This window comes from Roseateles saccharophilus (assembly GCF_004342485.1).
GTDB classification, from domain to species: domain Bacteria; phylum Pseudomonadota; class Gammaproteobacteria; order Burkholderiales; family Burkholderiaceae_C; genus Pelomonas; species Pelomonas saccharophila.
Genome location: NZ_SMBU01000038.1, coordinates 1 through 44,966 on the forward strand (window position 1 = coordinate 1; position 44,966 = coordinate 44,966).

The following is a 44,966-nucleotide window of genomic DNA, read 5'->3' on the forward strand; positions in this document are numbered from 1 at the left end:
GGCAAGCTGCAGACCATCAAGGCGCTGATCGTCAACATCCGCGCGGCCTTACAGCATGTGAAGGCAATTGCGGAGCAGTTGCCGCGGGTCGATCGATGGGCCACGCTCGTGCGCTACATCTGCCAGCGCATCGCGCAGTCCATCGCCCCCTCGCCAGCGCTCAACGCGCTGCCAGCAACGGGGTAACTGCCGGTTCTAGGGTCATTGCCCCCTAATATTTTTTGGGGGGGTAATACTACAGTCATCGCGTTAGCAGAAGCGCAACCTGGATCAAACGGGCTCCACCGTCACCGCCACCCTCAGCGTCGCCACGCCCCCGCCACGCAGCACACCGCGCAGCGGCGCCACGTCCGCATAGTCCCGCCCCCAGGCCAGCGTGACATGGTCCAGGCCCGCCGGCACCGCGTTGGTCGGGTCCAGGGCCAGCCAGCCCTGCTCGGGGCACCACAACTCGGCCCAGGCGTGCGACGCATCGGCGCCGACGAGCTTGGCCTGGCCCCCGGTCGGGCGGGTCAGCAGATAGCCCGACACATAGCGTGCGGCCAGTCCCAGCGAGCGACAGGCGGCGATGAAGACATGGGCGAAGTCCTGGCAGACGCCACTGCGCTGGGCCAGCGCGTCGGCCGCGCGCGTCGCCACCGTCGTGCTGTGCGGCAGATAGCGCAGGTCGGCATGGATCTGCTGCATCAGTGCCAGCCCGCCGGCGGCCAGCCTGCAGCCGGGCGGGAAGGCGCGGCGCGCGTAGGCGGCCAGGCTCTCGTCGGGCGCGGCATAGGTGGAGGCGAGCGCGAACTCGTCGGCCTCCTGCAGCGCGCGGCCGGCACGGTAGCGCAGGCCACGCGCGACCGACTCCCAGCCCGGCCCGCGCGCCGGATCGGGCGCGGGGCGGTCCTGCAGTTCGGCGGCGAAGCGGCTGTCGACGACCAACCGCTCGTGCACGCGCGCATGGCCAAAGCTCAGGTGGCGGTTGCCCCAGGGGTCGCGGTGCAGGTGGCGGGCCAGCTCGGCGGCGTCCAGCTCCAGACCCTCCACGCCCCAGCCGTCGGGCAGCGGGCTGATGCCGAGCTGCCAGCCGCCGACCTGCTGCCAGGGCGTGTCGCGCGGCGCCAGGCAGGCGGTGTGATGGGCCCACTCCACCGAGGCCTCGTAGGTGTACTCGGTGACGTGGTGGACCGCGAGCTTCACCGTCATTGCCACACCCTCTGCTCGGCGCCGATGACGTGGGCGAAATAGCGCTGGCTGATGAGGCTGGACAGCTCGCCGGCCTGGGCCGCCGCGCGCTGCAGATGCTCGACCAGCACGGGGCCGGAGGCGGCCAGCTCGGCCAGCGGCCAGGCCTCGGGCACCGGCAGGCCGGCGGCGATGTCGGCGGCCCAGCCGGGGTCGTGGCGGGCCAGCTTGGCGAAGCGCTCGCGCATCGTGCGCGCGACCCAGCCGAGCGAGCGCGGGTTGTCGGTGTCGTGCACCAGCAGGTGCAGCAGCGGCGCGGCCTCGCGCCGCGCCTGGAACTGGGCGCGGTAGGTGATGGTGGAGTCGAACACGCCCAGCAACAGCCCGAAACCGTCTTCGGTCAGGGCCAGGCCCTGCGCGAAGGTCTCGGCCAGCACGTCGGCGTGGAAGGACAGGCGCTCGATCTGGCGGCCTATGGACAGCAGCCGCCAGCCGTTGTCGCGGGTCATGCGGTCGGTCTGGGCGCCGGTAATGGCGGCCAGGTGGGTGTCGGCGCGGGCCAGCACATTGAGCACATCGGTCAGCGGCGTCGTGCCGGCGCGGTCCAGCACGGCGCGCAGATGCTGCTCGAACTGGGCCGCCGTCTCGTGGATGAGCCGCCAGGCCTCGGGCGACAGGCGCTCGCGCAGCGCCTGGGCGCAGGACTGCAGCGCGCGCAGGTTCCAGCCGACGCTGGTGACGCCGGAGCCGGGCAGCAGCGCCGTCAGTAGCGCGCGCTCGAAGCCGCGCGGGTCGTCCTCGGCCCGTGGCGCCTTAGGGCCGACGAGGCCGTGGCGGCGCGCCAGCGTGTCCAGCAGCGGCAGCATGGGCGGCGGCATGGCGCCACGCTGCACCATGACGCTGGCCTCGATGACGTGGCGGGCCAGCCGGGCGCTGTTCTCGGCGCGCTCGGTGTAGCGGCCCAGCCAGAACAGGTTCTCTGCGGCGCGGCTGGTCACGGTCCAGTGGCCCTGCGCGAGGTCGGCGGCCTGCAGCGGCTGGGCGAGCAGCGTCGTCGAGTCGACCTCGCCGTCGGTCATGACCCAGGTGTCGGCGCTCAGGGACCCGCGTTGGATGGACAGCCAGGCGTCGGCCAGCGGGTCGCGGCGCGGTGCGACGCGGGCCAGGCCGCCAGGCAACACCTTCCAGCCGCCGCTGCCGTCGGTCAGCGCGAACACGCGCAGCACGGCCACGCGCGGCTCCAGCGCGCTGCGCACCCAGACGGGCTGCTTGGTCGGCTTCACGCGTGCCTGCAGCGTATAGGCCGTGGGGTCGGCATCGATGCGCCCGGCCAGCTCGCTCAGCGCCTCGTCGCCGAGTTCGGCGGCGACGATGGGGCTGAAACTGTGCGTCGTGCTGCTGGCGGCAAAGGTCGGCACGACGATGAACTCTGCCAGCCGCGGGCGCAGCGCAGCCCAGGCGCTCTCCTCGCCGCACCACCAGCTCTGGATGGCGGGCAGGCCGAGCTGCTCGCCGAGCAGGCTCTCGGCCACGGCGGGCCAGAAGGCCGTGAGGCCGGGGCTCTCCAGCCAGCCGGCGCCCGGCGCATTGGCGATGACGACCTCGCCGGCCCGCGCCGCCTGCAGCAGGCCCGGCACGCCGAGGATGGAGTCCGGGCGCAGTTCCAGCGGGTCCAGCCAGGTGTCGTCGACGCGGCGCAGCAGCACGTGCACGCGCTCCAGGCCGGCCAGGGTCTTCAGGTAGACCTTGTCGGCGCGCACCGTCAGGTCGGCGCCCTCGACCAGCGTGATGCCGAGGTAGCGGGCCAGGAAGGCCTGCTCGAAATAGGTCTCGTTGCGCGGCCCCGGGGTCAGCAGCGCGACGCGGCTGCGCTCGCCGGCCGGCGAGAGTTTGATCAGCGACTGCATCAGGTCGCGGTAGCTCGCGGCCAGGCGCTGCACGGCCATCTGGCGGAAGGCCTCGGGGAACTGCTGGGCAATGATGAGCCGGTTCTCCAGCACATAGCCCAGGCCCGAGGCGGCCTGGGTGCGCTGGCCCACCACCCACCAGTGGCCGTCGGCGCAGCGTGTCAGGTCGAAGGCCAGCACATGCAGGTGGACGCCGCCGCTCGACTCGGCGCCATGCATGGCGCGCAGGTATTGCGGGTGCGCCAGCACCAGGGATGCCGGCAGCAGGCCCTGCTGCAGCAGGCGGCGCTCGCCGTAGGTGTCGGCCATCACCGCGTTCAGCAGGCGGGCGCGCTGGGCGATGCCGGCCTCGATGTGGTGCCACTCGCCGGGCTCGATCAGCATGGGCAGCAGCTCGAGCGGCCAGTGGCGGGCCAGCGGCGCGCTGGACTCGCCCTCCTCGCCCGGCAGCGGCGGGCCGTCGCTGTGCACGTTGTAGCTGGCGCCGTCCTCCAGCACGCGGCGCTGCACGCGCAGGGCCTTGGCCGACAGCTCCTGCCAGCCGGCCGCGCCGCCCGCGGCGAAGAAGCGCCGCCAGCGCTCCGCGAGGCCCCCCTGAGGCTCGCCGGGCTGGTTGACCTGGCCGGTCAGCTCGTAGAAGTGGCCATCCCGGCTGCGCAGCGCGGCCGACAGCGCGAGGGCCAGCGGGTCGGGCGTGAGCGCCTCGTCATCCGGCTCGTCGGGGAGCAGGCTCCACTGGCTGGGGTTGAGCTCGGGCATGGGCGGGTCTGGGGTGGAAAGGCATTGTCAAGCAATGTCCGCGCCGCCCGCGCGCGCCCCTTGCTCCGCCATCACCCGCCCAGGAAGCGCCGCAGCACGCGCTCGGCCGCCGCCGGGTCGTCGCGCCAGGCGCCATGGCCGACGCCGGCAAAGCACTCCAAGCCCGCGCGCCACTGCGGCGGCAGCGCCGCGACGATCTCCTCGGCGTCCTCGGGCGGCGTGACCGGGTCTTCCTCGCCGGCCATTACGAGCACCGGGCATTGCACATTCGCGAGGCCGGGCCGCAGGTCCATGCCGGGCAGTTCGCCGCGCGTGTGCTCGAACAGGATCTCGGGCCTGAAGATCATCCAGCCGCCGGCGTCGGGGTTCCTGGGCCGGGTGTTGTAGAGGTCGCGGCAATGGGTCTCGTAGGCGGCCCAGGTAGCCGGTCCGGGCTGCTGCCAGAAGTCGCGCGTGGCCTGTGCCGCCGCCGGTCCACCCAGGCGCCCGAAGCGCTCGATCTTGCGCGCCAGGCCGAAGTGGTGCGAGGTGCTGGACAGCACGACCTTGGCCGGATGCGCCGGATGCCGCGCCAGATAGCGCTGCGCGACGAAGCCGCCGAAGCTCTGGCCGAGCACGATGGGCTTGACGATGCCGAGTGCGTCGCACAGGCGCACGACGTCGTCGGCAAACATGTCCAGCCGCATCTCGCCCAGCGGCCGCGGGCTGCTGCGGCCGTGACCGCGCTGGTCGAAGTAGACGATCTGGCAGAGGTCGGCGAAGCGGCTGAAGAAAGGCCGGAAGCCCGTGTGGTCGAAGCCGGGGCCACCGTGGATCAGGACCAGCGTCGGCTTCTCGCGCAGGCTGCGGCCATCGGGCACCAGGCCCAGGCCCAGGCCCTCGATGTCGACGAAGAGGCGGACGCCGGCTTGGATTTCGATGTGCATCGCGCTTCGCTCTAACGAGATTCGCGCTGGTGACGAATCGCCACCACCACGGCGAGGTCAGCGCGCTGAAGATAGCGATAGCGGACGACGTAGCCACGGGCCGCGCGGCCGATCACCAATTCACGCGTGCCGGTGCTGGCACGGCGGCCGATTTCGGGGGCGTGGCGCAAGACAAGAATGCCGGCAAGCAACTCATCCTTGCGCTCAAGCGCGTGATCGGCATCGTGCGTCATCAGGAAGTCGGTGATGCGATCCAGATCCCGCAGCGCGCCGCGCTCGAATTCGATGCTGGTCATTCGAGGATCTTGCGAGGCTTGGGTCGCACGGCGGGCTTGCCAGCCACCTTGGCGTCCAGATAGGTCTTGACCTCGTCAAAGGGGATGGCCTCGCCCGTCTTCAAAAACTCCGCCCAGCGCTCCTCGCAGATGCGGTCCATCTCGGCGTCGAACTCCGCCTGCTCGACCGACTCGGCGATGGCGTCGCGAATGAAGGCGTGAGACGTCTTGCCAGCCCGCGCCGCGGCCTCGCTGACGCGGGCCTTCATGTCGTCCTCAAGGCGGATGGTGGTCGTCGACATGGCGCTACTCCTGCAGATGAGTAGCGCAATTGTGCTACATCACCCCACCTTGCGCAGATCCAGCGTGAACGGGAACTCCAGGCTGCGCCGCGGTTCGCCCACCTCGACCTTGCCGGGCGTGTGGCCGTGGGCCGAGAAGCGCGCCAGGCGCCGGCTCTCGGCCTCGTAGGCGTTGACCGGCAGCGTCGCGTAGTTGCGCCCGCCCGGGTGGGCAACGAAGTAGCGGCAGCCCCCCAGGGACTTCTGCTGCCAGGTGTCGACCAGGTCCAGCGTCAGCGGCGCATGGATGGGGATGGTCGGGTGCAGGGCCGAGGGCGGCAGCCAGGCGCGGTAGCGCACGCCGCAGACGAACTCGCCGACGCGGCCGGTGGGCTGAAGCGGCAGCGGCTGGCCGTTGACGGTGATGCGGTGGCGCGGGTCGACGAGGCCGCTGACGTGCACCTCCAGCCGCTCCAGCGACGCGTCCACATAGCGCACCGTGCCGCCGGCCGAGCCTTCCTCGCCCATCACATGCCAGGGCTCCAGCGCGCCGCGCAGCGTCAGGTGCACGCCGCGCGCGGCGAACTCGCCGTACTTGGGGAAGCGGAACTCGAAATGCGGCGCGAACCAGGCGGCGTCGAGCGCGTAGCCGGCCTCGGCCATGTCGAGCATGACGTCGGCGAAGTCCTCGCGCACGAAATGGGGCAGCAACCAGCGGTCGTGCAGCTCGGTGCCCCAGCGCACCAGCGGCGCGCGGTAGGGCTTGTTCCAGAAGCGCGCCACCAGCGCACGCAGCAGCAGCTGTTGCACGATGCTCATGCGCGCATGCGGCGGCATCTCGAAGGCACGCAGCTCCAGCAGGCCCAGCCGCCCGGTGGCCGAGTCCGGCGAGTAGAGCTTGTCGATGCAGAACTCGCTGCGGTGGGTGTTGCCGGTCACGTCCACCAGCACATTGCGCAGCGTGCGGTCGATCAGCCAGGGCGGCACGCTGTCGCCGCGCTCTTCGGCGAGCTTGTGGATCTCGGCCAGCGCGATCTCCAGCTCGCGCAGCTGGTCGTTGCGGGCCTCGTCCACGCGCGGCGCCTGGCTGGTGGGGCCGATGAAGAGGCCGCTGAACAGATAGCTCAGGCTGGGGTGGTTGTGCCAGTAGGCCAGCAGCGAGGCCAGCAGCGCGGGCCGGCGCAGGAAGGGCGAATCCGCCGGCGTGGCGCCGCCCAGCACGAAGTGGTTGCCGCCGCCGGTGCCGCCGTGGCGGCCGTCGATCATGAACTTCTCGCTGGACAGGCGCGACAGGCGCGCGGCCTCGTAGAGGAACTCGGTGTGCGCCACCAGCTCGCCCCAGTTGTGGGCCGGATGGATGTTGACCTCGATGACGCCGGGGTCGGGCGTGACCTGCAGCAGCTTCAGGCGCGGGTCGCGCGGCGGCGGGTAGCCCTCCAGCACGACATGGAAGCCGGTGTCCTCGCAGGCGGCCTCCACCGCCGCCAGCAGCTCGAGATAGTGCTCGACCTTCTCCAGCGGCGGCATGAAGACATAGAGCACGCCGCTGGCCTGGCCCTTGGCCTCGGCCGCGGGGCCGTTGGCACGGCGCGGGTCGCGGGCCTCGACACACAGCGCGGTGCGCGTGATGCCGCCGGCGCTCTGGAAGCGGGCCGGCCCGGCGCCCTCGCCCGCAGCCGCGCCGCCGCCGCGCCGCAGCCCCGGCGTCGGCCCGCCGGACGTGACGCCCAGCGCCTGCGCCCGCAGCGTGGCCGGCGCGGGCAGCATGCCACGCGGCGCGAACGGGTCCTGCTCGATCAGATAGGGGTAGTCGCCCTTGCTGACCCAGGGCAGGGCATCGAGAGGCAGGCGCCAACCCATCGGTGAGTCACCGGGGTGCAGGTAGAGGCGCTCGTCGCGCAGGAACCAGGGCCCCGTCTGCCAGCGCTGGCCACCGAGCGGTGGTGCCTCCTCGTCGCGGCGCAGCGGCAGCACATAGCCGACGACGTGGGACAGGCCCTGCTCGAACACCCGGCGCAGGCGCGCGCGTTCCATCTCGTCGTCCAGCCGTGAATCGAAGGGATCGACATTGACCGGCAGGCGGCGCTCGCGCCACAGGTAGTAGAAGGTGTCCTCATAGCCTGGCTGCACATGGATGTCGGCCAGGCCCAGGCGGCGCGTCAGCGCGGCCATGAAGGTCCTGGCATGTGCGCTGGTGTAGGCGTGGCCCTCGCGCTCGTCGGCGAACCAGTCGGGGTTGCGCCAGCAGGGCTGGCCGTCGGCGCGCCAGTAGATGGACAGGGCCCAGCGCGGCAGCTGCTCGCCCGGATACCACTTGCCCTGGCCGAAGTGCAGGAAGCCGCCCTGGCCGTATTCGTCGCGCAGCCGGTGCGTGAGCTGCTGCGCGTAGAGCCGCTTGGTGGGGCCGAGGGCATCGGTGTTCCACTCGGCCGCGTCGCGGTCGTCGATGGACACGAAGGTGGGCTCGCCGCCCATCGTCAGTCGCACGTCGCCGGCGGCCAGCTCGCGGTCCACCTGCTCGCCCAACTTCAGCACCTCGGCCCATTGCGCCTCGGAGTAGGGCTTGGTCACGCGCGGCGACTCGTAGATGCGCGTGACGCTCATTTCGTGGCCGAACTCGACCTCGCTCTTGTCGACACCGCCGCTGATGGGCGCGGCGCTGCCGGGCGTGGGCGTGGCGGCCAGCGGGACATGGCCTTCGCCGGCGAGCAGGCCCGAGGTCGGGTCCAGGCCGATCCAGCCGGCGCCGGGCAGGTAGACCTCGCACCAGGCATGCAGATCGGTGAAGTCGACCTCGGTGCCGCTGGGGCCGTCCAGCGCCTTCTCGTCGGGCGTCAGCTGGATCAGATAGCCCGACACGAAGCGCGCCGCCAGGCCCAGGTGGCGCAGCAGCTCGACCAACAGCCAGCCCGAGTCGCGGCAGGAGCCCGAGGCCTTCTGCAGCGTCTCCTCGGGCGTCTGCACACCGGGTTCCAGGCGGATCAGATAGGAGACGCTCTGCTGCACGCGCTGGTTCAGCTCGACCAGGAAGTCGATGGTCGGGCGCTCGGTGCGCGGGATGTCCTTCAGGTAGGCAGCCAGCAGCGGCGTGGCGGCCTGTGCCTGCAGATAGGGCGCCAGCTCGATCTGCTGAGCCTCGTCGTAGGCGAACGGGAAGCGTTGCGCGTGCGGCTCGAGGAAGAAGTCGAAGGGGTTGTAGACCGCCATCTCGGCGACCAGGTCCACCGTGACGGTGAACTCGGTCGTCCTCTCCGGGAACACCAGCCGCGCCAGGTAGTTCGCGAACGGGTCCTGCTGCCAGTTGACGAAGTGGTTGGCTGGCTCGATGCGCAGCGAGTAGCCGAGGATGGGCGTGCGGCAGTGCGGCGCGGGGCGCAGGCGCACGACCTGGGGGCCGAGGGCGACCGGGCGGTCGTATTTGTAGCGGGTGACGTGCTTGAGGGCGACGTGGATGCTCATGCTTGGCCCTTGGCTCAGGTCGAGGGAACAAGGAAGTCCCGGCTGATCCTCGAACCCAGGTCCGCCACTTCCGCCAGGAAACCATCCAGGAAGGGATGCAGCCCCTCCGCCAGGATCTCGTCGATGCGGCCGAATGACAGCTCGGCCTCCAGCCGCCCCACGCGCCGCAGCGTCTCGGCCGACTGCGGGTTGGCCACGCGCTGCAGGTTGGCCAGCATGCGCGTGATGCAGTGCGACAGCGAGCGCGGCATGTCGGGCCGCAGGATCAGCAGCTCGGCCACCTTGTCGGGCTGGATGACGTTGCTGTAGACCTTGCGGTAGATCTCGAAGCCCGACACCGAACGCAGCACGGCCGACCAGTAGTAGAAGTCCCGTGCAGCGTCGTGTTCGGACTGGGCCTGCTCCTGGCGATAGAACTTCACGTCCAGCAGCCGCGCCGTGTTGTCGGCCCGCTCCAGGAAGGAGCCGATGCGGATGAAGTGGAAGGCCTCGTCCTGCAGCATCGTGCCCACCGTCACGCCGCGCGACAGATGGCTGCGGTATTTCACCCACTCGAACAGCTGGGAAGGGTCGCGCGCCAGCGCGCCTTCGCGCAGCAGGCGGCGGAACTCCAGCCAGGTCTGGTTCATCGTCTCCCAGACCTCGGTCGTCAGCGCGCCGCGCACGGCACGCGCGTTCTCGCGCGCGGCGCGCAGGCAGTTGTAGATGGACGAGAGATTGCTCTCGTCGGCCACCATGAACTCCATGACGTTGCGGCCGTTGATCGTCGAGTACTTGGCGCCGTAGAGGCCGTTCAGCTCGGAGATGGAGACCAGGCTGCGCCAGGTCTGCTCGGACTCGTCGGCCGACTGCGGCTGCAGCGAGGTCTGATAGGCGATGTCCAGCATGCGCGCGGTGTTCTCCGCACGTTCGATGTAGCGACTGAGCCAGAAGAGGTGGTCAGCGGTTCTTGAAAGCATCTCGTGGTCTCCCTCAGTCTTCCAGCACCCAGGTGTCCTTGGTCCCACCACCCTGGCTGCTGTTCACCACCAAGGAACCCTCCTTCAATGCGACGCGGGTGAGCCCGCCCGGCACCATGCGCACCGACGAGCCCGACAGCACGAAGGGTCGCAGATCAATGTGACGGGGCGCGATGCCGCTCTCGACGAAGGTCGGGCAGGTGGACAGCGACAGCGTCGGCTGCGCGATGTAGTTGCCGGGGTTGGCCACGAGCCGCGCGCGGAAGGCCTCGACCTCGTCCTTGGTCGCGGCCGGCCCGACCAGCATGCCGTAGCCGCCGGCGCCATGCACCTCCTTCACGACCAGCTCGCTCAGATGCGCCAGCGTGTAGGCCAGATCCTCCTTCTCGCGGCAGACATAGGTCGGCACGTTCTGCAGGATGGGTTTCTCGCCGAGGTAGAACTCGACCATCTTGGGCACATAGGGGTAGATGGACTTGTCGTCCGCGATGCCCGTGCCGATGGCGTTGGACAGCGTCACCTTGCCGGCCTTGTAGGCGCCGACCAGCCCCGCGCAACCCAGCTGCGAATCGGCGCGGAAAACCTGGGGGTCGAGGAAGTCGTCGTCGATGCGCCGGTAGATGACGTCGACGCGCTTGGGCCCGCGCGTCGTGCGCATGTAGACGAAGCCGCCGTCGACGAACAGGTCCTGGCCCTCGACCAGCTCCACGCCCATCTGCTGCGCGAGGAAGGCATGCTCGAAGTAGGCCGAGTTGTACATGCCCGGCGTCATGACGACGACGGTCGGGTCGGCCACGCCCGGCGGCGCCACGCTGCGCAGCGTGTCCAGCAGCAGGTCCGGGTAGTGGGCCACCGGCGCGATGCGATGGCTGACGAAGAGCTCGGGGAAGAGCCGCATCATCATCTTGCGGTTCTCGAGCATGTAGCTCACGCCCGAGGGCACGCGCAGGTTGTCCTCCAGCACGTAGTAGTCGCCCGTGCCGTCGGCATTGCCGGCGCGCACGATGTCGACGCCGGCGATGTGGCTGTAGACATTGCCCGGCACGTCCACGCCCATCATCTCGGGGCGGAACTGCGCGTTCTTCAGGATCTCGTCGGCGGGCACGATGCCGGCCTTCAGGATCTCCTGGTCGTGGTAGACGTCGTGGATGAAGCGGTTCAGCGCCGTCACGCGCTGGGCCAGGCCGGCCTGCATCGAGGTCCACTCGTTGGCCGGGATCACGCGCGGGATCAGGTCGAAGGGGATCAGCCTCTCGGTGCCCTCGCCGCTGTCCTTGTCGCCATAGACCGCGAAGGTGATGCCGACGCGGCGGAAGATCAGCTCGGCCTGCTCGCGCCGCTCGCGCATCAGCGATTCGGGCTGGTCGGCCAGCCAGCGGGCATAGGACTCGTAGTGGGCGCGGGTCTGGTTCGACCCTGCCGCATTCATCTCGTCAAAGGCGGTCTGCATCGTCGCTCCTCATGCCTGCCCGACGACGCAAGTTCCGCGCCCAGGTTCGGCAGCAGCTTCTGGTGCGCGGAGCACCGTTGGCGTGCATGTCGCCCGAGGAGCGAGCGCCGGGGCACCAGAGTTATACCCGGCGCCCCGGCCGCGCGGTCAGAAGGGCTTGCTGACCGTCAGGTAGACCGAGCGGCGCAGGCCGAACTGCGGCGCACCGACGCCGATGCCCGAGCCGTCGCGCAGCTGGTAGGCACGGTCGAACAGGTTCATGACCGCCAGGCGGGTGTCGAACTTGCCGAGCCCGCGCCCCAAGTCGAAGGTCCTGGCCAGGGACGCATTGACGCTGGCATAGCCCGGCAGGTGCTCGGTGTTGGAAAAGCCCCGGCGCAGGCCGCTGCCGAACAGCAGGTCGGCGCTGGCGGCCAAGCCGCCTGCGAAGCGGTAGGACAGCCCCGCCGAGCCGCTGACGCGCTGCTCGTGGTCCAGGTGCACCCAGTGGCTGGCGATGTAGTCCAGCTCGGCCTGGTCGAAATTGAACTGGCCGCTCTCGATGCCCCTGGCACGCGCATGCGACAGCCCCAGGTTGACATAGCCGTTCAGCGCATCGCCCTTGTAGGTGGCCGACAGGTCCAGCCCGTAGATACGGCCCTGCTCGAAGTTGAAGGCAGAGTAGATCAGCGCCTTGCCGAACTGGCCTTCGTCCTGCAGGTGCTGGACCTTGCGGTAGTAGCCGTCGATGCCGAAGGTCAGCGTCGGCGAGGCCTGGAAGGACAGGCCGGCGTCGAAGTAGTCCGAGCGCTCGGAGCGCACCGCGGTGTCGGCGTCGGACGGCAGCGCATTCGTCGTTCCGACGAACTTGGCCACCGAGGTGGTGTCGATCTTCTCCGTCGTCGGCGGCGTGAAGTAGCGCGCATAGCCGGCATGCAGGCGCAGCGTCTGCGACGCCTCGTAGACCAGGCCCAGGCGCGGGCTGAACTGCTGCTCGTCCACGATGGTGTGCACCTGGTCGTAGCGCAGGCCATAGTTGATCGTCAGCAGCTTGGCGGGCCGCCACTCGTCCTGCAGATAGGCGCTCCACAGGTGGCCGGTGATGCGCGAGTCGTCCTGGATGAAGAGCGGCAAGCCGCTGGTCTGGTTGCCGGCTGCATCGGCCGGGAACACCGCGGCGCCGTTGACCGTGCTGACCTTCTCCTGCTGCGCGAACAGGCCGGCCCGCAGCGTGTGGGCCAGGTTGAGCTTGTAGCTCAGGTCGGCCTGCGCGCCGTTGGCGTCGTTGCGGCGCAGGATGTCTGCGGCGATGCCGTTGAACCGCAGGTCGCCGATGGCGTCCGGCCGGTAGTGCACGTCGGTCACGCGGTTGAAGACGGAGAGCTGGTAGTCCACCATGCTGCCCAGCGCGCCCTGGTAGGTCGCCACGACGAAGCGGTTGCGCTCGGTCTGACGCGCGTCCAGCGTGGCAGAGTCGACCGGCTGATGGCCGTCGGTCGTGAAGCCGGGCGACTGCCCCGGGACGTTCGGGATCTGGAAGCGGTCGTTGCTGGTGCCGAACATCAGGCTGACGCGGCTGTCGTCGCCCAGCACATAGGACAGCAGGCCGAAAGACTTGGCCTGCCGCGTCGTGTCGTGCAGCGCGTTGCGCTCGCTGGTCGGGTTCTCGATGCCGATGTCGTTGCGCAGCAGCGAGCCGGTCAGGAAATAGTTCAGCTGGCCCTGCGTGCCGCTCATCTCCAGCGACGTCTCCGCGTGGCCACGGCTGCCCACCGTCAGGCCGATGCTGCCGCCGCTGCCCGGCGTGTCGCCCTTGCTCTGGATGTCCACCACGGCCGCATTGCGGATGCCGTACTGCGCCGGCAGGGCGCCGGTCAGCACGTTGAGATGGTCCGCGAAGCGCGTCTCCAGCGCCTGGCCGAAGCCGCTGATGGACTCCGGGATGATGACGCCGTTGATGCGGTACTGCACGTTGGCATGGTCGCCGCGCACATGCAGCTGGCCGTAGGAGTCCTGCACGACGCCAGGTGTCTGGAGCAGCACCTGGTTCAGCGGCGTGCTTTCGCCCAGCGGCAGGTTCTTCAGGTCCTGCTTGTCCAGGCGGTAGATGCTGCTGCCGGTGTCCGGCGACAACGCATTGCGCGCCGCATCCAGGCGCTGGCGCGTGCCGGTGACTTCGACGCGTTGCAGGCTTGGGGTGGCGGCATCCGCGGCGGGGGCGGCCGGGGCATCGGCCGACGCATCTTCGGCGTGGACGCCGGCGGCAAGAACGGAGAGGCAGGCGGCCGCGAGCGGCGCCAGGGCAAAGGAACGCATGGGAGAAACTTCCGCAGGAAAACGCAAACACCCGCGCCCATGACGGGAGCGGGAAGGCCGGATTCAGGCGAAAGCAGGCGGCGCGCGGGCCGGCGGGCGCCAGTCGGTGCCGCGCTCGACGGCGGCGACTGCAGGCGTGGCGACAAGGGCCTCGACCGCGACGCCGACCGGCAGCGGGCCGGGCGGGGCGGTCGGCGCACCGCTGGCCAGGTCGGCCGCGGTCAAGCAGAGGTCGCAGTGGACGAGATGGGCGATGCCGTCGTCCTGGCGCTCGCCGCTGACGTGGGACAGCGCATGCACGCCCGCCATCGCCTGGGCGATAGGGAGCAGCAAGGCCAGCCAGAGCAACCAGCGATGAGCGACACGGCGCATGTTCACGGGCGGAATCCTAAACTCCGCCCATTACAAAGCCTGAAGTCACACCGTCATGAAGCTCATCGACGCCATCCTGGCGGACGCGCCCGCCATCACGGCCATCCGCCGCGACCTGCACAAGCATCCCGAGCTCTGCTTCCACGAGCAGCGCACCGCCGACGTCATCGCCCAGGCGCTGACCGGCTGGGGCATCCCCGTGCACCGCGGCTTGGGGAAAACCGGCGTGGTCGGTATCGTCAAGAACGGCACGTCCGCCCGCGCCGTGGGCCTGCGCGCCGACATCGACGCACTGCCGATGACCGAGCGCAACCAGTTCCCGCACGCCAGCTCCTACTTGGGCCGCATGCATGCCTGCGGCCACGACGGCCACACCGCCATGCTGCTGGCCGCGGCCAAGCATCTGGCCAAGCAGCGCAATTTCGACGGCACGGTGTATCTGGTCTTCCAGCCCGCCGAGGAAGGCGGCGGCGGTGCGCGCGAGATGATCAAGGACGGCCTGTTCGAAAAATTCCCGATGGAGGCCATGTTCGGCGCCCACAACTGGCCCGGCATGAAAGCCGGCCAGTTCGCCGTGAAGAGCGGCCCGGTGTTCGCGAGCAGCAACGAGTTCAAGATCACGCTCAAGGGCAAGGGCTCGCATGCGGCCATGCCGCATCTGGGCATCGACCCGGTGCCGGCGGCCTGCCAGCTCGTCACGGCCTTCCAAACCATCGTCAGCCGCAACAAGCGGCCCATCGACCCCGGCGTCATCTCGGTCACGATGATCCATGCCGGCGAGGCCACCAATGTCGTGCCCGACACGGTCGTCATGGAAGGCACGGTGCGCACCTTCACGCTGGAGCTGCTGGACCTGCTGGAGCGCCGCATGAAGGACATGACGGAGCAGCTGGCCGCCGCCTTCGAACTGACGGCCGAGTTCGAGTTCCGCCGCAACTACCCGCCGACGATCAACCACCCCGCCGAGACCGACTTCGCGCGCCGCGTGCTGGCCGACATGGTCGGCGCCGACAATGTGCAGGAGTTCGAGCCAACCATGGGCGCCGAGGACTTCAGCTACTACCTGCTCGACAAGCCCGGCTGCTATTTCCTGATCGGCAATGGCGACGGCGAGCACCGCACGGGCGGCCACGGCCTGGGGCCTTGCACGCTGCACAACCCGAGCTACGACTTCAACGACGACCTCATCCCGCTGGGCGGCTCGATGTGGGTCCGTCTCGCCGAAACCTGGCTGAACACGCCCAAAGCATGAACCAAGATCAAGTCATCAACGACACCCGCGACTGGGTTGTAAAGGCCGTCATCGGCCTCAACCTCTGCCCCTTCGCGAAGGCGGTGCACGTCAACGAGCGCATCCGCTACGTCGTCAGCGACGCGACCGAGCCCGAGGCGCTGCTCAAGGACCTGGCCCGCGAGTTGCTGGCGTTGAACCGCGCCGACCCGGAGCAGGTCGACACGACGCTGCTCATCCACCCCGGCGTGCTGACCGACTTCCTGGACTTCAACGACTTCCTCGACGCGGCCGATGCGCTGGTGGAGGAGCTCAAGCTCGACGGCATCCTGCAGATCGCCGACTTCCATCCCGACTACCAGTTCGAAGGCAGCGAGCCCGGCGACATCGCCAACTACAGCAACCGCTCGCCCTACCCCACGCTGCACCTGCTCCGCGAGGACAGCATCGAGCGCGCCGTCGAGTCCATGCCCGACACCGCCTCCATCTACGAGAACAATCTCGAGACGCTGGACAAGCTCGGGCACGAAGGCTGGGCCGCGCTGGGGTTGAAGCGGCAAGGCTGAACGGGCCTGATGCGGATGCGCGAGCCTGCGTGCGAGATGCAGCGCCAGGCGCAAAGCGGAGCCGTAGCCCTCTACGGCGAGCATTTGCAACGCAGCGATGCGCCCGCAGGCAGGAATCGCGCGCCGCAGCAGGCCCGTTCGGCCTTGCCTCCCTACTCCTTGACCCAGGACAGGCCGCCGGCAGCCTTCTTCGGCGCATTTGCGCGGGTGCGCAGCACCGCGTCGAAACCGCTCTTGCCGCCGTTCCAGACCGCCGTCAGCAGGCCGACGACGTCCTCGCGGCTGTAGGCATCCAGGTCGGGGCGGAACTGCTTGATCGCCGCGGCCAGCATGTCGCGCGGCAGTTCCTGATGGGTGGCCAGCACGACGAACATCGCGGCATGCAGGTCGGGCCAGCCCACGCACAGCGCCTGGATGCGCCTCAGCGCCTCGGCCGGCGCGGCGCGATGGCCGGGCTGCAGCCAGGCCAGCGGGTCGCCCGCGCCTTCGTCCAACGCGTCATCGGCCATCGTCGGTCTCCTCGTGGGCCGGGTCTTGAATTCTCACGCGACGGGACTAGTGTCATTCATTTGTGGCCCCGACCCCGCGCAAAACACGAAGCCCCGTGCACTCGGACACGGTGTGACTGACGGCTGACGCAGCCGTCATGCGGCAAACTCCGCGATTGCTCCGAGCCCACCCCGCCGCCATGCAACCCATGACCCTCGCCCTGATCGACGACGATGCCGAGTATTCGGAGTTCCTGACGCAGTTCCTGCGGGAGCAGCAGGGTATCGCGGTCAGCCGTTTCGACGACAGCAACGCACTGCTGGCCGCGCCCGAAGCCTTCTCCTTCGACTTCTACCTCGTCGACCTGATGCTGCCCGGCGTCAACGGCGTGGAGCTGATCAAGATTCTGCGCCGCCGCACGGATGCCGGCGTCGTCGTCGTGTCCGGGCGCCTCGGCCCCGAGGTCTTCCGCGAGGTCATCACGGCCGGCGCCGACATGTACCTCGTCAAGCCCGTGCAGTTCGAGCAGGTCGCCCTGGCCATCGCCGCCGTGCAACGCCGCGTGGCCAAGCCCTCGGCGGCCGACGCCGTCTGGAAGCTGGACCGCAACAGCGGCGAGCTCATCGTGCCCGACGGCACGCGCATCCAGCTCAGCGAGGCCGACCGCCAGCTGCTGGAATGCTTTGCGCAGGCCGGCGGCGAGCCGGTCACGCGCGAGGCCCTGCTGGCCCGGCTGGGCCGCGAGGTGCCGGAAGGCAGCGAAGACGACGGCCTGTCGGCCACCATCTACCGTCTGCGCCGCCGCATCGAGCGCGCCACGCCCACGCTGGTGCCGCTGCAGAGCAAGTCGCGCGTGGGCTACGTCTTCCGCGCGCCGCTGCAGCTCATCTAGGCATCGGCGCCACCAGCGCCGCGCTGGCGCTGCGCCGCGCAGGCTGCTGCCGGCCCTTGCGGAACAGGCCCGGCATCAGCGGCTCGAGGCCGTCCGGGTCGAACAGCCGGGCCTCGGCCGCCCCGACGGCGAACAGCCCGCCAGGCCGCAGCCGGGCCAGCACGCGCGCGACGATGGCGCGGCGCGTCGCGGCGTCGAAATAGACCAGCAGGTGGCGCAGCAGGATGACGTCGAAGGGCTCGCCCGCCGGCAGTGCCTGGCGCAGGTCGAGGCGCTCGAAGCGCACCCGCTCGCGCAGGCCGGCCTGCATCTGCACGAGGCCGGCCGCGCCCTCGCCGCCCAGGCAATAGCGCTGGCGCCGCTGCGCGCTGACCAGGCGCAGCCGCGCCTGCGCATAGAGGGCGGCCTTCGCGGCCTGCAGCCGCGGCTCGCTGATGTCCGTGCCCAGCACCGACCAGTCCGCACCGAGGCGGCCGGCGCGCTGCAGGTCGCCGAGCAGCATGGCCAGGCTGTAGGCGTCGTCGCCCGTGCCCGCGCCGGCGCTCCACAGCCGCAGCCGCACCGGCCGCTGGCGGCTCAGCTCCGACTCCAGCAGCTCGAACTGCTCGGGCTCGCGGAAGAAGCAGGCCTCCTGCGTCGTCAGCAGGTCCAGAGCCATCGGCAGCTCGTCGCCCTCCTCCAGCAGGGCCAGATAGGCCGCGAAGCTGTCCAGGCCGAGGCGGTCCAGGCGGGGTGTCAGCCGCGCACCCGCCAGCGGCAGGCTGGCCACCGGCAGCGACAGCCCCGCGCGGCGCTGCAGCAGATCGGCAAAGCGGCGCTGGTCGGATTCGGTCGGCAGCATCATCGCGGACAGCGCCTCGTCGCGCCGCCCGGGCAGGGAACTTCGGGCATGCCGCCAGACTAAAGCGAGTCGCGCCCGAACACCACGAGGAAACCTTGCTCCCCGGCCCAGCCAGCGCCACGCGACTGCGCCAGCGTGAACTAGCTCACGGGCGCCTCGCTTGCCCCGGGCGCATTCAGCACGACGGCATTGCGGCCGCCGCGCTTGGCCTCGTAGGGCGCCGCATCGGCACGCGCGATCAGCGGGCCGGCATCGGCATCGTCCGGCAAAACCAGGCTGACGCCGACGCTGACCGTCAGCCGGCCGACATCAGCGAAGGCTGCAGCCTCGACCGTGGCGCGGATCTTCCCGGCCGCCAGGACCGCCTCCTGCGCGCCGGCCAGTTCGGGCAGCAGCACCGCGAACTCCTCGCCGCCGAAGCGCGCCCGTCGCCGAAGCGCACCGGCCCCTCGAAGCGGCCATTGGGCAGCACGGCCTCGCCACGGGCCTGGGCCAGCTTCATCGCCTCGGGATAGAGCACGCGGCCCTGGCGGTCGACGATGAGGACGTCCATGCCGTGCCCCGGATGCAGGCGGCTCGCGGTCTCGTCGACGATGCCGGTCACCCAGCGCCAGCGCACATGGGTGGCGACGACGCCACGCAGCCGGCCTTCGCTGTCGTGGATGGGCGCGGCGAAGTCGATGAAGCGGGTCGGCTCGCCGCCGGGCTCGACGGGCAGCATCGCCGCCAGCATCTTGGCCTCGTGCACGTCGCCGACATAGACGCGTTCGCGCCCGGCGATGAACCAATCGCGCTGCGCGACCGAGCGCCCCATCAGCATGCCGCCGGTGGCCTGCTGCACCAGGCCGTCGGGCGAGGCGACGCCCATCCAGGCGTATTCGTCGTGCAGGGCGAGGCGGCGCTCCAGCGCGTCGCGAGCGCGGTCGGAGTCCAGCGCGCCATGGGTCAGGTTGGACGCGACGCTGAGCAGCTTGATCTCGCGCTCGCGGTCGCGCAGCTGGCTGGCCAGCGTCTCGGCGGCGGACTGAGCCGTCGCGCGCACGGCGGCCTGCTGGGCGCCATAGAGCTCGTCGGTAGCGACGCTGCCCAGGTAGACGCCGACGAGGCTCAGGATGGCCAGGGCCAGGCCACCCAGCACCAGGCTGAGCTGGGTGCGCAGGCTGAGGGAGCGGTTGCGCGTCATCGGGTCGGCTCGCTGAAACCGGGTGCGGGAAAGTCTAGCCAGCCTGCGGCAGGGTCAGGCGCATCACGGTGCCGAGCGGCCCGGTGCGCAGCAGCTCGGCGCTGCCGCCGTGCAGGTCCATCACGCGGCGCACGATGTACAGGCCCAGGCCGTGGGCGGCCTCGGTGCCGCCGTGGCCGCGCGCGCCGCGCATGAACAGGCGCGGCAGCAGCTCGCGCGGGATGCCGGGCCCGGCGTCGGCCACCTCCAGCTGCAGGGCCGCCGGCTCGTCGAAGTCCATCACATGCAGGGTCACGGGGCTCACGCCCGGCGCGTACTTCAGCGCGTTGGACAGCAGGTTGCGCAGTGCCAGGCGCAGCAGGCTCATGTCCATCAGCGCGGTGCGCGTGGCGGTGTGGCGGCGCACGACGATGCGGTCGCGCTGCTCGCGCGGCAGGTCGGCAATGGTCACGGCGATCAGCGTGTCGATGTCGGTGTCCAGCCGCGCGATGCGCCCGCCGCCGGCCAGCAGGCTGGCCGCGGCCAGCGTGTTGTCGACGCCGGCCAGCACCTGGCCGAGCACGGCCTGGGCGCGCGTGAGCCGCTCCAGCGCGAGGCGCTCGCCGCGCCCGGCCAGGCTGGACGTCGCGCTCTGCAGCGCCGCGCTGGCGTTGTTCAGCGGCTGGCGCACCTCATGCGCCAGCACGTCCAGCATCTCGGAGCGCTCGTGCAGCAGCTGGTCCAGCTCCTGCACATGGCGCTCGATCTGGCGGCGCATGCGCTGCTCCTGGGCCAGCTCGGCGCGATGCCGAAGCTCCTCGGTGATGTCGTCCACCAGGGCCAGCGCGCGCAGCGGCCGGCCCGCGAGGTCGAATTCGGCGACAGCGGAGACGAGGGCGTCGCGCAGCCGGCCGTCGGCGCAGATCAGCTGCACCGGGCAGTCGTCGACATGGCCGTCCCGCCACAGCGCCGGGCGGTAGCTTTCGCGCACCTGGGCGCTGGTCTCGGGCGTCATGAAGTCGTCGAGCTGGCGGCCGACGACCTGCTCGCGCCGGTAGCCCAGGCGCTCCAGCCAGCGGTCCGACACGCTGAGCACGCGGCCGCTCGCGTCGACCGAGTGCATCAGCGCCGGCGTCGACTCGTAGAGCGCGCGCAGGCGCTGGCGGCTCTGCTCGAGCTCGACCGCCGCGCGGTGGTGCTCGGTCACGTCCTGCAGGGCGCCGACGAGGCGCACCGGCACGCCGTCCTGCAGGTCGGCCTGGCCCTGGGCCAGCACCCAGATCTCGCGGCCGCTGGCCGTCCGCAGCGGCAGCTCCAGGCTCCAGGGCCGGCCCTCGCGCATGCCCTGCTGGATGGCGTTCTCGATGGCGGGGCGGGCCTCGGGCTTGTAGTAGCTGAAGGCCTCGTCCAGCGTCGGCCGGTGGCCGGGCTCGCGGTCGTGGATGCGGCAGGTCTGGTCGCTCCAGACCAGCTCCATCGTGCGCAGGTCCATGCTCCAGCCGCCGATGCCGGCGACGCGGCCGGTGCGGTCCAGCAGGGCCTGGCTCTCGCGCAGCTCGCGCTCGGCGGTGAGCCGCTCAGTAACGTCCTCGACGACGCCGACGTAGCCGGTCACGCCGCCGCCGGGCGCCGGCAGCGGATGGGCGCGCACCCACAACTGGCGCAGCCCGCCGCCGGCCATGTCGGCGCGCTGCGCGCGAAAGCGCATCTCGAAGCGGCGCCCGGCAGCGACGCAGCGCCGCCAGTGGTCGCCCACCGAGGCGAGGTCGTCGGGGTGCACCGTCCCCAGCCAGCTCTCGCCGAGGCTGGCCTGCGGGCCCAGGCCGAAGATGCGCTGCCAGGACGGGCTGGCATAGACGCCCTGCCCGGCCGCGTCGGTCTGGTAGACACCCAGCGGCGCGGCGTCGGCCAGCACGCGAAAGCGCTGCTCGCTCTCCCGCCGCGCGGCCAGCGCGGCGCCGACGGCTCCGGCCTGGAAGTCGGCCTGCGCGTTGGCGATCACGCGCTCGCGCATCATCAGCGCCTCGGCGGCGGCATCGGCCAGCCGGGTCAGCGCCTCGCGCTGGGCCTCGCTGAGCTGGCGTGGCCGGTAGTCGACGACGCACAGCGTACCCGGGTGGCTGCCGTCGTCGAGCCGGATGGGCACGCCGGCATAGAAGCGCAGAGCCGGCTCGGCGAGCACGTCGGGGTGGCCGGCGAAGCGCTCGTCCAGGCGCGCATCGCAGACCTCGAACAGGCCGTCGCCCTGCAGGGTGTGAACGCAGAAAGTGCGCTCGCGCGGCGTCTCGTCGCGGCCGAAGCCGACGCGCGCCTTGAACCATTGGCGCCTCTCGTCGATGAGGCCGAGCAGGGCCACCGGCGTGCCGCAGAGCTGGGCGGCCAGCGCGGCCAGGTGGTCGAACAGCGGCTCGGGCGCGGTGTCCATCACGGCCAGCGCGGCGAGGCGGGCCAGGCGCCGCTCCTCGTCGGCGGGCTTGATCAGAGTCAACATGGCCGGAAGCTTATGGCAAGGCCTGCGCGGAGTGCGGCAAGATGGCGACCGTCGCCGGGGAATGGCGAGGAAGAATGGGCGATGACGAAGTCGACGAGCTGATCGCGCGCGTCAATGCAGGCGAGGCCGGTGCGCTGGATGCGCTGTTTGCGACCGCCTACCCGGCGTTGCGCGAACTGGCCCATGCGCGACTGCGCGATGGCGGCTGCCACGGCGGCGGCCTGCACACGACCCAGCTCGTGCACGAGAGCTATCTGCGCCTGGCGCATGACGCCCGCCTGCGGCCCGAGAGCCGGCGCGAGTTCTTCGCCTATGCCGCCCGCGTGATGCGCGAGCTCATCGTCGAGGCACTGACGCCGGACACGCATGTCGAGCTGCAACGGCCCTCCCAGGCCGACGAGGTGCTGCGCGTGCACGAGGCCCTGGCGGCACTGCAGGCCGCCGAACCCCGCCTGGCCCAGGTCGTCGAGATGCGCTACTTCGGCGGCTACACCGAAGCCGAGATCGGTGCAGCCATGGGCCTGACCGAGCGCACCGTCAGGCGCGACTGGGAGAAGGCGCGCCTGCTGCTGCTGGCCCTGCTGAAGTGAGTCCACCCCGCGCGGGATTCGCCGGCCGCTGAGGCCTGCGGCTCAGGGCGCGGCTGCGCCGAGGTTGCGCAGCCAGAAGGCCTCGTACTTGCGGTGCCAGGTGGCCGGCTTCACGACGCCGCCCAGCCCATGCACGCCGTCCGGGTCGAGGAAAAGCTCGACCAGGGGGGCCTTGCCCGACTCCAGCAGCGCGCGGTAGACGTTGACCGTGTCCTGGAAGAGCACGTTGGGGTCCTGCATGCCGTGCACCAGCAGCAGCGGCTTCTTCAGGCCACGGGCCAGCGGCAACAGCGAGAAGCGGCGCAGGCTGGGCTTGCTGCGCTCGGTCTTGCCCAGCGTGCGGCCGGAGTACCAGCTGTTGTAGTTCTCCCATTCGGTCGGGCCGGCACCGGCGATACCGGCGGCGAACAGGTCGGGCCGGGTGTACATCGTGTACTGGGTCTGGAAGCCGCCGAAGCTCCAGCCGTTCAGGCCGACACGGTTCGCGTCCACGCCGAACTGCGCGGGCAGCAGCTTGACGAGGTCTTCCAGGTCCTCGGCCTGGGGCTCGCCGGGATGCTCCCAGTTGGCATCGGAGAACCTGCGGCCGTAGTTGCTGTGGCCGCGCGGGTCCACGGCAAGCATCACATAGCCATGCCTGGCGGCCATGTACATGCCGAACAGATAGGCCGTGTTCTGGAAGCTGTCGACCTCGACGATGTGGCGGTCGTTCAGCGGGCCGCCGTAGACGTAGACGACGGCCGGGCGCTTGTCGGAGGCCTTCCAGCCGGCAGGCCTGAAGACATAGCCCTCGATGCGGTCGCCGTGGCGGTTGGCGTAATGGAAGCGCTCGGGCCGCAGCACGTCGACGGCCGCCCAGTCCTTGTCGGTGCTGTCGGTCAGCGTCGCGGTCCTGGCCTTGCCGTCCACGGCGATCAGCTTGAGCTCGGGCCGCTGCGCCCAGTTGCCGGCGTCGGCGGCGGCCCAGCGGCCGTCCTCCGACACCGCCGCCGCGCGGTGGTATTCGCCCGGCGCGCCCAGCGCCTGCATCGCGCCGCTGGCCATGTCGACGCGGAAGAGATTCATCGCCGCCGTGTCGCCGGCATTGGCCAGCACGAACATCGCCTTGCTGTCGGCCGTGAAGCCGACGACCTCATAGGCCTCGAACTCGCCCTTGACCAGCGGGCGCAGCGCGCGCGTCGCCACGTCGATGGCATAGGCCTGGCGCCAGCCGGCCTCGTCCAGCGCGAGCACCAGGCTCTTGCCGTCCGGCGTGAAGCGCGGCTCCACGACGCTAACCACTTCGTGCCCGACGTCGCCGCGGCGCTCCAGCACGAGCTCGGGCTTGGCGGTTTCGTCGGCGCAGGCCGCCGGGCCGCTCCCAAGGCCTGCAGCGCCCCCCTGGGGGGCAGCCGGCGTACCCGCCGGCCGGGGGCAAGTGCTACCGATATAGACGCGCAGCAACTCCTTCTCGCGTTCCCAGGTCGTGAACGCATAGTGGCTGCCGTCGCGCGCCCAGGCCACCTCGCTCATCTCGAACCAGACGTCGCCGCCTGCGTTCGTGAACACCGGCGCCGGCTGCTTGCGCGGCGCCTCGCCGGCCCTGGGCACGGCGCGGATGTAGAGGGCCAGCGGCTTGATGCTGCGCTTGTCGTCCGACACCTCGCGGTCGACCTTCTTGGCCGTGGCCCAGCGCTCGTCGTAGTTCATGATCTCGACCTTGCGGCCGGCGTCGGGCACGGGCTTGCCGTCGGCGTCCAGCCTGGGCGCGCTGGCCTGCAGCGACATCCAGCGGCCGTCCTCGCTGATGACGGTCCGCTCGATGCGGTATTTCTTCTGCTCGTCGTCCGGGTGGATGAGTTCGCGGTTGAGGATCTGCACGCCGGCCTGGTTGAAGCGCGCCCGCAGCACGCGGGTCTCGTCCATGAAGACGATGCCGGCATCGTCCGGCGCATAGGCCACGACGCGCAGCTGGCGCTGCGTGGCGACAAGCGGCGCAGGCGCCTTGTCGTCCGCGCGCCAGCGGTAGAGGCCGCCGCGGTACTGGAAGACCAGCTCGTCGGCCTTGTGCGCCCAGACGAACTGCGCGACACCGGGATAGAGGTCGGTGGGCTTGAGCTTCTCGCGGGCGAGCTTCTTCTTCAGCTCGTCGCGCAGCTCCCAGAGCTCCTTCTCCTTGTCATCCTTCTTGTCGTCCTTCTTTTCGGATGCCGCCGCGGCAGAGGCGGCGGAGGCAGCGGGCGCGGGCTTGCCGGCGCGCCTGGCGGCCAGCGCGGCCATGGCCTGCTTCTCGGCCTCGGCCTCAGCCTTGTCGGCCGCCTTCTGGGCATCGTCCTTGGCCTTCCTGTCGGCCAGCTCCTTCTTCAGCGTCTCGATCGCGGCGGTCTCCCACTGCGACAGATCGACCTTGTCGCCACGCAGATAGGCCTGCTGCGCGAGTTCGCGGGCCTGACGCTCGGCCCATTCGGTGTCGCGCTGCTTGAGCTTCTTGTCGAAGCGCGCGAGATCCTCGGGCGCTTCGAAGGCGGCCATGACCTGGGGCGACGTGACGCGCTGCGTCCTGCCGGTCCTGGTGTCGTGCACCCAGAGGTCGGCACCGGGCTCGCCGAAGGGGTTCCAGCGATAGGCCAGGTAGCGGCCGCTGTGGCTGAAGGCCGCGTCCTTCGCGTCCGCGCCGCGGTAGGGCTGGGCGCGGAAGATCTGTTCCAGGGTCGGCACGGCGGCTGCCGTCGGAGCCGTCTGGGCCTGCAGCGGCATCAGCGCCGACAAGGCCAGCGCAAGGGCCAGGCTGCCGGCGGCAGCGAAGGTCACGGGCTTCAAGGGGGTCTCCTGAATCTGCCCCCTAGGATTAGGGGCGGCGGATTCTAGGAAGCCATCCTGCCCGACCCATTCGTCACGGCGCTCAGCCGCCCACCGCCTCGCTCAGCCGGAACACGCCGACGATCTCGGCCAGGCGCTGGGCCTGCTCCTTGAGGCTCTCGGCCGCCGCGGCCGACTCCTCCACCAGCGCGGCGTTCTGCTGCGTCACCAGATCCAGCTGGCCCACCGCCTGGTTGACCTCCTGGATGCCCTGGCTCTGCTCGCGCGCACTCGCACTCAGCTCGGCCATGATGTCGGTCACGCGCTGCACGCTGGAGACGATCTCGCCCATGCTGGTGCCAGCGTCGCCGACCAGCACGCTGCCGGTGTCGACGCGCTCGGCGCTGGCGCCGATCAGGGTCTTGATCTCCTTGGCCGCCTGGGCGCTGCGCTGGGCCAGGGCCCGCACCTCGCTGGCGACGACGGCGAAGCCGCGTCCCTGCTCGCCGGCACGGGCCGCCTCGACGGCGGCGTTCAGCGCCAGGATGTTGGTCTGGAAGGCGATGCCGTCGATGGTGCCGATGATGTCGGCAATGCGGTGGCTGGCCTCGTTGATGCGCGCCATGGTCTCGACCACCTGGCCGATGATGTCGCCGCCCTGGCGCGCCGCGTCGGCCGCACCACCGGCCAGTTGATTCGCGCTGGCGGCCGCATCGGCGCTGTGGCCGATGGTGCTGGTCAGTTGCTCCATGGAACTCGCCGTCTGCTGCAGGCTGCTGGCGCTCTCCTCGGTACGCTGGCTCAGGTCCTGGCTGCCGGCGGCGATCTCGCGTGAGGCCACGGCGATGGACTGGCTGGTGGCGCGCACGTCGAACAGCACGGCCTCGATCTTGGCCACGAACTGGTTGAAGGCGCGGGCGATGTCGGCAATCTCGTCGCGCCCCTGGTCGGGCAGGCGCCGCGTCAGGTCGCCGGTGCCGGAACCGATCTGGTCCATCGCGTCGCGCACCCGCGCCAGGCCCTGCAGCAGCACGCCCACGGCCAGCGCCGACAGCAGCGCCGCCACCAGCGCCACCGCGACCAGCGCGATGCCGGCATTGCTCAGCACGTCCGACAGCGCCGCCAGCGCTTCACCGCGATCGGCGGCCAGCACCAGAGTCCAGTCCGTGCCCGGCACGGCGCTGGAGCGCAGGAAGAAATCGCGTTCGCCGACGTGCGCCTCGGCCAGCGCCGCGCCGTGCTCGGCCGCGCGAGCCAGCAGCGCGGCGTCGACGGCCGGCGACCAGTCGGCCACCGGCTTCAGGCTCAGCGCAGCATCCGGGTGTGCAAGGATGCGGCCGTCTTTGTCGAGCAGGAAGGCCAGGCCCGAGGGCGTGGGCTTGATCGACTTCAACGTGGCGATGACATCGTCCAGCGCCACGTCGATGCCCGCGACGGCGTGCAGCTGGCCGTCGGCCTGGACGGCGCGGGCGAAGCTGACGACCAGCTTCTGCGTCGAGGCGGCGATGTAGGGCGCCGTGATGACGGCCGCGTCCGGCTTGGTGGCGGCCAGCTTGTACCAGGGGCGAGCCGTCGGGTCGTAGTCGGCCGCGCGCTGGCGGCTCGGGAAGGAGACCATGCGCCTGTCGGCGCTGCCGATGTAGGCCAGGTCCAGCCGGCCCGACTTCAACGCCTGCTCCAGCGGTGCGGCGGGGTCGTCCAGCGCGGCGGCCGGGCCCAGCGCGGAGACGATGTCCTGCTGCTTGCGCACCCAGGCGCCCATGGCACCGGCCTGGGCATCGCCCAGGGCCACCAGCTCGGCATTGACCTGGCTGCGTGCATGGTGGCTCACGGCCAGATAGCTGGCCAGCGTGGCGACGCCGACGGCGGCGACGACGATCAGCATGCAGATCGCGATCAGCCGACTCTTGATGGTGTTCAACATGCGCGGGTCTTTCGTGGTTTCGAAGCGAGGCCTGGCGGCAACGTTCGCGAAAGACGAGGCAACGCCCGACGCACGCGGCGCCGGACGGACAACCCGGGAGGATTGGCAACCCCGCTATCGTGGCCCGATGACGGAGATCGGGCGGTAGACCGGAGGCTTTGCGACCCCGTCTTTCAAGCGGGTGTGCCAGGAGAAGGCGCGGATTGTCGCCACTCCTTGACTTTCATCAAGGGTTTACCCCAACCCTCATCGCCCGGCGCGCATTCCGTCACGCCCGCGCTAGCACCGGCGCCAGGGCCAGGCCCGTGTGGCTGCCGCTGGCCACCACCTGCTCCGGCGTGCCTTCAACCACGACGCGCCCCCCGGCGTCCCCGCCCTCCGGCCCCAGGTCCAGCACCCAGTCCGCCTCGGCGATGACGTCGAGGTCATGCTCGATGACGACCACCGAATGCCCGCCCGCCACCAGCCGGTGCAGCACGCGGATCAGCTTCTCGACGTCGGCCATGTGCAGGCCCACGGTCGGCTCGTCCAGCACGTACAAGGTATGCGGCGCCTTCTGGCCGCGGCGCGTCACGTCGTCGCGGACCTTGACCAGCTCGCTGACCAGCTTGATGCGCTGCGCCTCGCCGCCCGACAGCGTCGGCGAGGGCTGGCCCAGCGTCAGATAGCCCAGGCCGACGTCCTTCAGCAACTGCAGCGGATGCGCGATGGACGGCATCGACGCGAAGAACTCGACGGCCTCGTCCACCTCCATCGCCAGCACGTCGCCGATGCTCTTGCCGCGCCACGACACACCCAGCGTCTCGGGGTTGAAGCGCTGGCCGTGGCATTGGTCGCAGGGCACCTTCACGTCCGGCAGGAAGCTCATCTCGATGGTCTTCACGCCCTGGCCCTCGCAGCCCGGGCAGCGGCCCTCGCCGGTGTTGAAGCTGAAACGGCCCGGCGCATAGCCGCGCGCCTTGGACTCCAGCGTCTCGGCGAACAGCTTGCGGATCGCGTCCCAGAAGCCGATATAGGTGGCCGGGCAGGAGCGCGGCGTCTTGCCGATGGGGGTCTGGTCGACCTCCAAAACTCGGTCCACCTGCTCGTGCCCGGTGATGCCGTCGCAGCCGGCCCACTTGCTAGGCGCCTTGCGCAGCGGCACGGCCACGGCCATGTTCGCGAGGAGCACGTCGCGGGCCAGCGTGGACTTGCCGGAGCCCGACACGCCGGTCACGGCCACGAGGCGGTGCAGCGGCACGTCGACCGTCACGGCCTTCAGGTTGTGCAGGGCCGCGTTCAGCACCGTCAGCCGGGGCGCGTCGGCCTCGATTGCGCGGCGCGGCTGCAGCGGGTGAATCAGCGGCCGGGCCAGCATGCGGCCGGTCGTCGATTCGGGCTGCAGGGCCAGTTGCGCCGCCGTGCCTTCGGCCACCACGCGGCCGCCGCGCTTGCCGGCGCCGGGGCCGATGTCGATGATGTGATCGGCACGGCGGATGGTGTCCTCGTCGTGCTCGACGACGACCAGGGTGTTGCCCTTGTCGCCCAGCGTGGCCAGCGCCTTCAGCAGGATCTGGTTGTCACGCGGGTGCAGGCCGATGGTGGGCTCGTCCAGCACATAGCAGACGCCCTGCAGATTGCTGCCGAGCTGGGCCGCGAGGCGGATGCGCTGGGCCTCGCCGCCCGACAGCGTGGGCGCCGCGCGGTCCAGCGTCAGATAGCCCAGGCCGACCTCTTCGAGGAACTCCAGCCGACCGAGGATCTCGCTGACGACGTCGCGCGCGATGTCGGCATCGCGCCCTTCCAGCATCAGGCCGCGCACCCAATCGCGCGCCTGGCCCACGCTCCATGCGGCGACCTCGCCGATGCCCTTGGCCTCGAACTCGACCGAGCGTGCCGTCGGGTTCAGCCGCGTGCCATGGCAGTCCGGGCAGGGGGCGTCGGTCAGGCCCTCGACCTCGGCCTCCTCGGCCGGGAAGCTCTGCTCGCGGCCACGGTTGTCGTCGGCCTGCACGCTGTCGTCCAGCGCCTTGCGCTGCTCGCGGGTCAGCTGCAGGCCGGTGCCGACGCAGCTGCCGCACCAGCCATGCTTGGAGTTGTAGGAAAACAGCCGCGGATCCAGCTCGGGGTAGCTGGTGCCGCAGACCGGACAGGCGCGCTTGGTGGAGAAGACCTTGACCGTGCCGACGCCGGCGCCGGTCGCGCCGCCCTGGAGGCTGAGGCCGTCCAGCGGCGCCAGCAGATGCAGCACGCCCTTGCCGATGTCCAGCGCCTTGGCGAGCAGCTCGCGCAGCTCGGCCTCACGTTCCGGCGCGACGACGAGGTCGCCGACGGGCAGCTCCAGCGTGTGCTCCTTGAAGCGGTCCAGGCGCGGCCAAGGCGAGGTGGGCAGGAACTCGCCGTCCACGCGCAGGTGCGTGTGGCCGCGGCCCTTGGCCCATTTGGCGAGGTCGGTATAGACGCCCTTGCGGTTGACGACGAGAGGCGCGAGCAGGCCGACATGCTGGCCGCGGTAGTCGCGCATCAGCTGGGCCGCGATGGACTCGACGCTCTGCGGCCGCACCGGCGCGCCGTCCTTGACGCAATGCTGAACGCCCAGCTTCACATAGAGCAGGCGCAGGAAATGCCAGACCTCGGTGGTCGTCGCGACCGTGCTCTTGCGGCCGCCGCGCGACAGGCGCTGTTCGATGGCCACGGTGGGCGGGATGCCCCAGACCGCATCCACCTCGGGCCGGCCGGCCGGCTGCACGATGGAGCGGGCGTAGGCGTTCAGCGATTCGAGGTAGCGACGCTGGCCTTCGTTGAACAGGATGTCGAAGGCCAGCGTGGACTTGCCGGAGCCGCTGACGCCGGTCACGACATTGAACTTGCCGCGCGGGATCTCGACGCTCAGGCCCTTCAGGTTGTGCTCGCGCGCGTTGACGATCCTGATGGCCTCATCGGCCGCACGGCGCGCCTTGATGAGCTGCTGCAGCGGCCGCCCCTCCTCCACGGCCACGGCCGGGCGGTCCATGTGCAACGCGTAGTCGCGCAGCGCGGCGGCGGTGTGCGAGCCGACATGCCGGGCCACTTCCTCCGGTGTGCCGACGCAGACTAGCTCGCCGCCGTCCTCGCCGCCCTCGGGGCCGAGATCGATCAGCCAGTCGGCCGCGCGGATGACGTCGAGGTTGTGCTCGATGAGGATCAGCGAGTGGCCGGCGCTCAAGAGCTTGCGCATCGCGCGCATCAGCTTGGCGATGTCGTCGAAGTGCAGGCCGGTGGTCGGCTCGTCGAACAGGAAGAGCGTGCCCTTCTTCGCGACGCCGAAGCGCGGGTTGCTTGCCGCCTCGGCCAGGAAGCCGGCCAGCTTCAGGCGCTGCGCCTCGCCGCCCGACAGCGTCGGCACCGGCTGGCCCAGGCGCACGTATTCCAGGCCCACGTCGACGATGGGCTGCAGCTTGGTGACGACGGCGCGCTGCTCGCTGAACAGGTTCACCGCCTCGGCGACGGTCAGCTCCAGCACGTCGGACACGCTGAGGTCGCGCTCCTTCAGCGTGAGCTTCACGTCCAGCATCTCGGCGCGGAAGCGCTTGCCGTCGCAGTCCGGGCAGCGCAGGTAGACGTCGCTGAGGAACTGCATCTCGACATGCTCGAAGCCCGAGCCGCAACAGGTCGGGCAGCGGCCGTCGCCGGCGTTGAAGCTGAACATGCCGGCCGTGTAGCTGCGCTCGCGGGCCACCGGCGCCTCGGCGAACAGCTTGCGGATCTCGTCGAAGGCGCCGACATAGCTGGCCGGGTTGGAGCGCGCCGTCTTGCCGATGGGCGACTGGTCGACGAAGACAGCGTCGGCCAGATGGTCGGCGCCCAGCAGGCGCTCGTGCGCGCCCGGCGTCTCGGTGGCCTTGCCGAACTGGCGCGCCAGCGCCGGGTAGAGCACGTCCTGCATCAGCGTGCTCTTGCCCGAGCCGGACACGCCGGTCACGACGACCATGCGCTGCAGCGGGAACTCGACGGACACGCCCTTCAGGTTGTGCTCGCGCACGCCTTCGAGGATGAGCCTGGGCGTGTTCTCCTCGACGAGGCGCTTCAGACCCATGCCGACATGCTTGCGTGCGCCGAGGTAGGCGCCGGTCAGCGTGTCCGCCGCGCGGATGGTCTCGGGCGTGCCGTCGAAGACGATCTGCCCGCCGCGCTCGCCGGGGCCGGGGCCCATGTCGATGAGGCGGTCGGCCGCCAGCATGACGGCCGGGTCATGCTCGACGACGACCAGGGTATTGCCCGCATCGCGCAGCCTCTGCATGGCCTGCACGATGCGGCCCATGTCGCGCGGATGCAGGCCGATGCTGGGCTCGTCCAGCACGAACAGCGTGTTGACCAGCGAGGTGCCCAGCGCCGTCGTCAGGTTGATGCGCTGCACCTCGCCGCCCGACAGCGTGCGGCTCTGGCGGTCCAGCGTGAGATAACCCAGTCCCACGTCGCAGAGATAGCGGCTGCGGTGGCGGATCTCGTCGAGCAGCAGCTTCAGCGCCTCGTCCAGCATGGTGCTGGGCAGCTGCAGGCCGTCGACGAAGTCGCGCAGGCGCTGGATGGGCAGCTGCATCAGGTCGTGCAGGCTCAGGCCCGGCAGCGCCTCGAGCTGCTCGCGCGACCAGTCCACGCCCACCGGCAGGAAGCGCTGCGCGGCCGGCAGCGCCGCATCCGCCAGCGCCTTGGCGCCGACGCGCCACAGCAGCGCCTCGGTCTTCAGCCGCGCGCCGCGGCAGCTGGGGCATTCGGTATAGCTGCGGTATTTGGACAAGAGCACGCGGATGTGCATCTTGTAGGCCTTGCTCTCCAGGTAGTCGAAGAAGCGCCTGACGCCATACCACTGCTTGTTCCAGTTGCCGTTCCAGTTCGGCGTGCCGGCGATGACCCAGTCGCGGTGGGCCGCCGACAGGTCCTTCCATGGCGTGTCGCGCGGTATGCCGGCCTCGCCGGCATACCTCAGCAGGTCTTCCTGGCAGTCCTTCCAGGCCGGTGTCTGCATGGGCTTGATGGCACCGTTGCGCAGGGTCTTGCGCTCGTCGGGGATGACGAGGCCGAGATCCACGCCGATGACGCGGCCGAAGCCCCGGCAGGCCTCGCAGGCGCCGAACGCGGAATTGAACGAGAACAGCGCCGGCTGCGGGTCGGCGTAGCGGATGTCGCTTTCGGGACAGTGCAGGCCGGTGGAGAAGCGCCACAGCGTGGCGCCGTCGTCGCCGACGTGAACATTCACCCGACCCGCGCCGCGCTTCAGGCAAAGCTCGATGGCCTCCATCGCGCGCTGCTTGTCGGCGCCCAGGATGCGGAAGCGGTCGGCCACCACGTCCAACACTTTTTTACCTTCGACCTCGCGCTCGCCCTGCACGCGCGTGAAGCCGCTGGCGGCCAGCCACTGCTCGACCTGCTCCGCGCTGGTGTTGGCCGGCAGTTCGACCGGGAAGGTCAGCACCATGCGCGGGTCGCCCACTGCTTCAGCACGCGCCATCAGCTCCGCATGGATGCTCTGCGCCGTGTCATGCCGGACCGGCAGCGCCGTCTTGCGGTCGAACAGCTCGGCCGCGCGGGCGTACAGCAGCTTCAGGTGGTCGTTCAGCTCCGTCATCGTGCCGACCGTGGAGCGGCTGGTGCGCACCGGGTTGGTCTGGTCGATGGCGATGGCCGGCGGCACGCCGTCCACACGGTCCACGGCGGGGCGGTCCATGCGGTCCAGGAACTGGCGCGCATAGGCGGAGAAGGTCTCCACATAGCGGCGCTGGCCCTCGGCGTAGAGGGTGTCGAACACCAGGCTGGACTTGCCCGAGCCGCTCGGCCCGGTGACGACGGTCAGTTCGGCGGTGCGCAGGTCAAGGTCGAGGTTCTTGAGGTTGTGCTGCCGGGCGCCCCGGATGCGGATCAGACCATCAGACGACATGGTGGGGCTCAAATCGACAAAGGCGAGCAGTGTAGGGAGGCCGGATGACGAAAACTGTCAGCACGCCCCGGGGCGACAGGCGCTTGATCCGCCGCCCCGGGCGGCCAGGTTTCACCGTATTTGCGGGGCGGCGGGTTGCGCCCGCGCCCCTCTGCGGCAACAATGGTCTGCGCCTGCAAAAGGCCTATAACTACAACTTGTACGAGGACATGGGGATGGACAAGTCGAGGCCGCCTGCCGTGGCGCCTGTGCATACGCCGATCTGGCTCAGCGCCGCCCAGGGCGACCCGGATACCGGCGCGCCCGAGCCGGGCGGCAGCGACCTGTCCGCCGGCCGCCGCCAGCCCCTGGTCCTGCTCGTCGAGGACAACCACATCAACCAGGTCGTCGCGCTGGAGTTCCTGGCGCTAATGGGCGTGCAGGCCCGCCTGGCAAAGAACGGCCTCGAAGCCCTGGCCTCCTGCATCGACGCGGCGCCCGACCTCGTGCTGATGGACATCCAGATGCCCGGCATGGACGGCCTGGAATGCGCCCGCCGCCTGCGCGCCGAGCAGCGCGAGGGCCGGCTGCCCGGCTTCCCCATCCTCGCGCTGACGGCCCACGCGCTGGACGCCGACGTGGCCGCCAGCCTGGATGCCGGCATGGACGAGCACCTGACGAAGCCGCTGGACTTCGTCGCGCTGCGCACCCGGCTGCAGCGCTGGCTCAGGTTGCCTGAGCCGAATTGAGGCCCCTCGTCCGGCCTCGCTCCGGCTGAACGCCGGCGAGTCCAGCCGGTCCCCCAAGGGGACGGCGATGCTTGCCGGATTGACCGGCAAGCACATCGCCCAAGGCGGGCCGGCTTGGGAGCGGCCCGGCGCTCGGCCCGCGACCGGCGGCCTTTCATAATCGCCGGGCCATGAACCTCTACACCGCCCTGCGCGCCGGTTTCCCGGCCGACCTCGATTCGACCGCCATCGATGCCGAAGGCGCCCTCTACAGCTGGCGCGACCTCGAGCGCGGCAGCGCGATGCTGGCCAACTGGCTGGACCGGCTGGCCCTGCCCGCCGGCAGCCGCGTCGCGGTGCATGCGGACAAGAGCGTCGAAGGCCTCGTCCTCTACCTCGCCGTGCTGCGTGCCGGCCATGTCTACCTGCCGCTGAACCCGGCCTACCACGCGGCCGAGCTGGAGCACTTCATCGCCGACGCGGCGCCGGCCGTGGTGGTGTGCGCCGGCCGGAACTTCGGCTGGGTCAGCAAGCTGGCCTTCCAGCGCGGTGTGCGCTGGGTCTTCACGCTCAACGACGACCGCAGCGGCACGCTGCTGGACCGGGCCGCACAGATGGGCGATGTGCACATGCCCGCCGAGCGCGCGGCCGGCGATCTCGCCGCCATCCTCTACACCAGCGGCACGACGGGGCGCAGCAAGGGCGCGATGCTCAGCCACGGCAACCTGCTGAGCAACGCCGAGACCCTCAAGGCCTACTGGGACTGGAAGCCCGACGACGTGCTGCTGCACGCCCTGCCCATCTTCGACGTGCACGGCCTCTTCATCGCCTCGCATGGCGCCCTGCTGAACGGCAGCCGCATGCTGTGGTTCAACAAGTTCGACGCGGCGGCCGTTGCGCGCCGCCTGCCCGAGGCCACCGTCTTCATGGGCGTGCCCACGCTGTACACGCGGCTGCTGCATGAGAAGCAGCTGGACTGCCGCCACATGCGCCTCTTCATCAGCGGCTCGGCGCCGCTGCTGGCCGAGACCTGGCATGACTGGGAGGCCCGCACCGGCCACCGGATCCTGGAGCGCTACGGCATGAGCGAGACGCTGATGCTGACCTCCAACCCCTGCCGCGCCGAAGACGGCGCGCGCATGCCCGGCACGGTCGGCCGGCCGCTGCCCGGTGTGGGCCTGCGCGTCGTCGGCGACGACGGGCGGGCCTGCGCCACCGGCGAGATCGGCGGCGTGCAGGTGCGCGGGCCCAATGTGTTCGGCGGCTACTGGCAGATGCCGGAGAAGACGGCCGAGGAGTTCACCGCCGACGGCTGGTTCAGGACCGGCGACGTCGGCCGGCTCGACGAGGCCGGCTACCTGACGCTGATCGGCCGCAGCAAGGACCTCATCATCAGCGGCGGCTTCAATGTCTACCCGGCCGAGGTCGAGGGCTTCCTGAACGAGCTGCCCGGTGTCGGCGAATCGGCCGTCATCGGCGTGCCCCACGAAGACTTCGGCGAAGCCGTCGTCGCCGTCATCACCGCCCGCGGCCAGCCCGACCCGGACGCGCTGATCGCGGCCTTGAAGGCGCACATCGCCGGTTTCAAGGTACCCAAGCGCATCCTCGTCGTGCCCGAGCTGCCACGCAACGCGATGGGCAAGGTGCAGAAAAAGCTGCTGCGCGAGCAGCACGCCGCAGTGTTCGCCACACCAGGCTGAGGCAGCCCCCGCGCCGCAGGGCCGCGCGGCACAATGGTCCGCCCGATGAGCGAACCCGCCACGCCAACCGCGACGCCAACGCCCGAAGCCGCCCAGCGGCGCGCGCGGCGCCGGCGCTGGCGTGACCGGATCCTGGTGCTGGCACCCAGCCTCGCCTTCGGCTCCGTCATCCTGACCCTGTGGGCCCTGGTGGCCTGGTATGTCGCCGCCTGGCCGGGCGAGGTGCGCGCGCAGCAGCGCCATGAACTCGCCACCGCGCTGCGCGCCGTCGCGATGCGGACCGGCCCGGTGCTGCACGAGGCCGACGGCGCGCTGCGCGTCGTCGACCTGTGGCTGCGCAACCCTCGCGGCGGCGACCCGCTGGCCGATCCCGCGCTGGCCCAGCTCGCCGACGGCATACGCAGTGGCTCGGGCCAGTTCGTCGACGTGATGCTGGTGGCGCGCAGCGGCCGGCTGCTGCGCCTGCAGCACGGCGGCCCCCCCGACGGCGCCAGCATCGCGGGCAGTGCCGCCTTCGCGCAGCTGGCCGGCCTCGCACCCGGGGCGGTGGCCCTGGGCCTGCCGCTGCAGCTCGATGGTCATCAGCGCCTGCCGTTGTTGATGCGCCTGTCCCGCCCCCAGGGCGACCACGACGCCGTGCTCGCCGTCGTCGACCTGCAGCGCCTGCGCGACGCGCAGGCGCCGCTCATGCCCGGCGCACTGGCCTCGCTGGTCATGCTGCGCGGCGACGGCGTCGTGCTGTCGCGCCAGCCCGAGGTGCCGGGCTTCGCGGGGCGCAACCTCTACGACGAATTCCCGCAGCGGCGCAGCGATTTCGCGGGCAGCGAGGGCTTCTTCGCCAGCACCGGCGTGCTGACCGACGGGCGCGCGCGCGTCGGAGCCTTCGTGACGATCGGCGACGCCGGCCTCAAGCTGCTGCTGTCGGACACCGAGGACGCCGGCCTCGCAGCGCACCGGCAGCAGCGCGCCCTGCTGCTGGCCGGCGCCCTGCTGCTGAGCCTGGGCCTGGCCGCGCTGGCGCGCTGGCTGGGCCGGCAGCAGCGCGCCGCACGGCTGCGCGACGCGGCGCTGCAGGCCACCAGCAATGCGGTGCCGCTGGGCCTGTTCCGCTGCGACGAGACCGGCCGCATCGTCTATGTGAACGACAGCTATCTGCGCGTGCACGGCATGCGCCGCGAGGACATTGCCTGGGGCTGGACGACCCTGGTGCCGCCCGAGCAGCGCGAGCCGCTGATCGAACGCTGGAAGCAGCACATGGCCAGCGGCGAGCCCATCGACATGGTGCGCAAGATGAAGCGCGGCGACGACGGCCGCATCCGCTGGATCGCGGTGCGCACCGCCCCCCTCATCATCGGCGGCCGCGTCGCCGGCCAGGCCGGCACGGTCGAGGACGTGACCGAGCGCGGCGAGCAGGAACGCGCCCACCGCACCCTGGCCGCCATCTTCGACATGACGCCCGATATCGTCTGCCAGGCGCGCGAGAACGGCGACGTCAGCTACATGAACCCGGTCGCGCGCGAGCGCTTCGGCATCGCGCCCGACGCGCCGCTGGACGGCGCCCGCATCGAGCACTTCCTGTCGCCCGGGCAGATCCAGGTCTACCAGCGCATCGTGCTGCCCACCGTGATGCGCGAGGGCCACTGGCAGGGCCGCACCCAGGTCCAGGCCGGCGCCGAGGGCCTGCCGGTGGACTGCACGGTGCTGGCCCACCGCGACGTGCGTGGCCGCATCGAGACCGTCTCGGTCATCATGCGCGACGTGTCGGAGCAGCAGCGGGCGCAGCGCGAGCGCGAGCGCAGCGAGGCCATGCTGCTGGCCGTCGCGCACACGGCGCGGGCGCAGTTCCTCGTCGGCGACACGGCCGGCCGCGTCATCTTCTTCAACGCCGCCTTCGAGCAGCAGCGCCGCATCGCGCTGCAGGACTGGGTAGGCCGGCCGCTGGCCGAGCTCTTCGGCCCGCGGGACTATGCCGCTCGCGCGCCGCTGATCGCTGCGGCCCTGGCCGGCGAGACGCACCACGTCGACCTCGTCGACGGCGGCGAGCGCGACGGCCGCAGCTTCGACGCACAGTACGCACCGCTGCGCGTGCAGAGCGGCCAGATCGAAGGTGTCATCGGCATCGAGGTGGACGTGACCGAGGCGCGCCAGGAGGAGGCGCGGCTGCGCCTGGCCTCGCAGACCGACGCGCTGACCCAGTTGCTCAACCGCTCCGGCTTCGAGGAGGGCGCGCGCCGCCTGCTCGACGCGCCACCGGGCCGGCGCCTGGCCCTGCTCTACCTCGACCTCGACCGGTTCAAGCCCGTCAATGACCAGCACGGCCACCCGACCGGCGATGCGCTGCTGAAGGCCGTGGCCCTGCGCATGCGCCATGCGCTGCGCCCGGGGGACCTGGTTGCACGCCTGGGCGGCGACGAGTTCGCCGTGCTGCTGCCGCAGCTGCAGGGGCCCGGCGACGCGTCCACCGTGGCGGCCAAACTGCTGCAGGCCATCTCCACGCCGTATCACATCGGCGACCTGAAGCTGGAGATCGGCGTCAGCATCGGCTACTGCGTGGCGCCCGGCGGCAGCAGCCTGGAGGCCCTGGTCGCCAGCGCCGACGCCAGCCTCTACGAAGCCAAGCGCGCGGGGCGCGGGCGCTGCCAGGGCGGCGCGATCGCCGACGCCTAGGCGGCCACGCCGTCGCTGATTTCGCCCAGCGCCATCTGCAGCACGCGGGCGTCGCTGCTGGCGCGGTGGCGGGTCAGCTGCAGACGCTGACGCACGGCCTCGGTGACGCCGCGCCAGCGCAGCGCCTGAGCCTCGCTGAGCAGGCGGCGCAGGTCGTCCAGGCGGAAGCTCGGCTGCAGGCCCGCGGCGTCGTAGAGCCGCGCCAGCCAGGGGTAGTCCAGGCCCCAGCCGTCGCAGTAGACCGTCTGGCCCTGCAGGCGCTGGTTGATCTGCTCGGCGATCCAGCGCGTCGGGCGGCCCTTCTGCAGCAGCAGCTCGCGGCTGATGCCGTGCAGGGCCTCGGCGGCCTCGTCCCAGTGCAGCCAGTCGGGCTCGGGGCGCACCAGGCCGCAGAACAGCGTGCCCTCGCCGTCCACGAAACCGACCTCGATGGGATAGCTGCCGCGGCCAAAGCCCGAGGCTTCGATGTCGAGGATGGTGGGCAGGGGCATCGGCCGAGTGTGTCAGCCTGTTGCGACGAATCAAGCAGGGTTGTCGATCACCTGCTCGTGCTCGAACAGCGCCAGCGCTGCGCGGCCGACCTGGCGCGTGTCCCACCAGGCATAGGCGCCCACGCCGGCGGCGCCGACCACCGGCAGCCAGCGCGACAGGGCCCGGCCCGCCGCCTGCCTGCCCAGCTGCACGCCGACGGTCCCGGCCACCCGCTGCAGCAGGGCCTGGGTGGCCGGGCGCACGATGACGCGCTCGCCGACGCGCACCGACAGGTCGCGCAGCGCCTGGGCGGCCGTGTGGCGGAACAGGCACCACAGCATCTGCGCCGGGCCGAGCTCGGCGCTGCGCCCGTACAGCGCGGCGATGTCGGCCACCAGCTGGCGCTGGATCTGCCAGACGGCCAGCATCTCCGGCGCGATGGTCGCCCAGCCCAGCGGCCCTGGCGGCAGGGCCAGCGCACCGGCGGCCAGGGCGGCCTTGGCGGCGGCGGCCTCGATGGCGCGGCCGGCCGCGTGATGCGGCGCCGTGCTGGCCTGCAGATGCGGCTGCGGCGGCTCGGCCACCAGGGCCATCAGCCGCCCGCCCGGGCTCTCCTTGTCGTCCATCGCTCCATCCTTCCTGCCGCCCGCGGTCCTGCGCACTAGTGCACGGCGCGCGTTTGCGCTGGCGCAAGGCAATTCAACAACGCGGCTTCCCCGCCCGCAGCTAATCCGCAAAGATGGCGGAGTTCTGATGCGCTGCTCCGGTCGCGGGCCGCCAGTGCTCCTGTTCATTTTCACGTCAAGCCCGCGTCGGAGACCTTCATGCAAATTTTCAACCGGCTCAGGATAGGGCAACGGCTCGGGCTGGCCTTCGCGGTTTCCATCGCGCTGACGGCGGCGCTCGCCGTCTATGCGCGCATCGAACTCAGCCGCATCAATGCCGACCTGACCCTGATGGTCGAGGACCGCCTCGTCAAGGTCGAGCAGCTCGGCCAGGTCCGGGACAACGTCGGCAGCATCGCCGAGGCCACGCGCAACATCATCCTGCTGACGGACAACGCCGCCATGCAGCGCGAGATGGGCGTCATCGACGCGCGGCGCAACGACAACATCGGGCTGCTGAAGACGCTGACCGCCTCGATCCAGTCCGAAAAGGGCCGGCAGCTGCTGCGCGAGGCCGAGACGGCGCGCCAGGCCTATGCCGCGTCCACCAACCGCGTCACGGCCCTCGGCTTGAAGAACGACAGCGAGCCGGCCCGGGAACTGCTGCTGTCCGAGACCATCCAGCTGCAGGCCGCCTTCTTCGGCCGCCTGGACGCGCTGACCAGCTTCCAGAAGGAGCTGATGAAGTCCGCCGCCGCGAGCACCGACGCCACGGTGCGGTTCGCACAGGTGGCGGTGGCCGTGGTCGCCGCAGCCGCGGCAGCCCTCGGCATCCTGCTGGCCTGGGCCATCACGCGCTCCGTTGTCGGCCCCATCCGCCAGGCCGTCACGGCGGCCGAGACCGTGGCGGCGGGGGATCTGCGCCTGCGCCTCGACACGAGTGGCCGCGACGAGACTGCCCAGTTGCTGCAGGCCCTGCAGCGCATGACCGACTCGCTGGTCGGCATCGTCAGCACGGTGCGCGGCAATGCCGAGAGCGTCGCCACGGCCAGCGGCGAGATCGCCCAGGGCAATGCCGACCTCAGCCAGCGCACCGAGGAGCAGGCCAGCAGCCTGCAGCAGACGGCCGCCTCCATGGAGGAGCTGGGCGCCACCGTGGGCCACAACACCGACACCGCCCGCCAGGCCGCCCAGCTGGCCGACGGCGCGGCCCGCGTGGCCGAGAACGGCGGCCAGGTGATGGGCCAGGTCGTCGACACGATGGAGCAGATCACGACCAGCTCGCGCCGCATCGGCGACATCATCGGCACCATCGACGGCATCGCCTTCCAGACCAACATCCTGGCGCTGAACGCGGCCGTCGAGGCCGCCCGCGCCGGCGAGCAGGGGCGGGGCTTCGCCGTCGTCGCCGGCGAGGTGCGCTCGCTGGCCCAGCGCAGCGCCGAGGCCGCGCGCGAGATCAAGACCCTGATCGGCACCAGCGTCGAGCGCGTGGAGGCCGGCAACGAGCTGGTCGGCGCTGCCGGCCGCACGATGGGCGAGGTCGTCGGCCAGGTGCGCCGCGTGGCCGACCTCATCAGCGAGATCAGCGCGGCCAGCGGCGAGCAGAGCAAGGGCATCGGCCAGGTCGGAGAGGCCGTCAGCCAGCTCGACCAGGTCACGCAGCAGAATGCCGCCCTGGTGGAAGAGAGCGCCGCGGCGGCCGAGAGCCTGCGCGCCCAGGCCACGCAGCTCGCCGCCACGGTGGCCGCCTTCAAGCTCGACGCCGCCAGCCCGCCCGCGGCCGCAGCCAGGGCCGTCGCCCGGCCTGCGCCGGCCGCCGCCAGGCCGATCCAGCCCCGCCCGATGCCGCCTGCCGCGCCGGCCTCGCGCACCACGCCCACCCCCGCTCCGGTGGCGGCGGACGGCGACTGGACGTCCTTCTAACCCATCTGTCTCCCGGATGGCGCGTGACAGCCACGCGCCGGCGCCTTACGCTTCAACTCAGCGCAGGCGCCGCAGGACACGAGTCATGTCGGTCGGCGCCTTGCCCGACCCTCAGAAAATTCGCACGCCAGGGAGATCAAATGGGATTCGTCAACAACCTTCGCATCGGCCAGCGGCTGGGCCTCGCCTTCGCGATTTCGATCGCCTTCAGCACGCTGATCGCGGTCTATGCCTACATCCAGATGGCCAGGATCAACAGCACGCTCGCGCTGATGGTCAACGACCGCGTCGTCAAGGTCGAGCAGCTCCACCGGATCCGGGACAACGTCAATCGCACGGCCCGGGCGGTGCGCAACATCGCACTGCTGTCCGACCCGGACGCCATCGGGAAGGAGATCGAGACCATCGCGGCCAACCGCAAGAGCACGGTCGAGCTGTTCGACAAGCTGAAGGCGAGCATCGCCGCCCCCAGGGGGATCCAGCTGCTGGCCGGCGTCACCGCCGCCAGGAGCGCCTACACGGCGTCCATCCAGCGCGTCATCGACCTGGGCGTCCAGCAGCAGAAGGACGCCGCCCGCGACCTGCTGCTGGGCGAAACACGCAGCTTGCAGCAGGCCTACTTCGAATCGCTGGAAGCCCTGGTCGACTTCCAGAAGGAGCTGATGCGCACCTCGGCCGACGACGCGGCCCATGCCGTCGGCACCGCCTCCCTGAGCCTGCTGCTGGTGGCGGCGGCAGCGGCCATCGCGGGCGCCGCGCTGGCCATCCTGATCACCCGCTCGGTCGTCGCGCCGATACGCCAGGCCGTCGCCGCCGCGGAGACCGTCGCCTCGGGCGACCTGCGCCTGCAGCTGGCCGCCGACCGCAAGGACGAGGCCGGCCAGTTGCTCGGCGCGCTGCAGCGCATGAACGACGCCCTCGTCGATGTCGTCGGCGCGGTGCGCGGCAACGCCGAGAGCGTCGCCACGGCCAGCAGCCAGATCGCCCAGGGCAATGCCGACCTCAGCCAGCGCACCGAGGAGCAGGCCAGCAGCCTGCAGCAGACGGGCGCCTCGATGGAGGAGCTGGGGGCCACCGTGCGCCTCAACAACGACACGGCCCGCCAGGCCGCCCAGATCGCCGACAGCGCCGCGCAGGCGGCGGCCAGCGGCGGCATCGTCATGGATCAGGTCATCGGCACGATGGCCGAGATCACGGCCAGCTCCCAGAAGATCGCCAACATCATCGGCACCATCGACGGCATCGCCTTCCAGACCAATATCCTGGCGCTGAACGCCGCCGTCGAGGCCGCGCGGGCCGGCGAGCAGGGCCGGGGCTTCGCGGTCGTCGCCGCCGAGGTGCGCACGCTGGCCACGCGCAGCGCGGACGCCGCCCGCGAGATCAAGACGCTGATCAGCGCCAGCGTCGAGCGGGTCGACGCCGGCAACACGCTGGTCGGCGAGGCCGGCGGCACCGTCGGCGACGTGGTGGGCCAGGTCAGGCGCGTGGCCGACCTGATCCGCGAGATCAGCGCGGCCGGCGACGAGCAGGGCAAGGGCCTCGTCCAGATCGGCGAGGCCGTCAACCAGCTCGATCAGGTCACGCAGAGCAATGCCGCCCTGGTGGAGGAAAGCGCCGCCGCGGCCGAGAGCCTGAAGCGCCAGGCCCGCACGCTGGCCGAGACCGTGGCCGTCTTCAAGCTGGCGCAGGCGCAGCAGTCGGTGCGCGCCACGGCGCCTGCCCGGCCGTCGCGGCCTTCGGCTCCGGCGCCCGCCCCAGCCCGCAATGCGGTGCGGGTCGCCCCCGCAGCAGCCACACTCGACGAGGAATGGTCCTCGTTCTGAGCGCCGGCCTTAAACGACCGCGTTGACCGCGACGCCGGACGCAACGCCCGTGGAAGGCGTGCCGCTGTAGCCGATATTGCTCTGCAGCTGCGTCAGCAGGGCCTGCAGCGTCGCCGAGCTGCTGGACGAGCTGCTGCTGGCGGTGAGGTCCGACTTCAGCTGGTCGAAGGCCGACTGCAAGCCGCTGGGCGTGTTGCCGCTGCTGACCTCGGACAGCACGGCGGCCAGGCCCTGGGCGAAGCCGCTCTTGCCCGCGTCGCCGGCTGTGGCCGTGGTGGAGCTGCTGCTTTCGGCCTGGCGGGCCGCATCGAACAGCTGGTGCATGAACTGGTGCATGTCCTTGCGCAGCGTCGACTGGCCCGTCGCATCCGTCGCCGAGCTGTTGCTGCTGTTGCTGCTGGACGAGGAACTGTTCGACGAAGACGACGAGTTCGGCACGCTCAGCCCCAGGCTTTGCAATGCCGCCAGCAGCTGCTGGGCCATGCCGCCGCCCGCCGGGCCCTCGCCACGACGGCCTTGGTGCACGCGCCCGCCGCCGCCGTCACCGTCGCCATCGGGGTCCGTGGCACTGGTGGCCCGGGACGTCGTCGGCGTGTACACCGCGACGTTGTTGCTCAAACTGCTGATCGTGCTCATGCCGTCACCTCACAACCCAAAACTAGGGAAGGACATCATGGGTATCGACCGCCGCCGCAGATACTTCAAAAAGAAGGGCGGTTTTCGCCAGCCTTTACACCGCTTTGGACTTCTTCACGGAAATGTCAGGCTGGACACATGCCACGCACCAGCTTGGGGCGAAAGCGGGGTCTTGCTGCATGCCACACGGCGGCGCGGCAAACTGGCGGCTCGCCGTTGAACTCCGCCGCCCGTGCCCGCCCTTGACGTCGCTCCGCCCGCCATCCTGCGCGACCTGCTGGCGCGCGCCGACGTGCGCCTGAACGGCAGCCGCCCCTGGGACATGCGCGTGCACGATGCGCGGCTGTACCGGCGACTGCTGACGCAGTGGTCGCTGGGGGCGGGCGAGGCCTATGTCGACGGCGACTGGGACTGCGAGCGCCTTGACCTGCTGTTCGAGCGCCTGCTGCGCGCCGACCTCGACCGCACCGCGCCCGGCCCTGCCCGGCTCAGGCTGCTGATGGAGAGCCTGCGCCAGCGCCTGTTCAACCTGCAGAGCCGGGCGCGCGCCCACCAGGTCGGCGAGCACCACTACGACGCCGGCAACGACGTCTTCGAGGCCATGCTGGACTCGCGCATGATCTATTCCTGCGCCTACTGGCAGCACGCCCGGGACCTGGAGCAGGCCCAGGAGCACAAGCTGGCGATGATCTGCCGCAAGCTGGAACTGCAGCCGGACGAGACGCTGCTGGACATCGGCTGCGGCTGGGGCGGCCTGGCGCGCTGGGCGGCCGAGCGGCATGGCGTGCGCGTGACCGGCATCACCGTCAGCCGCGAGCAGCTGGCGCTGGCCCAGGCGCGCTGCGCGGGCCTGCCCGTCACGCTGCTGCTGCAGGACTACCGCGCGTTGCAGGGCCGATTCGACAAGATCGTGTCGGTAGGCATGTTCGAGCATGTCGGGCCGAAAAACTACGCCACCTACTTCGACAGCGCCCGCCGCCTGCTCGCGCCCGAGGGCCTGTTCCTGCTGCACACCATCGGCGTGGACCGGCGCTGCGCCCACACCGACCCGTGGATCGAGCGCTACATCTTCCCCAACGGCAAGCTGCCCTCGCCGGCCGAGCTGGCGCGGGCCATCGAGGGCCGCCTCGTCGTCGAGGACTGGCACAACTTCGGCCCCGATTACGACCGCACGCTGATGTGCTGGGCCGAGCGCCTGGAGGCTGCCTGGCCGCGGCTCGGCGCCCGCTACGACGAGGGCCTGCGCCGCATGTTCCGCTACTACCTGCTGAGCTGCGCCGGCTTCTTCCGCTCGCGCCAGGGCCAGCTGTGGCAGCTGGTGCTGAGCCGGCCGGAGCGGCGCGGCATCTACCGCTCGGTCAGGCCCTAGTCCACTGCGCCGGGGAAATGACACCCCCGCCGGGGCGTACCGGCAGGCAGGCAAGGCGCGAGGAGGCAGCGGGCTCGCGCCCGCAACGACGAGCAACGCCGCATGCCTGCCGGTACGCCCCGGCCCGCAGGGTGAGGACCAAAGCTGGCCCACTCGGCGTTGCTCGGCCTGGCCGGGGCCCAACCCCGGCTGCGCCTCGCGCCTGGATTAGGCCGGCTTTGGTCCTCACCGGGGTGCCATTTCCCCGGCGCAGTGGACTAGTCTTACTGTGTTAGTAAATTCAAGGCATTATGCGCACTTCTTCAAGCAAGAGGTGAGCCTTGATGAAGGAACTGCAGGAGTTCGAGCGCTA

32 protein-coding genes and 1 riboswitch are annotated in these 44,966 nt (G+C 70.8%); of the genes, 11 read left to right on the forward strand and 21 right to left on the reverse strand.

What is annotated here, in order from left to right; all coding sequences use genetic code 11:
* A partial coding sequence (locus EV671_RS26870) for a hypothetical protein (RefSeq protein ID WP_165917680.1) occupies positions 1 to 186 on the forward strand: 186 nt, incomplete at its 5' end.
* Between the two features lie 84 nt (positions 187 to 270).
* Here EV671_RS26870 and EV671_RS22010 read toward each other — a convergent pair.
* The 10 genes from EV671_RS22010 to EV671_RS22055 all read right to left on the reverse strand — a co-directional run bounded on the left by EV671_RS22010 (position 271) and on the right by EV671_RS22055 (position 13,859).
* Positions 271 to 1,191, reverse strand: a complete 921-nt coding sequence (locus EV671_RS22010; protein WP_132575845.1) for a transglutaminase family protein — start codon at positions 1,189 to 1,191, stop codon at positions 271 to 273.
* A complete protein-coding gene (locus EV671_RS22015) occupies positions 1,188 to 3,836 on the reverse strand; it encodes a circularly permuted type 2 ATP-grasp protein (RefSeq protein ID WP_132575847.1) in 2,649 nt (882 codons plus the stop codon). The genes EV671_RS22010 and EV671_RS22015 overlap by 4 nt, the downstream gene beginning before the upstream one ends.
* 71 nt (positions 3,837 to 3,907) lie before the next feature.
* Positions 3,908 to 4,762 carry an alpha/beta fold hydrolase gene (locus EV671_RS22020; RefSeq protein ID WP_132575849.1) on the reverse strand — a complete coding sequence of 285 codons (855 nt, stop codon included), beginning with the start codon at positions 4,760 to 4,762 and terminating at the stop codon, positions 3,908 to 3,910.
* A gap of 11 nt (positions 4,763 to 4,773) precedes the next feature.
* The gene (locus tag EV671_RS22025; RefSeq protein WP_132575851.1) at positions 4,774 to 5,058 is read right to left on the reverse strand and encodes a type II toxin-antitoxin system RelE/ParE family toxin; all 285 of its coding nucleotides are present in this window, start codon (positions 5,056 to 5,058) and stop codon (positions 4,774 to 4,776) included.
* Positions 5,055 to 5,339, reverse strand: a complete 285-nt coding sequence (locus EV671_RS22030) for a DUF6290 family protein (protein WP_132575853.1) — start codon at positions 5,337 to 5,339, stop codon at positions 5,055 to 5,057. The genes EV671_RS22025 and EV671_RS22030 overlap by 4 nt, the downstream gene beginning before the upstream one ends.
* Positions 5,340 to 5,378: 39 nt before the next feature.
* Positions 5,379 to 8,777 (reverse strand): transglutaminase family protein, encoded by a 3,399-nt coding sequence (locus EV671_RS22035; RefSeq protein ID WP_132575855.1) that lies wholly within the window; start codon positions 8,775 to 8,777, stop codon positions 5,379 to 5,381.
* Positions 8,778 to 8,791: 14 nt separating this feature from the next.
* Positions 8,792 to 9,736 carry an alpha-E domain-containing protein gene (locus EV671_RS22040; RefSeq protein WP_132575857.1) on the reverse strand — a complete coding sequence of 315 codons (945 nt, stop codon included), beginning with the start codon at positions 9,734 to 9,736 and terminating at the stop codon, positions 8,792 to 8,794.
* Positions 9,737 to 9,749: 13 nt separating this feature from the next.
* Positions 9,750 to 11,186, reverse strand: coding sequence for a circularly permuted type 2 ATP-grasp protein (locus tag EV671_RS22045; RefSeq protein ID WP_132575860.1), 1,437 nt, complete (start codon positions 11,184 to 11,186; stop codon positions 9,750 to 9,752).
* 147 nt (positions 11,187 to 11,333) lie between these two features.
* Positions 11,334 to 13,481 carry a TonB-dependent receptor gene (locus tag EV671_RS22050; protein ID WP_132575862.1) on the reverse strand — a complete coding sequence of 716 codons (2,148 nt, stop codon included), beginning with the start codon at positions 13,479 to 13,481 and terminating at the stop codon, positions 11,334 to 11,336.
* 63 nt (positions 13,482 to 13,544) lie between these two features.
* A complete protein-coding gene (locus EV671_RS22055; RefSeq protein WP_132575864.1) occupies positions 13,545 to 13,859 on the reverse strand; it encodes a hypothetical protein in 315 nt (104 codons plus the stop codon).
* Positions 13,860 to 13,908: 49 nt separating this feature from the next.
* Between EV671_RS22055 and EV671_RS22060 the strand changes: the two genes are divergently transcribed.
* Together EV671_RS22060 and EV671_RS22065 are read left to right on the forward strand one after the other, a co-directional pair.
* Positions 13,909 to 15,105 carry a M20 aminoacylase family protein gene (locus tag EV671_RS22060; RefSeq protein ID WP_132575866.1) on the forward strand — a complete coding sequence of 399 codons (1,197 nt, stop codon included), beginning with the start codon at positions 13,909 to 13,911 and terminating at the stop codon, positions 15,103 to 15,105.
* The gene (locus EV671_RS22065; RefSeq protein ID WP_132575868.1) at positions 15,102 to 15,650 is read left to right on the forward strand and encodes a DUF1415 domain-containing protein; all 549 of its coding nucleotides are present in this window, start codon (positions 15,102 to 15,104) and stop codon (positions 15,648 to 15,650) included. The genes EV671_RS22060 and EV671_RS22065 overlap by 4 nt, the downstream gene beginning before the upstream one ends.
* Positions 15,651 to 15,802: 152 nt before the next feature.
* Here the strand turns inward: EV671_RS22065 and EV671_RS22070 are convergent, their stop codons facing one another.
* A complete protein-coding gene (locus EV671_RS22070) occupies positions 15,803 to 16,159 on the reverse strand; it encodes a hypothetical protein (RefSeq protein WP_132575870.1) in 357 nt (118 codons plus the stop codon).
* A gap of 188 nt (positions 16,160 to 16,347) precedes the next feature.
* Between EV671_RS22070 and EV671_RS22075 the strand changes: the two genes are divergently transcribed.
* Positions 16,348 to 17,031: a response regulator transcription factor gene (locus EV671_RS22075; protein WP_243655840.1), complete on the forward strand. Its 684-nt coding sequence runs from the start codon at positions 16,348 to 16,350 to the stop codon at positions 17,029 to 17,031.
* Here EV671_RS22075 and EV671_RS22080 read toward each other — a convergent pair.
* The 4 genes from EV671_RS22080 to EV671_RS22095 all read right to left on the reverse strand — a co-directional run bounded on the left by EV671_RS22080 (position 17,024) and on the right by EV671_RS22095 (position 21,525).
* Positions 17,024 to 17,875, reverse strand: coding sequence for a CheR family methyltransferase (locus EV671_RS22080; RefSeq protein WP_132575874.1), 852 nt, complete (start codon positions 17,873 to 17,875; stop codon positions 17,024 to 17,026). The two genes, EV671_RS22075 and EV671_RS22080, sit on opposite strands and share 8 nt — an antisense overlap.
* A gap of 137 nt (positions 17,876 to 18,012) precedes the next feature.
* Positions 18,013 to 18,270, reverse strand: coding sequence for a diguanylate cyclase domain-containing protein (locus tag EV671_RS27050; RefSeq protein WP_207911222.1), 258 nt, complete (start codon positions 18,268 to 18,270; stop codon positions 18,013 to 18,015).
* Entirely contained in the window at positions 18,168 to 19,055 is an 888-nt protein-coding gene (locus tag EV671_RS27055; protein ID WP_132575876.1) for a cache domain-containing protein, read from the reverse strand. The genes EV671_RS27050 and EV671_RS27055 overlap by 103 nt, the downstream gene beginning before the upstream one ends.
* Before the next feature lie 34 nt (positions 19,056 to 19,089).
* A complete protein-coding gene (locus EV671_RS22095; protein ID WP_132575878.1) occupies positions 19,090 to 21,525 on the reverse strand; it encodes a PAS domain S-box protein in 2,436 nt (811 codons plus the stop codon).
* Positions 21,526 to 21,599: 74 nt separating this feature from the next.
* On the opposite strand from EV671_RS22095, the gene EV671_RS22100 reads away from it, so the two are divergent.
* Positions 21,600 to 22,115, forward strand: a complete 516-nt coding sequence (locus EV671_RS22100) for a sigma-70 family RNA polymerase sigma factor (RefSeq protein WP_165917681.1) — start codon at positions 21,600 to 21,602, stop codon at positions 22,113 to 22,115.
* Positions 22,116 to 22,157: 42 nt separating this feature from the next.
* Here EV671_RS22100 and EV671_RS22105 read toward each other — a convergent pair whose 3' ends face one another.
* The 3 genes from EV671_RS22105 to uvrA form a co-directional block, all read right to left on the reverse strand.
* Positions 22,158 to 24,905, reverse strand: coding sequence for a S9 family peptidase (locus EV671_RS22105; protein ID WP_243655842.1), 2,748 nt, complete (start codon positions 24,903 to 24,905; stop codon positions 22,158 to 22,160).
* A 91-nt stretch (positions 24,906 to 24,996) separates the two neighbouring features.
* A complete protein-coding gene (locus EV671_RS22110) occupies positions 24,997 to 26,817 on the reverse strand; it encodes a methyl-accepting chemotaxis protein (protein ID WP_132575884.1) in 1,821 nt (606 codons plus the stop codon).
* A 101-nt stretch (positions 26,818 to 26,918) separates the two neighbouring features.
* Positions 26,919 to 27,015, reverse strand: a riboswitch (cyclic di-GMP riboswitch).
* Positions 27,016 to 27,085: 70 nt separating this feature from the next.
* Complete coding sequence (uvrA, locus tag EV671_RS22115; protein ID WP_132575886.1) at positions 27,086 to 32,710, reverse strand: excinuclease ABC subunit UvrA; 5,625 nt, start codon at positions 32,708 to 32,710, stop codon at positions 27,086 to 27,088.
* A gap of 215 nt (positions 32,711 to 32,925) precedes the next feature.
* Here uvrA and EV671_RS22120 point away from each other — a divergent pair, with 215 nt between their 5' ends.
* From EV671_RS22120 to EV671_RS22130, 3 genes are all read left to right on the forward strand, one after another.
* Positions 32,926 to 33,438 carry a response regulator gene (locus EV671_RS22120; protein ID WP_132575888.1) on the forward strand — a complete coding sequence of 171 codons (513 nt, stop codon included), beginning with the start codon at positions 32,926 to 32,928 and terminating at the stop codon, positions 33,436 to 33,438.
* A 170-nt stretch (positions 33,439 to 33,608) separates the two neighbouring features.
* Complete coding sequence (locus tag EV671_RS22125) at positions 33,609 to 35,117, forward strand: malonate--CoA ligase (protein ID WP_132575890.1); 1,509 nt, start codon at positions 33,609 to 33,611, stop codon at positions 35,115 to 35,117.
* 45 nt (positions 35,118 to 35,162) lie between these two features.
* Positions 35,163 to 37,784, forward strand: coding sequence for a diguanylate cyclase domain-containing protein (locus EV671_RS22130; RefSeq protein ID WP_132575892.1), 2,622 nt, complete (start codon positions 35,163 to 35,165; stop codon positions 37,782 to 37,784).
* On the opposite strand, the gene EV671_RS22135 is transcribed toward EV671_RS22130, so the two are convergent.
* Both EV671_RS22135 and EV671_RS22140 read right to left on the reverse strand, forming a co-directional pair.
* A complete protein-coding gene (locus EV671_RS22135; protein WP_132575894.1) occupies positions 37,781 to 38,275 on the reverse strand; it encodes a 3'-5' exonuclease in 495 nt (164 codons plus the stop codon). The two genes, EV671_RS22130 and EV671_RS22135, sit on opposite strands and share 4 nt — an antisense overlap.
* A 30-nt stretch (positions 38,276 to 38,305) precedes the next feature.
* Positions 38,306 to 38,881, reverse strand: a complete 576-nt coding sequence (locus tag EV671_RS22140) for a hypothetical protein (protein WP_132575896.1) — start codon at positions 38,879 to 38,881, stop codon at positions 38,306 to 38,308.
* A gap of 198 nt (positions 38,882 to 39,079) precedes the next feature.
* Between EV671_RS22140 and EV671_RS27845 the strand changes: the two genes are divergently transcribed.
* Positions 39,080 to 40,786, forward strand: a complete 1,707-nt coding sequence (locus EV671_RS27845) for a methyl-accepting chemotaxis protein (protein ID WP_132575898.1) — start codon at positions 39,080 to 39,082, stop codon at positions 40,784 to 40,786.
* 140 nt (positions 40,787 to 40,926) lie between these two features.
* Entirely contained in the window at positions 40,927 to 42,609 is a 1,683-nt protein-coding gene (locus EV671_RS22150; protein ID WP_132575900.1) for a methyl-accepting chemotaxis protein, read from the forward strand.
* A 9-nt stretch (positions 42,610 to 42,618) separates the two neighbouring features.
* Here the strand turns inward: EV671_RS22150 and EV671_RS22155 are convergent, their stop codons facing one another.
* A complete protein-coding gene (locus EV671_RS22155) occupies positions 42,619 to 43,245 on the reverse strand; it encodes a hypothetical protein (RefSeq protein WP_132575902.1) in 627 nt (208 codons plus the stop codon).
* A 232-nt stretch (positions 43,246 to 43,477) separates the two neighbouring features.
* Between EV671_RS22155 and cfa the strand changes: the two genes are divergently transcribed.
* Positions 43,478 to 44,614 carry a cyclopropane fatty acyl phospholipid synthase gene (gene cfa, locus EV671_RS22160; protein ID WP_243655841.1) on the forward strand — a complete coding sequence of 379 codons (1,137 nt, stop codon included), beginning with the start codon at positions 43,478 to 43,480 and terminating at the stop codon, positions 44,612 to 44,614.
* Positions 44,615 to 44,966 lie beyond the last annotated feature (352 nt).

Bases quoted from the DNA above. Each gene is read 5' to 3' on its own strand.
- EV671_RS22010 (WP_132575845.1), bottom strand. From the start codon at position 1,191: ATGACGGTGAAGCTCGCGGTCCACCACGTCACCGAGTACACCTACGAG.
- EV671_RS22015 (WP_132575847.1), bottom strand. From the start codon at position 3,836: ATGCCCGAGCTCAACCCCAGCCAGTGGAGCCTGCTCCCCGACGAGCCG.
- EV671_RS22020 (WP_132575849.1), bottom strand. From the start codon at position 4,762: ATGCACATCGAAATCCAAGCCGGCGTCCGCCTCTTCGTCGACATCGAG.
- EV671_RS22025 (WP_132575851.1), bottom strand. From the start codon at position 5,058: ATGACCAGCATCGAATTCGAGCGCGGCGCGCTGCGGGATCTGGATCGC.
- EV671_RS22030 (WP_132575853.1), bottom strand. From the start codon at position 5,339: ATGTCGACGACCACCATCCGCCTTGAGGACGACATGAAGGCCCGCGTC.
- EV671_RS22035 (WP_132575855.1), bottom strand. From the start codon at position 8,777: ATGAGCATCCACGTCGCCCTCAAGCACGTCACCCGCTACAAATACGAC.
- EV671_RS22040 (WP_132575857.1), bottom strand. From the start codon at position 9,736: ATGCTTTCAAGAACCGCTGACCACCTCTTCTGGCTCAGTCGCTACATC.
- EV671_RS22045 (WP_132575860.1), bottom strand. From the start codon at position 11,186: ATGCAGACCGCCTTTGACGAGATGAATGCGGCAGGGTCGAACCAGACC.
- EV671_RS22050 (WP_132575862.1), bottom strand. From the start codon at position 13,481: ATGCGTTCCTTTGCCCTGGCGCCGCTCGCGGCCGCCTGCCTCTCCGTT.
- EV671_RS22060 (WP_132575866.1), top strand. From the start codon at position 13,909: ATGAAGCTCATCGACGCCATCCTGGCGGACGCGCCCGCCATCACGGCC.
- EV671_RS22065 (WP_132575868.1), top strand. From the start codon at position 15,102: ATGAACCAAGATCAAGTCATCAACGACACCCGCGACTGGGTTGTAAAG.
- EV671_RS22070 (WP_132575870.1), bottom strand. From the start codon at position 16,159: ATGGCCGATGACGCGTTGGACGAAGGCGCGGGCGACCCGCTGGCCTGG.
- EV671_RS22075 (WP_243655840.1), top strand. From the start codon at position 16,348: ATGACCCTCGCCCTGATCGACGACGATGCCGAGTATTCGGAGTTCCTG.
- EV671_RS22080 (WP_132575874.1), bottom strand. From the start codon at position 17,875: ATGATGCTGCCGACCGAATCCGACCAGCGCCGCTTTGCCGATCTGCTG.
- EV671_RS27055 (WP_132575876.1), bottom strand. From the start codon at position 19,055: ATGACGCGCAACCGCTCCCTCAGCCTGCGCACCCAGCTCAGCCTGGTG.
- EV671_RS22095 (WP_132575878.1), bottom strand. From the start codon at position 21,525: ATGTTGACTCTGATCAAGCCCGCCGACGAGGAGCGGCGCCTGGCCCGC.
- EV671_RS22100 (WP_165917681.1), top strand. From the start codon at position 21,600: ATGGGCGATGACGAAGTCGACGAGCTGATCGCGCGCGTCAATGCAGGC.
- EV671_RS22110 (WP_132575884.1), bottom strand. From the start codon at position 26,817: ATGTTGAACACCATCAAGAGTCGGCTGATCGCGATCTGCATGCTGATC.
- uvrA (WP_132575886.1), bottom strand. From the start codon at position 32,710: ATGTCGTCTGATGGTCTGATCCGCATCCGGGGCGCCCGGCAGCACAAC.
- EV671_RS22120 (WP_132575888.1), top strand. From the start codon at position 32,926: ATGGACAAGTCGAGGCCGCCTGCCGTGGCGCCTGTGCATACGCCGATC.
- EV671_RS22125 (WP_132575890.1), top strand. From the start codon at position 33,609: ATGAACCTCTACACCGCCCTGCGCGCCGGTTTCCCGGCCGACCTCGAT.
- EV671_RS22130 (WP_132575892.1), top strand. From the start codon at position 35,163: ATGAGCGAACCCGCCACGCCAACCGCGACGCCAACGCCCGAAGCCGCC.
- EV671_RS22135 (WP_132575894.1), bottom strand. From the start codon at position 38,275: ATGCCCCTGCCCACCATCCTCGACATCGAAGCCTCGGGCTTTGGCCGC.
- EV671_RS22140 (WP_132575896.1), bottom strand. From the start codon at position 38,881: ATGGACGACAAGGAGAGCCCGGGCGGGCGGCTGATGGCCCTGGTGGCC.
- EV671_RS27845 (WP_132575898.1), top strand. From the start codon at position 39,080: ATGCAAATTTTCAACCGGCTCAGGATAGGGCAACGGCTCGGGCTGGCC.
- EV671_RS22150 (WP_132575900.1), top strand. From the start codon at position 40,927: ATGGGATTCGTCAACAACCTTCGCATCGGCCAGCGGCTGGGCCTCGCC.
- EV671_RS22155 (WP_132575902.1), bottom strand. From the start codon at position 43,245: ATGAGCACGATCAGCAGTTTGAGCAACAACGTCGCGGTGTACACGCCG.